56 protein-coding genes and 1 tRNA gene (2 of these 57 running past the window's edge) are annotated in these 56,865 nt (G+C 57.5%); 27 read left to right on the forward strand and 30 right to left on the reverse strand.

Features of this window, described 5'->3' with window-relative positions:
- From soxC to AC2FH0_RS10895, 8 genes are all read right to left on the reverse strand, one after another.
- A protein-coding gene (gene soxC, locus AC2FH0_RS10860) for a sulfite dehydrogenase (protein ID WP_271948170.1) crosses the window boundary here: on the reverse strand, positions 1-648 show its 5' portion. Its footprint begins 615 nt before the window's first position; 648 of the gene's 1,263 nt are visible here — the first part of the coding sequence; its start codon is at positions 646-648; its stop codon lies off the left edge, out of view.
- 24 nt (positions 649-672) lie between these two features.
- A complete protein-coding gene (soxB, locus tag AC2FH0_RS10865; protein ID WP_496789318.1) occupies positions 673-2,370 on the reverse strand; it encodes a thiosulfohydrolase SoxB in 1,698 nt (565 codons plus the stop codon).
- A gap of 87 nt (positions 2,371-2,457) precedes the next feature.
- A complete protein-coding gene (soxA, locus tag AC2FH0_RS10870; protein WP_496789319.1) occupies positions 2,458-3,303 on the reverse strand; it encodes a sulfur oxidation c-type cytochrome SoxA in 846 nt (281 codons plus the stop codon).
- Positions 3,304-3,373: 70 nt separating this feature from the next.
- Entirely contained in the window at positions 3,374-3,703 is a 330-nt protein-coding gene (gene soxZ, locus AC2FH0_RS10875; RefSeq protein ID WP_496789320.1) for a thiosulfate oxidation carrier complex protein SoxZ, read from the reverse strand.
- 34 nt (positions 3,704-3,737) lie between these two features.
- The gene (gene soxY, locus AC2FH0_RS10880; RefSeq protein ID WP_142635846.1) at positions 3,738-4,154 is read right to left on the reverse strand and encodes a thiosulfate oxidation carrier protein SoxY; all 417 of its coding nucleotides are present in this window, start codon (positions 4,152-4,154) and stop codon (positions 3,738-3,740) included.
- Between the two features lie 46 nt (positions 4,155-4,200).
- The gene (gene soxX, locus AC2FH0_RS10885; protein WP_142635844.1) at positions 4,201-4,677 is read right to left on the reverse strand and encodes a sulfur oxidation c-type cytochrome SoxX; all 477 of its coding nucleotides are present in this window, start codon (positions 4,675-4,677) and stop codon (positions 4,201-4,203) included.
- A gap of 131 nt (positions 4,678-4,808) precedes the next feature.
- Positions 4,809-5,387 (reverse strand): thioredoxin family protein, encoded by a 579-nt coding sequence (locus tag AC2FH0_RS10890; RefSeq protein WP_496691681.1) that lies wholly within the window; start codon positions 5,385-5,387, stop codon positions 4,809-4,811.
- A gap of 14 nt (positions 5,388-5,401) precedes the next feature.
- Complete coding sequence (locus AC2FH0_RS10895) at positions 5,402-6,142, reverse strand: cytochrome c biogenesis CcdA family protein (RefSeq protein WP_496789321.1); 741 nt, start codon at positions 6,140-6,142, stop codon at positions 5,402-5,404.
- A gap of 80 nt (positions 6,143-6,222) precedes the next feature.
- Here AC2FH0_RS10895 and AC2FH0_RS10900 point away from each other — a divergent pair, with 80 nt between their 5' ends.
- The 4 genes from AC2FH0_RS10900 to AC2FH0_RS10915 all read left to right on the forward strand — a co-directional run bounded on the left by AC2FH0_RS10900 (position 6,223) and on the right by AC2FH0_RS10915 (position 8,871).
- Positions 6,223-6,597 carry a hypothetical protein gene (locus tag AC2FH0_RS10900; RefSeq protein ID WP_496691683.1) on the forward strand — a complete coding sequence of 125 codons (375 nt, stop codon included), beginning with the start codon at positions 6,223-6,225 and terminating at the stop codon, positions 6,595-6,597.
- A gap of 100 nt (positions 6,598-6,697) precedes the next feature.
- Complete coding sequence (locus tag AC2FH0_RS10905; RefSeq protein ID WP_142635976.1) at positions 6,698-7,006, forward strand: ArsR/SmtB family transcription factor; 309 nt, start codon at positions 6,698-6,700, stop codon at positions 7,004-7,006.
- 41 nt (positions 7,007-7,047) lie between these two features.
- Entirely contained in the window at positions 7,048-8,109 is a 1,062-nt protein-coding gene (locus tag AC2FH0_RS10910; protein WP_496709886.1) for a YeeE/YedE family protein, read from the forward strand.
- Positions 8,110-8,334: 225 nt separating this feature from the next.
- Positions 8,335-8,871 (forward strand): bacteriocin fulvocin C-related protein, encoded by a 537-nt coding sequence (locus AC2FH0_RS10915; protein ID WP_496691685.1) that lies wholly within the window; start codon positions 8,335-8,337, stop codon positions 8,869-8,871.
- 57 nt (positions 8,872-8,928) lie between these two features.
- Here the strand turns inward: AC2FH0_RS10915 and AC2FH0_RS10920 are convergent, their stop codons facing one another.
- The gene (locus AC2FH0_RS10920; RefSeq protein ID WP_496691686.1) at positions 8,929-9,450 is read right to left on the reverse strand and encodes a ZrgA family zinc uptake protein; all 522 of its coding nucleotides are present in this window, start codon (positions 9,448-9,450) and stop codon (positions 8,929-8,931) included.
- Between the two features lie 249 nt (positions 9,451-9,699).
- Here AC2FH0_RS10920 and AC2FH0_RS10925 point away from each other — a divergent pair, with 249 nt between their 5' ends.
- The 10 genes from AC2FH0_RS10925 (at position 9,700) to speB (ending at position 20,752) form a co-directional block, all read left to right on the forward strand.
- Positions 9,700-10,971 carry an imelysin family protein gene (locus AC2FH0_RS10925; protein WP_496691687.1) on the forward strand — a complete coding sequence of 424 codons (1,272 nt, stop codon included), beginning with the start codon at positions 9,700-9,702 and terminating at the stop codon, positions 10,969-10,971.
- Positions 10,972-11,099: 128 nt separating this feature from the next.
- Positions 11,100-11,393 carry a (2Fe-2S)-binding protein gene (locus AC2FH0_RS10930; RefSeq protein WP_142635828.1) on the forward strand — a complete coding sequence of 98 codons (294 nt, stop codon included), beginning with the start codon at positions 11,100-11,102 and terminating at the stop codon, positions 11,391-11,393.
- Positions 11,341-11,826 (forward strand): bacterioferritin, encoded by a 486-nt coding sequence (bfr, locus tag AC2FH0_RS10935; RefSeq protein ID WP_142635826.1) that lies wholly within the window; start codon positions 11,341-11,343, stop codon positions 11,824-11,826. The genes AC2FH0_RS10930 and bfr overlap by 53 nt, the downstream gene beginning before the upstream one ends.
- On the forward strand, positions 11,786-13,327 hold the full coding sequence (locus AC2FH0_RS10940) for a di-heme oxidoreductase family protein (RefSeq protein ID WP_496789323.1): 1,542 nt from the start codon (positions 11,786-11,788) through the stop codon (positions 13,325-13,327). The genes bfr and AC2FH0_RS10940 overlap by 41 nt, the downstream gene beginning before the upstream one ends.
- Positions 13,327-14,337, forward strand: coding sequence for an imelysin family protein (locus tag AC2FH0_RS10945; protein ID WP_496691689.1), 1,011 nt, complete (start codon positions 13,327-13,329; stop codon positions 14,335-14,337). Before AC2FH0_RS10940 ends, AC2FH0_RS10945 begins: the two co-directional genes overlap by 1 nt.
- A 3-nt stretch (positions 14,338-14,340) precedes the next feature.
- The gene (locus AC2FH0_RS10950; protein WP_496789324.1) at positions 14,341-15,423 is read left to right on the forward strand and encodes a DUF1513 domain-containing protein; all 1,083 of its coding nucleotides are present in this window, start codon (positions 14,341-14,343) and stop codon (positions 15,421-15,423) included.
- Positions 15,424-15,522: 99 nt separating this feature from the next.
- Entirely contained in the window at positions 15,523-17,412 is a 1,890-nt protein-coding gene (gene speA, locus AC2FH0_RS10955) for a biosynthetic arginine decarboxylase (RefSeq protein ID WP_496789325.1), read from the forward strand.
- A gap of 21 nt (positions 17,413-17,433) precedes the next feature.
- Positions 17,434-18,657: a saccharopine dehydrogenase family protein gene (locus tag AC2FH0_RS10960; RefSeq protein ID WP_496709892.1), complete on the forward strand. Its 1,224-nt coding sequence runs from the start codon at positions 17,434-17,436 to the stop codon at positions 18,655-18,657.
- Between the two features lie 86 nt (positions 18,658-18,743).
- Entirely contained in the window at positions 18,744-19,913 is a 1,170-nt protein-coding gene (gene nspC / locus AC2FH0_RS10965) for a carboxynorspermidine decarboxylase (protein WP_496700729.1), read from the forward strand.
- Positions 19,910-20,752, forward strand: coding sequence for an agmatinase (speB, locus tag AC2FH0_RS10970; RefSeq protein ID WP_496701614.1), 843 nt, complete (start codon positions 19,910-19,912; stop codon positions 20,750-20,752). The genes nspC and speB overlap by 4 nt, the downstream gene beginning before the upstream one ends.
- Here the strand turns inward: speB and AC2FH0_RS10975 are convergent.
- The 3 genes from AC2FH0_RS10975 to AC2FH0_RS10985 form a co-directional block, all read right to left on the reverse strand.
- Positions 20,749-21,339, reverse strand: coding sequence for an HD domain-containing protein (locus AC2FH0_RS10975; protein ID WP_496789326.1), 591 nt, complete (start codon positions 21,337-21,339; stop codon positions 20,749-20,751). The two genes, speB and AC2FH0_RS10975, sit on opposite strands and share 4 nt — an antisense overlap.
- A 108-nt stretch (positions 21,340-21,447) precedes the next feature.
- Complete coding sequence (gene lptF / locus AC2FH0_RS10980) at positions 21,448-22,587, reverse strand: LPS export ABC transporter permease LptF (protein ID WP_496700732.1); 1,140 nt, start codon at positions 22,585-22,587, stop codon at positions 21,448-21,450.
- 162 nt (positions 22,588-22,749) lie between these two features.
- A complete protein-coding gene (locus tag AC2FH0_RS10985; RefSeq protein WP_496789327.1) occupies positions 22,750-23,232 on the reverse strand; it encodes a MarR family winged helix-turn-helix transcriptional regulator in 483 nt (160 codons plus the stop codon).
- 78 nt (positions 23,233-23,310) lie between these two features.
- On the opposite strand from AC2FH0_RS10985, the gene AC2FH0_RS10990 reads away from it, so the two are divergent.
- Positions 23,311-24,192, forward strand: a complete 882-nt coding sequence (locus tag AC2FH0_RS10990) for an EamA family transporter (RefSeq protein WP_496789329.1) — start codon at positions 23,311-23,313, stop codon at positions 24,190-24,192.
- Between the two features lie 73 nt (positions 24,193-24,265).
- Positions 24,266-25,285 carry a hypothetical protein gene (locus AC2FH0_RS10995; RefSeq protein ID WP_496691697.1) on the forward strand — a complete coding sequence of 340 codons (1,020 nt, stop codon included), beginning with the start codon at positions 24,266-24,268 and terminating at the stop codon, positions 25,283-25,285.
- Positions 25,286-25,430: 145 nt separating this feature from the next.
- Here AC2FH0_RS10995 and AC2FH0_RS11000 read toward each other — a convergent pair.
- A tRNA-Trp gene (locus AC2FH0_RS11000) sits at positions 25,431-25,506 on the reverse strand.
- Between the two features lie 143 nt (positions 25,507-25,649).
- Between AC2FH0_RS11000 and AC2FH0_RS11005 the strand changes: the two genes are divergently transcribed.
- Positions 25,650-26,357 (forward strand): lysophospholipid acyltransferase family protein, encoded by a 708-nt coding sequence (locus AC2FH0_RS11005; protein ID WP_496789330.1) that lies wholly within the window; start codon positions 25,650-25,652, stop codon positions 26,355-26,357.
- Here AC2FH0_RS11005 and AC2FH0_RS11010 read toward each other — a convergent pair.
- The 5 genes from AC2FH0_RS11010 to AC2FH0_RS11030 all read right to left on the reverse strand — a co-directional run bounded on the left by AC2FH0_RS11010 (position 26,354) and on the right by AC2FH0_RS11030 (position 33,530).
- Positions 26,354-26,599 carry a MoaD/ThiS family protein gene (locus AC2FH0_RS11010; RefSeq protein ID WP_142635798.1) on the reverse strand — a complete coding sequence of 82 codons (246 nt, stop codon included), beginning with the start codon at positions 26,597-26,599 and terminating at the stop codon, positions 26,354-26,356. The genes AC2FH0_RS11005 and AC2FH0_RS11010 overlap by 4 nt on opposite strands.
- Positions 26,592-28,847 (reverse strand): xanthine dehydrogenase family protein molybdopterin-binding subunit, encoded by a 2,256-nt coding sequence (locus AC2FH0_RS11015; protein WP_496696213.1) that lies wholly within the window; start codon positions 28,845-28,847, stop codon positions 26,592-26,594. The genes AC2FH0_RS11010 and AC2FH0_RS11015 overlap by 8 nt, the downstream gene beginning before the upstream one ends.
- A complete protein-coding gene (locus AC2FH0_RS11020) occupies positions 28,847-29,326 on the reverse strand; it encodes a (2Fe-2S)-binding protein (protein ID WP_142635794.1) in 480 nt (159 codons plus the stop codon). Before AC2FH0_RS11020 ends, AC2FH0_RS11015 begins: the two co-directional genes overlap by 1 nt.
- On the reverse strand, positions 29,323-30,189 hold the full coding sequence (locus AC2FH0_RS11025) for an FAD binding domain-containing protein (protein ID WP_496691700.1): 867 nt from the start codon (positions 30,187-30,189) through the stop codon (positions 29,323-29,325). Before AC2FH0_RS11025 ends, AC2FH0_RS11020 begins: the two co-directional genes overlap by 4 nt.
- Before the next feature lie 128 nt (positions 30,190-30,317).
- Positions 30,318-33,530 (reverse strand): reductive dehalogenase, encoded by a 3,213-nt coding sequence (locus AC2FH0_RS11030; RefSeq protein ID WP_496789331.1) that lies wholly within the window; start codon positions 33,528-33,530, stop codon positions 30,318-30,320.
- Positions 33,531-33,606: 76 nt separating this feature from the next.
- On the opposite strand from AC2FH0_RS11030, the gene AC2FH0_RS11035 reads away from it, so the two are divergent.
- Positions 33,607-34,512, forward strand: a complete 906-nt coding sequence (locus tag AC2FH0_RS11035) for a LysR family transcriptional regulator (RefSeq protein ID WP_496789332.1) — start codon at positions 33,607-33,609, stop codon at positions 34,510-34,512.
- Here AC2FH0_RS11035 and AC2FH0_RS11040 read toward each other — a convergent pair.
- From AC2FH0_RS11040 to AC2FH0_RS11055, 4 genes are read right to left on the reverse strand one after another with little or no spacing between them, the layout of a single operon-like run.
- Positions 34,499-35,767, reverse strand: a complete 1,269-nt coding sequence (locus AC2FH0_RS11040) for an NAD(P)/FAD-dependent oxidoreductase (RefSeq protein ID WP_496789334.1) — start codon at positions 35,765-35,767, stop codon at positions 34,499-34,501. The genes AC2FH0_RS11035 and AC2FH0_RS11040 overlap by 14 nt on opposite strands.
- A 41-nt stretch (positions 35,768-35,808) precedes the next feature.
- The gene (locus AC2FH0_RS11045) at positions 35,809-36,843 is read right to left on the reverse strand and encodes an ACP S-malonyltransferase (protein ID WP_496709899.1); all 1,035 of its coding nucleotides are present in this window, start codon (positions 36,841-36,843) and stop codon (positions 35,809-35,811) included.
- The gene (locus AC2FH0_RS11050) at positions 36,840-39,032 is read right to left on the reverse strand and encodes a dehydrogenase E1 component subunit alpha/beta (RefSeq protein WP_496789336.1); all 2,193 of its coding nucleotides are present in this window, start codon (positions 39,030-39,032) and stop codon (positions 36,840-36,842) included. The genes AC2FH0_RS11045 and AC2FH0_RS11050 overlap by 4 nt, the downstream gene beginning before the upstream one ends.
- Before the next feature lie 10 nt (positions 39,033-39,042).
- Entirely contained in the window at positions 39,043-40,212 is a 1,170-nt protein-coding gene (locus tag AC2FH0_RS11055) for a pyridoxal phosphate-dependent aminotransferase (RefSeq protein ID WP_496789465.1), read from the reverse strand.
- A 98-nt stretch (positions 40,213-40,310) separates the two neighbouring features.
- Here AC2FH0_RS11055 and AC2FH0_RS11060 point away from each other — a divergent pair, with 98 nt between their 5' ends.
- Positions 40,311-41,204 (forward strand): LysR substrate-binding domain-containing protein, encoded by an 894-nt coding sequence (locus AC2FH0_RS11060; RefSeq protein WP_142635780.1) that lies wholly within the window; start codon positions 40,311-40,313, stop codon positions 41,202-41,204.
- A 55-nt stretch (positions 41,205-41,259) separates the two neighbouring features.
- On the opposite strand, the gene AC2FH0_RS11065 is transcribed toward AC2FH0_RS11060, so the two are convergent.
- The gene (locus AC2FH0_RS11065) at positions 41,260-42,417 is read right to left on the reverse strand and encodes an acyl-CoA dehydrogenase family protein (protein WP_496691707.1); all 1,158 of its coding nucleotides are present in this window, start codon (positions 42,415-42,417) and stop codon (positions 41,260-41,262) included.
- Positions 42,418-42,523: 106 nt separating this feature from the next.
- On the reverse strand, positions 42,524-43,099 hold the full coding sequence (locus AC2FH0_RS11070; protein WP_496691708.1) for a TetR/AcrR family transcriptional regulator: 576 nt from the start codon (positions 43,097-43,099) through the stop codon (positions 42,524-42,526).
- A 296-nt stretch (positions 43,100-43,395) separates the two neighbouring features.
- On the opposite strand from AC2FH0_RS11070, the gene AC2FH0_RS11075 reads away from it, so the two are divergent.
- The 7 genes from AC2FH0_RS11075 to AC2FH0_RS11105 all read left to right on the forward strand — a co-directional run bounded on the left by AC2FH0_RS11075 (position 43,396) and on the right by AC2FH0_RS11105 (position 51,817).
- A complete protein-coding gene (locus tag AC2FH0_RS11075; protein ID WP_496691709.1) occupies positions 43,396-43,860 on the forward strand; it encodes a nuclear transport factor 2 family protein in 465 nt (154 codons plus the stop codon).
- Between the two features lie 12 nt (positions 43,861-43,872).
- Positions 43,873-44,493, forward strand: coding sequence for a pyridoxamine 5'-phosphate oxidase family protein (locus AC2FH0_RS11080; RefSeq protein ID WP_496691710.1), 621 nt, complete (start codon positions 43,873-43,875; stop codon positions 44,491-44,493).
- Between the two features lie 47 nt (positions 44,494-44,540).
- The gene (locus AC2FH0_RS11085; protein WP_185956647.1) at positions 44,541-44,702 is read left to right on the forward strand and encodes a hypothetical protein; all 162 of its coding nucleotides are present in this window, start codon (positions 44,541-44,543) and stop codon (positions 44,700-44,702) included.
- 103 nt (positions 44,703-44,805) lie between these two features.
- Positions 44,806-47,286, forward strand: a complete 2,481-nt coding sequence (locus AC2FH0_RS11090; protein WP_496691711.1) for a heavy metal translocating P-type ATPase — start codon at positions 44,806-44,808, stop codon at positions 47,284-47,286.
- Positions 47,283-47,672, forward strand: a complete 390-nt coding sequence (cueR, locus tag AC2FH0_RS11095) for a Cu(I)-responsive transcriptional regulator (RefSeq protein ID WP_142635768.1) — start codon at positions 47,283-47,285, stop codon at positions 47,670-47,672. Before AC2FH0_RS11090 ends, cueR begins: the two co-directional genes overlap by 4 nt.
- Positions 47,673-47,769: 97 nt before the next feature.
- A complete protein-coding gene (locus AC2FH0_RS11100) occupies positions 47,770-48,642 on the forward strand; it encodes an NAD(P)-dependent oxidoreductase (RefSeq protein WP_496700757.1) in 873 nt (290 codons plus the stop codon).
- 109 nt (positions 48,643-48,751) lie between these two features.
- Positions 48,752-51,817, forward strand: a complete 3,066-nt coding sequence (locus tag AC2FH0_RS11105) for an aminotransferase class III-fold pyridoxal phosphate-dependent enzyme (protein ID WP_496789338.1) — start codon at positions 48,752-48,754, stop codon at positions 51,815-51,817.
- A gap of 52 nt (positions 51,818-51,869) precedes the next feature.
- On the opposite strand, the gene AC2FH0_RS11110 is transcribed toward AC2FH0_RS11105, so the two are convergent.
- Together AC2FH0_RS11110 and hemP are read right to left on the reverse strand one after the other, a co-directional pair.
- On the reverse strand, positions 51,870-52,346 hold the full coding sequence (locus tag AC2FH0_RS11110) for a hypothetical protein (protein WP_496751697.1): 477 nt from the start codon (positions 52,344-52,346) through the stop codon (positions 51,870-51,872).
- Positions 52,343-52,510 (reverse strand): hemin uptake protein HemP, encoded by a 168-nt coding sequence (hemP, locus tag AC2FH0_RS11115; protein WP_142635762.1) that lies wholly within the window; start codon positions 52,508-52,510, stop codon positions 52,343-52,345. Before hemP ends, AC2FH0_RS11110 begins: the two co-directional genes overlap by 4 nt.
- 220 nt (positions 52,511-52,730) lie before the next feature.
- Here hemP and gph point away from each other — a divergent pair, with 220 nt between their 5' ends.
- Positions 52,731-53,396 carry a phosphoglycolate phosphatase gene (gene gph, locus AC2FH0_RS11120; RefSeq protein WP_496701641.1) on the forward strand — a complete coding sequence of 222 codons (666 nt, stop codon included), beginning with the start codon at positions 52,731-52,733 and terminating at the stop codon, positions 53,394-53,396.
- A 324-nt stretch (positions 53,397-53,720) separates the two neighbouring features.
- On the opposite strand, the gene AC2FH0_RS11125 is transcribed toward gph, so the two are convergent.
- The 4 genes in view from AC2FH0_RS11125 to AC2FH0_RS11140 are tightly spaced (at most 9 nt apart) and all read right to left on the reverse strand, a layout consistent with a single transcriptional unit that may run on beyond the window.
- Entirely contained in the window at positions 53,721-54,476 is a 756-nt protein-coding gene (locus tag AC2FH0_RS11125) for an ABC transporter ATP-binding protein (RefSeq protein ID WP_142635758.1), read from the reverse strand.
- Positions 54,477-54,485: 9 nt separating this feature from the next.
- Complete coding sequence (locus AC2FH0_RS11130) at positions 54,486-55,241, reverse strand: ABC transporter ATP-binding protein (protein WP_142635756.1); 756 nt, start codon at positions 55,239-55,241, stop codon at positions 54,486-54,488.
- 9 nt (positions 55,242-55,250) lie between these two features.
- Positions 55,251-56,456 (reverse strand): branched-chain amino acid ABC transporter permease, encoded by a 1,206-nt coding sequence (locus tag AC2FH0_RS11135; protein WP_496789339.1) that lies wholly within the window; start codon positions 56,454-56,456, stop codon positions 55,251-55,253.
- 3 nt (positions 56,457-56,459) lie between these two features.
- Positions 56,460-56,865 carry the 3' portion of a branched-chain amino acid ABC transporter permease gene (locus AC2FH0_RS11140; protein WP_142635752.1) on the reverse strand. 626 nt of this gene lie beyond the right edge of the window, so 406 of the gene's 1,032 nt are visible here — the last part of the coding sequence; its start codon lies off the right edge, out of view; it ends in the stop codon at positions 56,460-56,462.

Consider the following 56,865-nt stretch of genomic DNA (forward strand, 5'->3'; position numbering starts at 1 on the left):
TTCCATCGGGATAGAGCGGCCATTGGACGACGCATCTGCGCCCTCAACATAGACCCATTTGTCAGGTGAGATGTCGGCACCTGCTTCCTGCAACAGCGCGCGCAGCGGAACACCGGTGTATTCCATGTTGTGAATCATGCCATGAGTAAATTGGACGCCGTTGAGTTGCGCACCAGCCCACTCCATACCTGTGTTCGCCGCACATTCGCAGAAATACACGTGGTTTTCGCGCGGGAACCGCTCAATGTCTTCGTATGTAAAGACAAGCGGGCGATCAACCAGCCCGTTGATCATCAGGCGGTAGTCCTCCTTGCGCAGCTCGATCGCGCCTGAATGGTGACGCTCAAAGGCGCATCCCTGCGGAGTGATCGTGCCATCGAGCGCGTGGATCGGCGTGAAGTTGATCGACGAAATCGGAGAGGCGGTCAGCCATTCCACATTGCGGCGCACGACATGGGATTCAAAGCTGATCGGCATGCCATAAGGCGTCTCATCTACACCTGCCCCCGTATAAGATGCCCAATCCTGAAGCTCTGTTATCAGTGGGTCGGGTGTTTCTGCCGCTGCCGCACCTGCAACGGATCCTGCGGCGACCGCGGCACTGCCTTTCAGGAAGGCCCGGCGGGACGGTTTGAACGCGTCATCCATATCTCTTAGGTCTCCATCGGTTTCTTAAGCGCCGATTACTTCGACACTGGTGTTCTCTTGCACCGTTACGGTGCCAAGGTTGCGAACATGGTTTTCGACGACATCCCAAATCGGCGGGCCCTCGGTGCCTTCGTTGACGCTGGCCCAACCGGCCACGACATAGGACTTGGCCGGGTCGATCGCCTCACCGGTTTTCAACAGCGTCATGTCGCTGATCCTCTGCCCCTGCGGCTTGGTTACGTCGATCCGATAGCCCAGCCCGCCAACGCGGACCATGTCGCCACCCTGCTGGTAATAGGGGTCGGGATTGAACAGATTGTCGCCGACATCTTCCAGGATGACATGGATGAACTCCCCGGTCATTTCTGTGCGATAGGCGTTCGGATAGGACATCGAGGTGACGTTCCAAATATCCTCGCGCGTTATTTCCTGTCCCGGAAGGATTGACGGCCCCCAACGGACGCCGGGCGACATTGCGATATCTGCCTCACGCTCATTGATCAGAGCATCGCAGATCAGGTCATCCCAAGTGCCGTTGAAATTGCCGCGGCGGTACAGCAACGAGTCCGTTTTACCGATCACCTCACTCAGCGCCGCCTCATAAGGCGCGCGCTGATCATTTATCAGAGCAGTGATCGCAGGATCTGGTGCAATAACATCAGAGAAAATCGGGATAAGTTTGTGCTTTAGCCCCATCAACTGCCCATCGCGCACGTCGAGATCCACACGGCTGACGAATTTGCCGTTCGATCCAGAGGCGATGATATGCGTTTTACCCACCAGAACCGGCTCGGGCAGCGCGTCATGGGTGTGGCCACTGAGGATAACGTCTATCCCCTGAACACGACCCGCCATCTTCTTATCCACATCAAAGCCGTTATGGCTTAGGACAACAACGACATCGGCGCCGGCATCGCGAACTTCGTCCACCATTGCCTGCATGTTCTCATCCCGGATCCCAAACGAGTATTCGGGGAACATCCATCCCGGATTTGCAATCGGCATGTAAGGGAAGGCCTGTCCGATCACCGCAATCTTGGAACCGCCCCGATCAAAGAACTTGTAGGGTTTGAACATCTCTGCGGGTTCATCCCATTCCGCATCAAAAATGTTCTGCCCCAAGGCGGCAAAAGGCAAACCTTCGACAATCTCATTGACCCGGTCACTGCCCAACGTGAACTCCCAATGGAAAGTCATCGCATCGGGTTTCAACGCATTCATGACGTTAACCATGTCCTGACCGGCCGTCTGATAGCAGGTGTAAGAACCGTGCCAAGTATCACCCCCGTCAAGAAGCAACGCATCAGGACGGTCCGCTCGAATGGCGTTGATGACAGTTGAGACCCGATCCAAGCCACCCACCCGACCGTAGGTCTTGGCCAGTGACTCAAAATCAGTGTAGGTCAGCGCATAGGCCGACGGGCTTCCATCTTCTATCCCGTATGCCTTGCGGAACGCGGCGCCAGTAACATGCGGCATCTGTCCTCTTGCCTCGCCAATACCAAGATTGACTTCGGGTTCACGGAAATAAATTGGTTTGAGTTGCGCGTGAATGTCGGTGACATGAATCAGGCTGATATTGCCAAAGGTCTCGAACTCTAGCAGTTGATCCTGCGTTAGACTTTGCTGCGCAGCAAGCCTGGCCCAGTTGCCAAACCCGGACGCTCCGAACAGAGCCGAGGCCGCCATTGAGACCTGCAAGAAGTCACGTCGAGAAATCATCTATCAGCTTTCCTGTTACACATATATATGTGTGAATGTTATATAAGTGAAAAACCCGCTCCGGGCATTGCCCAGGCGGGTCATTCGTTATTGACGTACAGCTGGGGTTTCGACTGAAAGCCCGTTGCCACGCGAAGCGACATAGAGCTCCAGTGCCCGGAACTCGTCCGACCCTTCGGCAAAGGTTTCAGCACGTGTATCGCGAATACAACCGCGGAACCGATTGTGGCGCGAGATCAGTTTGGCCTGCTTCAAACGATAGGTAGGGAATCCATTTATCATACCCTGGCTCAAGTGATCCGCTCGGATCATATTGCCCCAGTTTTCTTCATGACAGTTGGCACAGCTCAGTTCCAACTGACCGTAGCGGGTATAATAGATTTCCTTGCCCTCTTCCCAGAATGGCGCGGCATCACCATCAATAGCAACGTTCATGGGCATCCCGCGTGACTGCAGACCGATCAATGCGACCATACCCTGCATGTCACCACCAGACCATTTCCAGGCATCGGCCTCCATGCGATCGGTACGGCACTTGTTGATCAGATCTTCCATAACCACCAGCTCGCCGCTTTCAGCATCGACCTTGGGCATGAACGCCTGCAATCCTTTGAAGCTTTCCACTCCATCATGGCACGAGGCACAACTTTCACCTGCAGCACCATCAACTGCCTCATAGAGGTCGGCTGCCTGATCGACGAAGATCATTGCCGGATTGTCAAAATCATCAATCTGCAGTGCCTGAGTTTCATCTGTGCGGAAATGCCAACCCGAATAGATCGTGTCCAAATTCTCCAGATGCGCCGAGGCCTCGGTGACCGAGGTCATATTCAGCTCGTCATTGATCACAAGATTATCTTCGTCCGGTCCAGCCATTGCTGCCATTGGGAAAGCCAGAACAGCCGCGATCGCCGTAAGTGCCTTGGTATTCATTACGTTCCTCCCTTGGTGGGCCAGCGCCAGAAATCACAACCAGCGCTAGCCTTCCTTAGTGGTCGAGCCGTCAGGCGATCTCGATCGTTTTCTTCTCGTCGTAAACTGAGCCATCATCATCGTACCAGGTGAAGACAAACTCACCGGCCTCGGGCACGGTTGCTTCGAACTGGAAGTACGGATTTGTCGAAATCGCTGGCTCCATAGTCACATCAATCACCATTTCTCCGTCAAACTCGCAGGTGAAACGGTTGATGATCGAACGCGGGATGACGTTGCCTTCTTTATCCTTGCGCTGGCCGCTTTCCATCTTGTGGCTGATCAGTGTCTTGATCGTAACAGCTTCGCCAGCAGCGGCTGTCTTTGGAACCTTGACGCGGGGCTTTACACCGGATGCCATTGGTTAATCTCCTGTTCTTCAGGGCGCGTGGCGATTAACCGCCGCAACCGCCGATTGTCACTTTTACGGTCGCGGACGCTTTGGCAAAACTGCCATCTGCCATCTTCGCCACGGCAATGACATCCTGCGTTCCGGCAAGACGGATGCGGGTTGAAGCGGCTTGTTCAGCAGCCAGCGGGCCGAAATTGAACGTTGCCACACCCGGTTCGGGGTTGCCTGCGGCCACGATCAGAATTGCAGCTGCGCCCGGAGCACTGACTTCGATTGGTACGGTGTTTCCGTTTTCCGCGATTTCCGGTGCCGTCAGTGTAACACCGCCATCAGCCACATCTGCCCCGCCTGAAAATGCGGAGATCGCATCTTCAGCAGCTGCATTCGCTCGTAGCGGCATAATTGTCAGGAACGCGGCGCCCAGCCCAAGGGCCAGAGTCTCGCGGCGAGAGAGTTCCATTTTCAATCTCCTTTGAATCTTCGAAAAGTCACGCCTGAAGGCGAGATTATTCCTCTTTAAGTGTCGCTAGAAACGCGACCACGTCCTCAATTTCCTGTGCAGTCAGGATCGTCGTTAAAGGCGCCGTTGGCGCTTTGCCGGTATAGGCATCGCCTGGACGGATATAACCGTCATCCTTGTAGAACGCCGGCATTACCGTGCCTTCGAACGTCATTTTTGCGTTTGCGACTAAACCGCGAAGCTCTGCTTCGGTCCAACGATCACCGGCGCCATCCAGCATCGGGCCAACCTCACCATGGAACGGAATATCCGCCAAAGCTGAGACCGCGTGGCATGCCACGCAATTGCCTTTGGACTTGTCGCCAACGATGAGTGCACCGTTTGCCGCGTCCCCATTAACATCGGTCAGAGAGACCTCGATTGCACCATAGTCGTCATAGGGTACGTCTTTCGGACTTGTCTCTTCGGCAAATGCGGCAACGCCCATCATAGCGGATGCCAGTGTTAAGAGTCTCAGCTTCATGATCCCTCCCATTTGCTACCGCGCCTGTGGCGCTTTGCGACCCAAAGACTTTGTGCACCGTAGTCGACGAACATGGTTCATCGCAACATCAAATTCATCATAATGAATTTTTTTATCTGTAACGTCCAATCTCACTCCTGCGAAATATTGTTTCGCTCCTGAATGCGCCGCGCGTGATACCTTTGGAAATCTTCGCCATTATCAAGTTCATATCGCTTCTGATCGACCCAGGTGAAAAGGTCTAAGGTTGTTCCCTTGGAGAATGCTCCCGGCATTACAGCAACGGCAGCATCGATGGCTGAGGCATCCTCGGGCACCTCTTCCGGCAGAAAAACAAGCGTTGGGGTAAACAGAATCCCCCATTTGCGCATCAGCGCTCTCTGCTCACTCTCTTCTCCGTCAAAATCTGTGGCCGTGGTGCTTCCATGCAAATCCAGCTGGACGACAAAAAAGTTCTCTTCGATAAACGCCGCCAGGTCGGGCTGCGGGAAAACCTCTTCGTGCATCTTTTTACAGTAGATGCAGCCCCGTTGTTCAATGAACAAAACCAACCGCTTACCTTCACCTGACGCCTCTTCAAGATCCTCGCGAAGATCTTTGAACGTATCACGCATCCACGGTGTTTTATGCAATCCATCGTCGCCCAGATCAGCAGCAGAGACTGCAGCCCCTATCATGCATGCGATCAAAACTGACAAAGTGCGTTTCATGTCTTCCTCCCGGATTAACCAATGGCCGCAAGCCAGGGCATATAGTCCAGCAACCATTGTGCGATGTGATTGATCGAGTTGGTTGCGATCAGGACCCCGAACAGGATCAACAGCCCCCCCATTGCCATTTCGATCTGCGGCAAGTGCTTCCTGAACCGCACCATCCATTGCATGAAGGGGCGAACCAAAAAGGCCGCCAGAACAAACGGTGCAGTCATTCCAACCCCGTAAACGAACAGAAGCCCCGCGCCCCGCCAAGCCGTTTCAGTTCCGGCCGCTGTAAACAGGATTGCAGCGAGCACCGGCCCAACACAGGGCGTCCAGCCAAAAGCAAATGCCAATCCAAGTACATATGCCCCAGTGAGGCTCACGTTTGATGTCTCGCCAATATCTGCACGTAACTGCCGATACAGGAACCCGATGCGAATTAACCCCAGGAAATGCAGGCCCATCGCTATGATGATGGCTGCAGCAATCCAACGCAGAATATCGAAGTATTCTCGTACCAGCTGACCAAATATCGAAGCCGTGGCCCCGAGAGCCATAAAGATGGTTATGATTCCAGCCGCAAATGCGATTGCAGCAAGCGTTGCCCGGCGGCGAACCTCGCCGGAAATGGCGGATGTCGCAGAAATCTGCTCGATCCCGACACCCGCCAGATAACTAAGGTAAAACGGCACAATTGGCAGGATGCAAGGCGACAGAAAGGACAAAAGTCCGGCGACCAAAGCTCCTGCAAAAGTAATGTCGAGCATGGTCAAACCTGTCCTGACGCGCTATTATTCACACATTCAAAATTATAAAGATATGTCACTGCGGTCAATCGGAGCTTTGGATGCGCCACCTAATCCTACGTTTGCTTGCGATCACGTTGCTTGTTTTTCCCGTGGCTTTACGGGCCGAAATGACACTTCTGATGGCAGAAGAAGATGGGTGCATGTGGTGCGCCCGCTGGGACTCCGAAATTTCAGAAATCTACCCTAAGACACCCGAAGGAAATGCAGCACCGCTTCGGCGTGTCGATATCCGCGCAGCCATGCCTGACGACATCACATTGGAACGGCCTCTCTACTACACACCAACCTTTGTTCTGTTGGACAATGGCCGAGAGGTCGGACGAATCGAAGGCTATCCCGGTGAAGATTTTTTCTGGGGTGTGTTGGGCGTTTTACTGCGTGACGCTGGGATACTAATTGAGACCTCTGGATAAACTGCAGTATATTACATAAACTGTTTTGAATGCGTGAAGCCATGAAAGCGAGGCGATCTTGTTGGACAAATCTTCGAACCTGCCTGTGTTCTCCAAGGACATGTGCGCCGAAGACATGGACAGAATGATGGAGAATGCTCAGACCGCGTCAAATTTCCTCAAGGCAATCAGCCATGAGGGGCGCCTGATGATTTTGTGTTATCTGTCGTCAGGGGAAAAATCGGTCACGCAGATGGAGGAAATGCTCTCAGCGCGTCAAGCCGCGGTATCTCAACAACTCTCCCGCTTACGCTTCGAGGGCTTGGTGAAGACACGACGCGAGGGGAAAACGATCTACTACAGATTGGCTGATGATCGTTCGACCCAAATCCTGGAAGTCGTTTACGACCTTTTCTGCAGGGAGAAGTAGAAGCCGGTCAGAAAGCCGCCAGCTTTGGGAGGAGACTGGCAATGCTCGAAGCATTGGGAGACACAAATACCGTTGCTCTGATCGGTTTGATTGGTGGCATCGTATTGGGATTGGCCGCACGCATCGGCCGTTTTTGCACGTTGGGTGCAATCGAAGACTACCTTTACGCAGATGATGACCGGCGGCTGCGCATGTGGGCAATGGCAATCGGTGTTGCGATTGTCGGCGGCCACACAGCTATGGCATTGGGGGGACTTGACCCTGTCGGAACAAGGTATCTTGCACAGACCTGGAACCCCCTCGGTTCGATCGTGGGGGGCCTCATGTTCGGGTACGGAATGGCCATCTGCGGTAACTGCGGCTATGGCGCGCTGGCAAGGCTGGGAGGTGGTGACCTTCGATCATTCGTAATTGTTTTGATCATGGGTCTTTCCGCTTACGTCGTAATGTCCGGACCCCTCGCCTATCTGCGGGTATGGATCTTTCCAGAGGAAATGGATCTCAATGGCCCCCAGAGCATTAGCTTTCTTGCCGAACGGTTGACCTCTATTCCAGCTTGGCTCATTGGCTCTGTTATCGGTGTGGCTTTGGTGTTTTTTGCTTTGGCAAGCCATCGCTTCCGCCGCACTCCGGCACAGGTGTTTTGGGGGTCTGTAGTTGGACTGGCAATCGTTTCGGGCTGGCTTGGCACGAATTGGGTTGCGACACATGGTTTCGATGGTGAGCCGGTGCAAACCCATACCTTCGCGGCACCCCTGGGTGACACTATTTTCTACCTTATGACTGCGTCCGGAAACACTTTGTCCTTTGCGGTCGGATCAGTCTCCGGCGTTCTCATTGGCGCGTTTCTGGGGTCGTGGTCTAAGGGCCATTTCCGATGGGAAGCATGCGAAGATCCACGTGAACTCAAGCGACAAATGCTGGGCGCTGCGATTATGGGTCCAGGTGCGATCATCGCGGTTGGTTGCAGCGTCGGGCAAGGTATATCTGCATTCTCACTTCTGGCCTACAGCGCGCCCGTCACATTCGTTGCAATCTTTGCAGGTGCCGCACTTGGATTGAGACAGCTTGTGTCTGGACTGTCCTTCATAACTGAGCGTTGAGTTCACAGTTCAAACCCGGTTAATTTGTGATGGTGCTGGCGACTCTGCCATCACAAAAGCAAGCCAAAACGTTCTCTTTCCGACTTCGTCCTCGATCTCGCTTCTAAGGACATACCAAGGCTTATCGAGCCCTTGCTTCAGCCTGTTCTCTGCGCCCTCAGAAGGTCGGGACAAACGCGCAAACGAAAAATGTGTTATGATGGCCCCTTAGAAAAGGGGGCTACTATGTACAATCCCGTATCATCTATCTCAAAATTTCGGATCGGCTTGTCGGCTTTGAACATCGCCGAACAGAAGTCAATTTTTGACTGCCTTCCCGCCGCTGTTCAGGCGGCAGTGTGGCAAGACCGGCTTAGTGAAGGCATTGCGGCACTGTCTGACAAGTCTCAGTGCCGATTACTTTCCGAGCTTCAGGAGTTACTCAATCCTGACTGCTACTCGGAAGACAAAGCGAACCATACGGCCACTTCTCGTCTTGATGAGTTGTCGCCTGTGATCGAGAAGGTTTTTCCAGATCACTCGGTGTTTCATAAATATACGCAGCAACTCGGCGACAATGCTTGCGATAGCCCGATTATCGAAATTGCTAAAGGCGCGCCGCCTACCTGCACTTGTTCGTCTTCGAGATCCTGTATGTGGTGGCACAATGATTGTGGGGCAATGCAGGAATGTCTTGCCGGTGGATGCAAGAAGACTAACGTTGGATGTGGGGTCCTCTGGCTTCAGACATGCGATGGCCTTTGCACTGGAAACTGGTGCTGAAGAACGCAGGAAAGCTCTACCTGTTCCGGCAGCAAAGCCTTTGCATTCTTTGCCGAATTACAGGCCTGTGTTGAGGTCTAAATCAGGCGCGTCGCGCGTCACGGTGTGACGATCAACCTTCCCGGATATGTCGATCTGAACAATCAGAGATTCAGCACGTTGAAAGCGGTCAAAATAAGGAAAGGTGACGTGGTCCAGATGCGTCATGTCCTGGCACTGCATCTGATAGTCTGCCCTGAATTCGGTATGCACATTTGATCCGTTGTCTACGACCGGTCCCAACCCTTCACCAGACAGGGTGACATTGGCCGAGACAGTGAAACACCCCGCCTCTTCAGGCAAACTGAACAGATCAAGCGGGTTAGACAATTCGGAAATGGCTCCGGCGACCGAGGCCTGATCGCCTTCGGTTTCCGCTGGGCCTTCGAACCCCAGGACGTCAAGACCGGGAACCACAAGGGAAATTGAAATCCCGGCTTCCGAAAAGGAAACCTCCAATCGACCCTGCCCATGCTCGTGCTGATTTGCAACCTGGGACTGAGGCAACGCGTTTACCGGGAAAAGCGTTAAAACAAACACTAAGAACTTCATGACCATGGAACCATCTGAAAAGAATCAACTAAGCGACTCTAAACTGAAAAAACATTCGCGCAATCGCGTCACAATACACCAAAGCCCACTAGATTTGGGTAGGAATGAGCTATTTTCACTCACAATTTACCTGACTATAAAACTCAGGTTGACTTAGTTGACTATTTCTATCAGTTAATTGGTCGAGCGTCGCATCGCGCGAACCCATTGTTATCTGACAAGAAAGACTACCCCCCAATGAATACCCCCCTGAACCTGACAAGCGCCGTGGCTCTGATGGCCGCCACCTCTGCTTTTGCAACCGAGACCCCCTCGAAAGCCGATGTTCTGAATACCTACGCCAATATCGCCGAGGCGAAGTACGATGACAGCCTGATTGCAGCCAAATCGCTGCAGCGCGCCGTGACCGCGCTGATTTCCGCGCCAAACGACGCAACACTGAATGCCGCCCGATCCGCTTGGATTGCGGCCCGCGTCCCTTATCAGCAGACCGAGGTTTATCGGTTCGGAAATGCGATCGTTGATGATTGGGAAGGTAAAGTGAACGCATGGCCCTTGGATGAGGGCTTGATCGACTATGTAGACACCACCTACGGCGGCCCGAGCGACGAAAATGAGTTCGCCGCATTGAACGTCATCGCCAACCCAAGCTTTGAACTTTCAGGCGAACCAATCGATGCCAACGAAATCACTCCGGAACTGCTGTCGGGCACCTTGCACGAAGCAGACGGGATCGAGGCCAACGTCGCCACTGGTTACCACGCGATTGAGTTCCTGTTGTGGGGCCAGGACCTGAACGGCCACGGTGAAGGCGCGGGTAGCCGTCCATGGACGGACTATGCCCAAGGTGATGCCTGCACCGGCGGCAACTGTGACCGCCGCGCCCAGTACCTTGAGGCCGTGACTGAACTGCTGGTCACCGATTTGGAATGGATGGCGACCCAATGGCAGGACGGAGGCGCGGCACGAACCGCCCTGACCGAAAATGAGAGCGCAGGAATAAGCGCGATCCTCACCGGAATGGGCTCGCTGTCCTATGGTGAGCAGGCCGGTGAGCGGATGCGTCTTGGCTTGATGTTGAACGATCCCGAGGAAGAGCATGACTGCTTCTCGGACAACACGCATAACAGCCACTACTATGATGGTCTTGGCATTCAGAACGTCTATCTGGGCAGCTACACCCGCATCGACGGAACTCCTGTCAGCGGCGCATCGCTGTCGGATCTGGTAATTGCCTCGGACCCCTCGCTGGACGCCGAGATGAAGCTGAAGCTGGCCAACACAATGCAGGCGCTGGGTCGGATCAAATCCACAGCCGAGGCCGGGTTCGCCTATGACCAGATGCTGGAACGCGGCAATGAAGGTGGCGAAGTTTTGATCATGGGCGGTGTGAACGGGCTGGTGGACCAGACCAAGACAATCGAGCGGATCGTCACCATTCTGGACGTCGATCAGATTGAGTTCGAAGGTTCTGAAAGCCTGGACAACCCGACGGCTGTTTTCCAGTAAACCTAGCGGTTCGGGGGCGGAGGACTATCCCGCCCCCAACTTATTTTCGGCTAATTGACAGTATGCCGCAGGACACGCACTTAATAACTGACTAATATAGTCAGAATACAAACCAGAGCGCCACCTCCATGATCGTCTGCCATTGCACCAAGATCACAGACACCGAGATTCATGCCGCCATCGACTGGATGCGCGTTTCCGACCCTAGGGCAGTCATAACCCCTGGCAAGATCTATCATGCCCTTGGAAAATCAGCGGATTGTGGCGGATGCATGCCGCTTTTCCTAGACACCATGCGCGCCAGCGATAATCTGGAAGTCCCCATGCAGCTTTGTGCATTACGCACCAAGGCATCACAGGAGAGTGTAGATGAAGGGCGATCCCAAAGTCATAGAATACCTCAACAAATCTCTGCGGCATGAATTGACGGCAGTCAGCCAGTATTGGCTGCATTACCGTCTGCAAGAGGATTGGGGCCTGACCCACATGGCAAAGAAAAGCCGTGAGGAAAGCATCGAAGAGATGGGTCATGCCGACAAGCTGATCGAGCGCATAATCTTTCTGGAAGGTCACCCCAACCTGCAGAAACTGGACCCGCTTCGGATTGGACAGACCCCGAAGGAAACTCTGGAATGTGATTTGGCTGCCGAGAATGATGCGCGTGCCCTGTACGTTGAGGCCCGTGAATATTGTCGAGAGGCGGGCGACTACGTCACTATGTCTCTGTTCGAGAACCTGATCAGTGACGAAGAAGGCCATATCGACTTCCTCGAAACACAGCTTGATTTGTACGAAAGGATTGGCGAAGCCAATTATGCGCAACTTAACGCATCGAAAATGGACGAAGGCGAGTAAGCTCTCGCTTGTGGCGGTGGCTGCGATTGCAGCCACCCCGATCCTGTCCGCTGAACTGCAGGATCTGCATCTCAACTTCCAACCCAGAACCGAAGATGAAAAGGCCCGGATCGCGGATGTGATCGCCGTGCCAACGGATTTCGACGCCGCGCAACGGTTCGAGGACCTGCCCGCCGGTGCCGCAACCGTAAGGGCACGTCAGGACGCAGATGCATTTTCGCAACCTTCGGGCAATCTGAAATTCGAACAGGAACTGGATTTCAAGGTCGGCAACGGGCTGTTCAAGAAAATCTGGGTGTCTTCGCCTTCCTCGACCCTGGCCTCGGACGGCTTGGGGCCATTGTACAACGCGCGCTCTTGCCAACGGTGTCACATCAAGGACGGGCGCGGCCACACACCAAATGGGCCCTATGACGGGGCTGTTTCGATGTTCCTTCGGGTCTCAATCCCCGGTGGCGGCACAATCGATGAAATCGCGGACTACATCGCCACTCAGCCCGAACCCAATTACGGCGGGCAGATGCAGGATCTGGCCCTCGCGGGCCACCCCGCCGAGTACCGGCTGGACATCACCTATGAAAACCTTCCTGTCGCGCTATCAGACGGCGAAACGGTCATTCTCCGCAGCCCGACCTATACCGCGGCGGATCTTGGATATGGCCCGCTGCACCCCGAGGCGATGCTGAGCCCGCGCGTGGCCCCACAGATGATCGGTCTGGGATTGCTTGAAGCGATTCCGGTCGCGGACCTGCTGGCAAAGGCCGACCCGGACGACGCGGATGGCGACGGCATCTCGGGCCGTCCCAACATCGTTTGGTCAGCCGAATACGACGCGCCGATGATGGGCCGGTTCGGATACAAGGCCGGGATGCCCACGATCATGGAGCAATCAGCGGCGGCTTTTGCCGGGGATATCGGGATTTCGAGCCCGCTTTTCCCTACAGCCCATGGCGATTGCACCGAATTGCAGGCGGATTGCGTCACCGCTCCCCATGGCGACAACGACGACCGCGTGTTCGAGATTGACCAGCAAGGCATGGACCTTGTGGCGTTTTACAGCCGCAATCTCGGCGTCCCAGGGCGGCGCGACATTGATGACCCGCAGGTCCTGCGCGGCAAGCAGGTGTTCTTTGATACCGGCTGTGCCTCGTGCCACACGCCGTCTTATGTCACCCACCGGATGGACGACCGGCCCGAACACAGTTTTCAGCTGATCTGGCCCTATACCGATCTGCTGTTGCACGACATGGGCGATGGTCTGGCCGACAACCGCCCCGAAGCGCGGGCGACAGGCCGGGAATGGCGCACGCCACCTCTTTGGGGTGTCGGCCTGACCGAGCAGGTCTCGGGTCATACCCAATTCCTGCATGACGGGCGGGCGCAATCGCTGCTGGAGGCCGTTCTGTGGCACGGCGGAGAGGCGCAGATGGCGCGCGACACCGTTGTCTCGATGCCCAAACCCGACCGCGACGCTTTGATCCGCTTTCTGGAGAGCCTCTGATGCGTGCCCTCGGCCTGGCCATTGCCCTTATTCTGCCCCTGTCAGCCTTGGCGCAAAATCCCAGCCAGATCCTGACAGAAGTTGTTGAAGGGCACATTCTTCCCGGATACGCACAGCTATCTGACGCAACAGCTGCGCTGGATGCGGCAGCGCAGGCGGATTGCACAGCCGCTTCACCGAACCTTCGTGCAGCCTATCACCTGGCATTCGACCGCTGGGTCACGGTAAGCCACTTGCGCTTTGGCCCCTCCGAGGTCGATGACCGCGCATTTGCGATGGCATTCTGGCCGGACACAAAAGGGTTTACACCCAAAACCCTATCCGGCCTGATTGCCACCCAAGACGCGGTGGTTGACACCCCCGAGGCTTATGCCGAGGCTTCGATCGCGGGACGCGGGTTTCTTGCACTTGAATTGATGCTATTCGACCCAGCCCTCGCGGATCAGGGCGACAGGGCCTATCGATGCGCTTTGATCCGGGCGATTGCTGCAGATATAAACCGCAATGCGAAGGCGATGGACCACGACTGGCAACCTTTCTCTGCCAACCTGACCATGCCCGGCGGAGACAGTCCTTACCGGTCTGCTGATGAGGCCATGCAGGAACTTTATAAAGCTCTGATCACCGGATTGGAATTCACTGCCGAAACACGCCTTGGGCGCCCCATGGGCACCCTAGAGCGCCCCCGCCCCAATCGGGCCGAAGCGCGCAGGTCTGAACGGTCACTACGCCAGGTCGAACTGTCATTGATCACGCTGCGCGATCTGGCCACCGGGCTGTCCGCAGATCATCCGCAGATTGCCGCTGATTTGGATAATGCGTTCGACAAGGCTATCATCCGCACGCGTGAGTTAGACGACCCTACACTGGCCGGTGTCTCGACACCTTCGGGTCGGATACGGGTCGAAGCCTTGCAGCAGATGATCAACGACATCCACACGATTGCAGCAACCGAGCTGGGCCCGACCTTGGGTATCAGTGCCGGATTCAATTCGCTGGACGGGGACTAAGCCATGACAAGCCGCCGTCAATTCCTTGCGGGCCTGGCTGCAGCTAGCCTTGCCCCAACACAAGGTTGGTCGACTGTCGGCGCGCCAGATTTCCTGGCGGCGGCGCTGTTTCCGGACGGCACCTATCGGCTGGCGGGCCTGAGTTCTGAAGGCGGTATCTTATTCTCTCTCCCCCTGCCGGCGCGCGGCCATGCCGCTGCGGCGCATCCGTCACGCGCGCAAGCCGTGGCTTTCGCTCGCCGCCCTGGCACCTTTGGCGTGGTGATCGATTGCAAGAGCGGAACCCAAACCGCACGGATGGATGCTCCCAAAGGCCGCCATTTCTATGGCCATGGCGTGTTTTCCCGGGATGGAACCCATCTGTTCACCACCGAAAACGACTATGAGGCCGGTGAGGGTGTGATTGGCGTTTGGGACTCGGAGGACTACACGCGGTTGGGCGAGTTTTCTTCGGGCGGGGTCGGGCCGCATGATATGCGGCTCATGCCGGATGGGGAAACTCTGATCATCGCAAATGGCGGCATTGAAACACATCCTGAAATGGGCCGAACCAAGCTGAATCTGCCCATCATGCAACCGCGCCTAAGTTATCTGAGTCTGTCAGGCTCGGTCCTGGAACAGATAGAGTTGCCCCGGACACTGCATAAAAATTCGATCCGACACCTTGCCGTTCGATCCGACGGTCTGGTCGGGTTTGCAATGCAATGGCAGGGCAACAAGTCAAACCACCCGCCTTTGCTGGGACTGCACAAAAGAGGCGAGGCTCCGCGCCTGCTTGCAGCCCCGGAATCGGTGCAAAGTGTCTTGCAGGGTTACGCTGGCAGCATTGCTTTTGCCGGGGACGGCAAAACCATCGCCATCACCTGCCCTCGCGGCAACAGTTTGCTCCGGTTCGACAGCTTGACCGGTCAACTTAACGACATGACCCCGCTTGAGGATGTCTGCGGCCTGGGTGCCGGGCCTTCCGGTTTTGTCTTCACCACAGGCACCGGACTGGTCGGAGCGCTTACTGCCAAGGCCCGCATTTCCGCCCGGCCGGATTGTCAGTGGGATAACCATCTGGTTCCCGTTGGTCTGCCTGTATAAATTCGGAAATACCCGTCACATAGATTACACTTGGACGAATCGAATTGCTGCCGTATTGGCGGGCGCGAAGCAGGCACCCTAGGTTAAGGACAGACTTGATTGAAACAGACGCCCGACGCACCGCATTCCATCTACGGGGTTGAGAAATGGGGCAAAGACCTCATCGAGGTGACGGAAGACGGCGAAATCGGTCTGCGCAATCCCCTTGCACCAGAGACTGCTGCAATCAGCCTGCCCGGTATTCTGCGTGATCTGGACGATCGCGGCATCAAAGCTCCGATGATCCTGCGCGTCAGCTCCTATCTGGAGCACGAGATTGTCCATATTAACGAAAGCTTTGCAGAGGCGATTGCCCGGGTTGGGTACAAAAGCAGCTATCGCGGTGTCTTTCCGATCAAGGTCAACCAACAGGCTCAGGTGGTCGACCGGATCGTCGAGTTTGGGAAGAAGTACAATTATGGCCTTGAGGCTGGCTCGAAACCGGAACTTGTGGTCGCGCTTGCCCATCGTCTGGCCAATGAGGCGCTGATCGTCTGCAACGGCGTCAAGGATGCCGAGTTTATCCAGCTGGCCATCCTCAGCCGTAAAATCGGGTTCAATACGGTGATCGTGCTGGAAAGCCCGAAAGAGGCCGACACGGTGATCGAAGTCTATAACCAACTCGGCATCGAACCGCTGATCGGCGTACGGGTTAAACTGACCAACCAGATCAGCGGAAAATGGGAAGAAAGCTCGGGCGACCGTTCCGCCTTTGGCATGAACACCGATCAACTGGTCGCCACGGTGGACAAGCTGAAGGCCGCCGGATTGCTGCACTGCCTGAAGCTGCAACACTCGCATCTTGGATCGCAGGTGCAGGACGTCAATGACGTGCGCCGCGCCGTGGGTGAGGCCTGCCGATACTATACCGAACTGACCCGCGAAGGCGTACCGCTGACCCATCTGGACTTGGGTGGCGGCATGGGCGTGGACTACACGGGCGAAAAGAAAGCCGCCGAAAACTCGATCAACTACACGGTCGAAGAATACTGCGCCAACGTGGTCGAAACCGTCGCCTATGCCATGGATGAAGCCGAGGTCGAGCACCCCACATTGGTCACCGAAAGCGGGCGCGCTATCGTTGCGACCTCATCCATGCTGGTGTTCAACGTGCTGGAAAGCACGCTTTATGACGCGCCGGATGGGCCGGAAGTCGAGGCGGATGACCATCATCTGGTGTCAGACCTTGCAGCTGTGCACGGATACCTCTCCAGCGACCGGTTGCAAGAGTGCTGGAACGATGCCACCTTCTATCGCAACGAGCTGCGCGCCCTGTTCCGCCGCGGATATATCGACCTGCGCCAGATGGCGCGCGCCGAACGCATTTATCTGTCATTGATGGCCCGCCTCAAGGCGTTGGCTGCCAGCGATGAGCTCGACACGGATGTCGACGAACAGTTGGAAAAAGTGGCTGATATCTATCACTGCAATTTCTCGCTGTTCCAATCGCTGCCCGACGTCTGGGCCATTGACCAGCTACACCCGATTGTGCCGCTGCAGGGTCTGAACGATACGCCCGACCGCCGCGCTGTGCTGTCCGATATCACTTGCGACAGCGACGGCAAGATCGACCGGTTTATTCTGGCCGAAGGTGTCTCGCCCAGCCTGCCGGTACATTCCCTGCCCGAGAATGACGAATACTTCATGGGCGTCTTCTTTGTTGGTGCTTATCAGGAAACGCTAGGCGATCTGCACAACCTGTTCGGCGACACCAACGTGGTTACCATCGACCTGCGCTCCGATGGCGGTTTCGATCTGCTGCACGAGCAAGAGGGCGACACCATTGGTCAGGTCCTGTCCTATGTCGAGTTTGATCCGGCCGACTGTGTCGCCGCCTTCCGCAAAATGGTGGACGAGGCGATCTCGACCGGTACTCTGCTGGCCAAAGACCGCAAAACCCTGATGAGCGCATATCGCGACTCGATCAATGGCTACACCTATTACGAATAACCCCCGAGAGGAGATGACCCCATGGGAACTTTGAGTGGCAAAACGCTGGTTGTCGGCGCGGGCGGCGTCTCTCACGCTGCGGTGCACAAGATGGCGATGAATTCGGACATCTTCACTGAAATCACGCTGGCCAGCCGCACCAAGTCGAAATGCGACGCCATTGCCAAGGCCGTGAAAGAGCGTGTGGGCGTTGATATCGCTACTGCGGAGCTGGACGCTTATAAGGTCGCGGACACGGTCAAACTGATCAAGGACACCGGTGCCGAGGTCCTCGTGAACCTGGCCCTGCCCTATCAGGACCTCGTGCTGATGGACGCGTGCCTTGAGGCGGGCATCCACTACATCGACACCGCGAATTACGAGCCCGAGGACGAAGCCAAGTTCGAGTATCACTGGCAATGGGCCTATCAGGATCGGTTCAAACAGGCGGGACTGACCGCCATCCTCGGTTCGGGCTTTGATCCGGGCGTAACGTCTGTCTTTGCGACGTGGTTGAGAAAACACAAGCTGGATACGATCCGCCAGATCGACGTGCTGGACGCCAATGGCGGCAGCAACGATCAGGAATTCGCCACCAACTTCAACCCCGAGATCAACCTGCGTGAGGTTCTCGCCGAGGTGCGCCACTGGGAAGGCGGCGAATGGAAACACTCCCCCGCCATGACCCATAAGGTCGAGTTTGACTTCCCCGCCATCGGCCCCAAAAACATGTACCTGATGTATCACGAGGAGCTGGAGAGCCTCTCCACCCACTTCCCCGAGATTGAGCGTGCCCGCTTCTGGATGACCTTCGGCGACGCCTACATCACCCACGCCAAGGTGTTGGAGAATGTCGGCATGACCCGCATCGACCCGGTGATGCACGACGGTAAAGAGATCATCCCGATCCAGTTCCTGAAAACCCTACTGCCCGATCCCGGCGATCTGGGTGCCGAAACCAAGGGCAAGGCCTGTATCGGCGATATCGCCACGGGTCAGGCCAAGGATGGCTCGGGCGAGAAAACCTATTACATCTATAACATCTGCGACCACGAGGAATGCTACGCCGAGGTCGGCAGCCAAGCGGTTAGCTATACTACTGGCGTTCCGGCTATGATCGGTGCCGCGCAGGTGCTCAAAGGCAACTGGACCGCGCCAGGAGTGTGGAACATGGAACAGCTCGACCCGGATGATTTCATGGACATGCTGAATGAACATGGTCTGCCATGGCAGGTCCACGAACTAGACGGCCCGGTCGAGTTCTGATCCGCAAAGCTTCATCTGGCCCTAAATACCTCGGGGGGTCCGGGGGGCAGCGCCCCCCGCCCTCTCCAAATTCGGAGACGCCTGATATGTCCGACATGATGACCACACAAGCAGGCGATGCCGGTGCTTTCCGCAATTTCGACCTCACCCGCGTGCCGACCCCGTGCTTTGTGGTCGACGAAAAAGCAATTGAGAAAAATCTGGCGATCCTGTCCGATGTCGGCAGCAGGTCCGGTGCACATGTCCTCAGCGCGCTCAAAGCGTTCTCGATGTTCTCGCTGGCCCCCTTGGTCCGCCAACACCTTGGCGGCACCTGCGCCAGCGGTATCTATGAAGCCCGTCTAGGCCGCGAAGAATATGGCGGTGAGGTCGCCACTTACTGCGCCGGGTACAAAGACGCTGACATCGATGAAATCCTGTCACTGTCCGACCACATCATCTTCAACTCACCCGCACAAAAGGACCGGTTCCTGACCAAAGCACAGGCCGCCAAAGTTCAGGTCGGCCTGCGCATCAATCCCGAACACTCCGAAGGTGAAATCCCTAAATACGATCCCTGCGCGCCGTGTTCGCGTCTGGGCACGCCAGTCAGCCATCTAAGCGCTGAAATCATGGCCGGGGTCGATGGCTTGCATATGCACACCCTCTGCGAACAAGGGTTCGAGCCCTTGCGACGCACCTGGGAAGCCGTTGCACCAAAACTCGCCCCGTTCCTGGGTCATCTCAAATGGCTGAACTTCGGCGGTGGCCACCATATCACCCGTGACGACTATGATCGTGATGGGTTGATCGCGTTCATCAAGGCGATCCGCGAAACCCATGACGTCGACGTCTATCTTGAACCCGGCGAGGCTGTGGCACTGGATGCGGGCATTCTGGTGGGCGAAATTCTCGACCTGCCGACCAATGGCATGACCCTTGCGATCACCGACATTTCGGCCACCTGCCACATGCCGGACGTGATCGAAGCCCCCTATCGCCCGGCCCTGATGGACGAGGCCGAGGCAGGCCATACCTACCGTCTGGGCGGCCCGTCCTGTCTGGCGGGGGATGTGATCGGCGACTATACGTGGGACAAACCGCTTGAGATCGGCCAACGCTTTGCCTTCCTAGATCAGGCGCATTATTCGATGGTCAAGACCAACACCTTCAACGGTGTCCCCCTGCCCACAATCGCCCTGTGGAACAGCGAAACCGACGCGTTGAAAATTATCAAACAGTTCGGCTATGACGACTTTAAAGAGAGGCTCTCATGAGCGTTTTCCTCGACAGTGAATTGACCACATCGGAACGGACCGAAAACGCCCGGTTTCGTGTAATCCCAGTACCGCTGGAGCGCACGGTATCCTACGGCTCGGGTACAGCCGGTGGCCCGGCGGCGATCATCGAGGCCAGCAACGAGCTGGAGCGCATCACTGGCCTTGCCGAGCCTTGCACAGCGGGTATTTTCACTGAGGAACCTTTGAACTGTGACGGCCCTATGCCTGCAGTGATGGAACGCCTTGCCCTGCGCACCGAAGCCGCCATTCGCGCTGGTAAAGTGCCGGTTACTCTGGGCGGTGAGCATTCTCTGAGCTACGGTGCGGTGATGGGTGTGGCCCGCGCGTTGAACCAACCGATCGGGATCGTCCAGATTGATGCGCATGCGGACCTGCGCAACACGTATCAGGGTGAAAAGCACAGCCATGCCTCGGTCATGCATCTACTGGCCGAAGAAGGCGTCCGACTGGCCCAATTCGGCGTCCGGGCCTTTTCGACCGAAGAGGCGCAGAGCCGGGTGAAGAACAGCGTGTTCCACATTGATGCCGAGGAGCTGGTCACCGGTAACATCAACGCGGTCGATCTGCCCAAGGATTTCCCCGAACTGGTCTATGTCAGCTTTGATGTCGACGGGCTGGACCCTTCGCAAATGCCGGCCACAGGAACACCCGTGCCCGGCGGCTTGGGCTATTATCAGGCGCTGCAACTGGTCGAGCATGCCCTTCGGGGGCGCAAATGCGTGGGGTTCGACGTGGTCGAGCTGGCCCCGGACGGCAATGCCGCCTGGGACTTTACCGCCGCACAGATCGTCTACCGTCTGATGGCCGCCTGCTAACCTTCGGCGGTTTCGTTCAACTCCATATGCCCCTCGCCGCGGCTTAGGACACGGCGCAGCATCGGCTCGAAGAACTCCAACGGTTTGGTCGGGTAATCCGGATCGAACGCCTTTTGGTCGTATTCATGGCAGAAATAGCGGCATTCCTCCCAATAAGGACTGTCGCGGTACTTGTCTCGGGCGTTGCGGTCTCCGCCCAGGTGGTGATTGTAGTAATAGCCCAGGAACACGCAGTGATGTTTGAGGATCCAATGGGTTTTCTGGCTGACATAGGGCTTCATCATCGCCGCTGACAGCTCTCCATGGTTATAGGGAGACAGGATATCGCCGGTGTCGTGGATCAGCGCTGCGACGACCAGCTCTTCTTCCGCCCCATCCTCATAGGCGCGCGTCGCGGCCTGCAGGCTGTGCTGATAGCGGTTCACGGGATAGGGCGTCCAATCCTCGTCCAGCGAACGGATCGCATCCAGTATCCTGTCCGGCAACGCGGCGTTATAGGCCTCTTCGTATTCCATGACGGCGTCCCAATCGGCCTTGGTCGCCTCTTCAAAGCTGGTCCAGGTGGGTTTGTGGGTTTTGTCCAGCATGGACCGGTCCTTTTGACTGATCATCCAACCGCAGCCTAACGCAGAAAACCTGAGCGAAAAAACGAATTAGCTTGGCCGAAGAACATTGCGCCGAAATGCGCCGTAACTTCAGGCTTGGGACAATGCCTGCGAGTGTTTTCTTGCGCGCACGCGCAGAAGCGGACGACCTGCAATCAAAAGAAACAGGCACGAGATCAATATGCCCATGACAGCAGGCAAATAGAGCAATAGCCACAATTTCGGGTCTTCGATCACCAACGGGGACACAAAGCCGCGCATACCTTCCAAAAGGACCAGAATTATGAATGCTCCAAAAATCTGTGGCCACAGGCCAAATCTGGAAAAGCTGCCCAACATAAGGGTTGCATAGCCCGCCATTGCGACCGCGATACAAATGGTGATCCATGAAAATCGCTGATGCAGCTCGTCGATCAACGCGCCCTCAGTGAACCCTTCTGCTGCCGCAATCGCAGCCCGGTCGCGCAACAGCTCTGCGGTGGGAATGGCCTCGAGGCTTCGCTCGGCCGTGTTGTCGGTACTCGTCAATTCTGAGATGTCATAGGACGCGTCCTGAAACAGTGTAGACGACAGGGTACGTCCCTGCCGGTCCTGACGCAGGGCAACCCCGTCAACCATCACCAGATGAATGCCCGAGCCGTTATTGACCAGATAAGCTGTTTGGCTGGAATAGCTGACCGGGCTGGTTTTATCCCGCCGGTCCGAAACAAAAACTTCGCGCAAAGTCCCGTCCTGATCAATCCCCCCAATATAGACGGTCACGTCACTTGCAGGATGCAGGAATTCGCCTTCATTCAATAACTGCGCTGTGACGTCACCCGCCACTTCGGCCTGCCGTTTTTCCAGTAGATCGACCGAGGCCGGGCGCAGGAAAACACTGATCGAGGCCATCATCAGACCAGCAACAAGACCGAACAGAACCACAGCGCGAGCCAGCCGCCACGGGCTGGAACCTGTGGCCAGCATCACCGTAAGCTCGCTTTCACGGCTCAGGCGGTTGGTGGCATAGACGGCCGCTGCGAACACGGCCATGGGCATCACCGTACGGATCAGCGTCGGCAAAGTAAGAGCGGTAAATTCAAGAAACACCATGGCCGATTGACCACCGCTGATGACACGGTCAAACAGGCTGACCGAGCGGGTGATCCAGAAAACCCCCACCAGAATCAGAGTGAAAAAGCCGAACAGAATCAGCAGTTGCCGCAGGAAATATCCATCGAAGCGCGACATGTATCCTCATCCGGCTACCTGAAATTCGTTTGAACAATATGCCAATCCCCTGACCGAGGAAACCGCATAGCCCAAGAATTATAGAATTTGAGCCGTGCGCACTAAAACGGCTTATGCCACATCGGAATTGGCACCCCGGTCCAGAATGCTTACCTGCCTGGATCAGTCCAGCGTTTCAGACAACGATCTGAGCAGGTGATTGAGCTGATCGCGCTGTTGCAGGGACAAACCCTGAACCAGGCGCTGCTGAGTCTCTACATGATCCGAAACGGCGGCCTCGATCGCTTTGAACCCATTTTGGGTAAGACGGATCAGGAAGCCCCGGCCATCCTCAGGGTTTTGCACTCTTTCGACCATCCCCACCTTAACCAGTTGATCGACGCGATTCGTCATTGTGCCGGACGTCACCATTGTAAGCTCCAAAAGCTCGCCAGGTGAAAGACCCTCTGGCTTGCCAGACCTTCGCAACGTGGCAAGGACATCAAAGCTGGCAGCGTTCATGCCATGAAGAGCCCAAGTATGCTCCATCGCCCTTCGCAACTGAACCGCCAACCGCGTCAGTCGACCAACGGTTTCCATCGGCCCCACATCCAGGTCGGGCCGGGCACTGTTCCACTGCGCGATAATTCGCTCCACATGATCCATGAGTTCTGGCTAGCCCAACTTTATCTTGACGTCAAGATTTTGCAATATATCTTGACGTCAAGATAAAGGGGAATCGCCATGAGACACCAAACCGACATCGCCCTAACTGCTGTTGCCCCTTTGATCTGGGGTAGCACCTATTATGTTACGACCGAATTTTTGCCCGTCGGATATCCGATCACGATGGCCGCGCTGCGTGCGCTGCCTGCCGGACTGCTGCTGCTAGTTTTGTCCCGTCAACTTCCAACAGGTCATTGGTGGGGCCGCATATTCATTCTGGGCGCGCTCAATTTCACCGTGTTCTGGACCCTGCTTTTCGTCGCGGCTTACAGGCTCCCCGGTGGGGTCGCAGCCACTGTCGGCGCGGTACAACCTCTTATTGTAGTCTTCCTGTCGGCATTTCTGCTGAACACCCCGGTTGGGCTGAGATCGGTCGGCGCAGCGCTGCTGGGGGTGATCGGCGTCGGGTGCCTTGTCCTCGGAACAGCTATCAATCTTGATACGGTTGGCCTGATCGCTGGACTGGGTGGCGCCCTTTCGATGGGGGCAGGAACTGTCCTGACGCGCAAATGGCAACCGCCAGTGCCGCTGCTGACATTTACCGCTTGGCAACTAACCGCCGGCGGGCTGTTGCTGGTGCCGCTTGCACTGATATTTGAGCCCGCCTTACCAGCGCTTGAAACAAACAGCCTTCTCGGAATTGGATATCTGAGCGTCATCGGGGCTGCCCTGACCTATATCCTGTGGTTCCGAGGCTTCGCCCGGATCGAACCCTCTGCGGTCTCGGCACTTGGCTTTCTCAGCCCGTTATCCGCCGTAATGATTGGTTGGGTCATGCTTGGGCAAAACTTGACCTTTGTGCAGATCGCCGGTGTCTGTATCGTACTTCTGGCGGTCTGGCTGGGGCAAATGGGCAAGCGTACCGGCCGTTCGATTGTCACCATCAGAAAGCCCGCCTGAAACTCCAGGCATCGATGTACGAGTTTTGTGCTAAACTGTGTGCTGTGCAACGCCCCGGCAAGAAAGGTATCACGTGTCAAAAAGCCGAGTAAAACCGCGCTATTTTGCCATCGCCCTGCTGCCGGTATGTGTTTTCGCAATCCATAAACTGATCCAGAACCAAATGATCGCCAATGAACTGGACGTTCCAGTGAACTTTGTGTTGAGCGGTAGCTCTTGGCAGGAAGCCGTTGGTCGGTTTCGGTTTCTTGCCGCGTCCTGGTTCTTTTTATCGCTGGCCTTGTTGCCCGTGGCAGTCTTGTTCCGGACCCTGTCACGCCCGATCGAAAAAAACACCCGGATCGCGGCAATCGCGATTGTAGTCGCCATCGTGTTTCTGGCTCTCGTGCCGACCATTCAAAAGCATATGACCGACCAAAGCCCGCAGATTTACCACCAGATCGGCAAAGCCGTTTTTGAAACAGCATTGTCGCAAGGCACCTTACCGGCATGTTCCGGTTCGGAAGATAGCTGGATGTTTGGGAAATGCGGGCAGGCCCCTGTTCTTTCGCTGTTCAACCGTATTCTGGACCTGGTGAATGCAATGGCCGGCCTTGCGATCGGGTCGCTGATTGTCGGAATGATATTGTGTCTTGGTCGGCATGAATCTCAGGACATCGAAGCAACCGCAGCTGAGCTGGCGCAAAACCTGCGGCAGATGCGGCAGCAGCTCTACCTGTCCAGTCTGGTGCTGACCTTCGGCATGTTCTTTGCCGCAAGCTGGATGTACTGGCCCTTGCCCATGATCGCTGAATCAGAAAGGGCCGCCTATAGCGCATTGCTCAACGCATCGGCCTTGTTCACCGGCACATATTTTTGCTTGCTAATGCTCAGCTACTTTCTTCCCGTGGCAGTCCTTCTGGACGGAAGAATTTCTAACCTCGCTTTGGCTGCCCGAAATCAGGGCGGCACAGACCAGGCATTCGACATTGATGACTGGAGATCGTCGCATAAGCTGACAGAAGGCACAGGTGACATCATCCGCGCCGGCTTCGCCCTGACGGCCCCAATCTTGGCCGCTTTTGCCGGTGGCATATCACCGATTTTGGGTTAGACCGTGATTTGTTGAGCAACCAGAACGCGGTTTATCGCATCGGTCGAATGCTCTGCTGGTCCAAGTTGTAACAGCTAGGCTGCGCAAAGGGTCACTCGTGTCCCATTCCGCCCAAGCTGGCACAAACTTCTGGCAATGGAGAGAATGGCAGGGGCAGCAGGGTTCGAACCCGCGACCTACGGTTTTGGAGACCGTCGCTCTACCAACTGAGCTATACCCCTAAGGTCCGCCTCAAATATGCCAGCCGCGCGGCGGACTCAAGAGGCTTTTTCAGATTCCTCCTCAGTTATGCGCACGACAAACAAGTTGCGTATGGCGTTGAGTTCTATAAGACACGGTTTGATCAATATGAGGGTCACCATTAGTGAGTATCCGCAAGAAAATCGCCGATAGCGAGGCCGTCCTGAATTGGACCGCCCGCCGCATCGCGAGCTATATTCGGATGGTCAACCGCAACACCCAATGGCAACGCATCGGCTATGAAGAGCTGGACCAACTGGCCGATCAGGGCGAGCCGGTCATCGTTGTCCTTTGGCATCAGCGACTGGCACAATCACCCTATTTCTTTCCGTTGGATAAGGGGCGTATCTGCTCGATCACATCTTCGGCACGCGCTGGCAGCATGGTTGGTCGGGTGCAGAAACTGTTCGGCATGGACACCATCGCCATGACCAGCAAAAACGCCAACAACATCGCGGTGTCACGCGAAGTGATCGGCAAGATCAAGCGGGGCATTTCCATCGGTATCGCCGCTGACGGCCCGCGCGGTCCGGAACGGGTGCTGTCGACAGTGCCTCTGGTTTGGGCACGCACCTCGGGCAAGCGGGTCTTCGGTATCACTTATTCCGCCCGCCACGGCAGCGAGGCCGGTACCTGGGATCGCCTGCTGATGCCGCGCCCCTGGCGCAACAAAGGCGTGTTTCTGTGCCGGGAATGGACCGAAAATGTTCCCCGCAAGGCCAGTGAAGAAGAACTCGAGGCCCTTCGCCTCAGCCTTGAGGCGCATATGAACGACGTCACCGCCGAAGCAGACAGGATGGTCGGGCGCGAACCCTGGTCTCCCCAAGGCTAACCGCCGCGCAGCCTTTGCATCAGATACACTTCGCTGCCCTCGGGGATCGGTTCGGTCAGCCCGCTGGCGATCACGCGCCCGTTGATTGAGATGGAAACCCCGGCATCAATCGGCGCCTGAAGCTGCGGATGAACCCGCGCAAGTTCCCGCAGCAGCTCGCCGGTGGTTTTGGCCTCGACCTCGACCACCTGTTGGCCCCCGGTCAAAGACCGAAGGCCGGACCACAGGTGGACCTCAACCATTGTCCTTGAGCGCCGCCAAAATGCGCGGCGGTGACATTGGCAGTTGTTTCATCCGCACACCCGCAGCGTTCGAAACCGCGTTGGCGATGGCTGCCAGCGGCGGCACGATGCCGGTCTCGCCCACGCCGCGCACCCCAAACGGGTGGCCGGGGTTGGGAACTTCGACGATCACCGTATCGATCATCGGCAAGTCGCTGGCGACCGGGATGCGATAATCGAGGAAGATCGAATTCTGCAGACGACCATCCTCGCCATAGACATATTCCTCGTTCAGCGCCCAACCGATGCCCTGCGCCGCGCCGCCCTGATACTGGCCTTCGACATAGGTCGGGTGGATCGCCTTTCCGGCGTCTTGAATGACCGTATAGCGGGTGATGCTGGTCTTGCCGGTCTCCGGGTCGACCTCGGCATCGACGATATGGGTGCCGAAGGACACGCCTGCGCCCTCGGGCGTCGCTTCGAAATGGCCCGAAATCGGACCACCGGTCGCGCCCATATCAGCGGTGATATCGGCCAACGGCATCGGATCGAAATCGCCCGCATTGGGGCCCGAGGGCACCGCGCAGCCGTTTTCCCATTTCACCGCATCCACCGGGATGCCCCACTTGGCCGCCGCCCGTTCGCTGAGCTTTTCGACCGCGTGCCGGGCCGCCTTGATCGTGGCCAGACCCGAGGCATAGGTCACGCGCGATCCGTGGCTAACGTCATTGTATCCCAGCGTCGCCGTGTCCGCGATGGTGACGCGGATATTCTCGTAGGGAATGCCCAACACCTCGGCTGCCATCAGCGCCATCGACGCGCGCGAACCGCCGATATCGGGCGTGCCGACCATCAGCTGGGCCGAACCATCCTCGGACAGGGCCAGCGACACGGATGTCTCGCCCCCGTGATTAAACCAGAATCCACAGGATATCCCACGCCCCTGCCCTGGTTTCAGTGGCGCAGAATAGTGCGGATGCGCCTTGGCGGCCTCAAGCGTTTCGACCAGACCGATGCGTTCGTAGCGCGGGCCATAGCTGGCCTTCGTACCTTCGTAGGCGGCGTTTTTCAGACGCACATCCACGGGGTCCAGACCCAGTTTCTTGCACAGCTCGTCAATCACCGACTCAACAGCAAAGGCTCCCATCGGTGCACCGGGCGCCCGGTAGGCCGCCTGTTTCGGGCGGTTGGCCATGACATCATAGCCCACCTGCTTGACGTTAGTCAGGTTATAAGGAGCAAAGGCACACATGGCCGTCATATCACCCGGCGCGCCGGGGAAGGCCCCACCCTGCAGGCGGAACACGCCTTGCGCTGCGGTGATCGTGCCGTCTTTCTTCATCCCGATCTTGATATCCATCGACGCGGAGGCCGTCGGACCGGTGGCCCGGAATACCTCGGATCGGGTCATCACCAGCTTGACCGGCCGGTTGGCCTTGCGGCTCAGCGCCAGCGCGACCGGCTCGATGAATACGGTTGTCTTGCCACCAAAGCCGCCGCCAATCTCGGACGCCGTCACCCGCAGTTGCGATGTTTCGATCCCCAGCAAAGCCGCACAGGTTTTCTGCGCGATCCAGTGACCTTGGGTGGTGCACCACAGCTCACCCTTGCCGTCATTTCCCAGCGTCGCCAAACAGGCATGAGGTTCGATATAGCCCTGATGGGTTGCCTCGGTGACAAAGCTGTCTTCAACGACCAGATCCGCCTCGGCAAAACCGGCTTCGACATTGCCATGCCCGCTTTCGTGATAGCGCACGACGTTCGGGTGCATCCCTTCGGGCACGGAATAATCCGCCGCCCCTTCGCGTATAACCGGAGCGTCCGGGGCCATCGCTTTGTCGACATCGGTCACATGGGGCAGCACCTCATATTCGACCTCAATCAGCTTGAGTGCATCACGCGCCGACAGCGCCGAAGTTGCCGCAATAGCGGCCACCGCGTGGCCGTCATACAGGGCCTTCTCGCCTGCCATAACGTTTTCCAGCACGTTCCAGAACTCACCTTCAAGACCGGGCTTAAACGGCACCTCAGCGAAATCGTCACGGGTCACAACGGCTTTGACGTCTTTATGCGCTTGGGCCTTGGAGGTATCGATCTTTACGATCCGCGCATGGGCATGGGGTGAGCGCAGAATAGCCCCGTGCAACATGCCCGGCGCGGTGGCGTCAGCGCCAAATTTCGCGCGCCCCGTGACCTTGTCCAGCCCGTCAGGGCGGTTCGGTCGGGTGCCAACGAAAGTGAATTCAGATTTGCGATCGTCGAGTGCCATTACGAAGCCTCCCGCAGTTCAGCCGCTGTATCCATCACGGCGCGAATGATCTTGTCATACCCAGTGCAGCGGCAGAGATTACCAGCCAACCAATACCGTGTCTCTTCCTCGGTCGGGTTCGGGTTCTTTTCCAGCAACGATTTGGCCGCGACCAGAATACCGGGGGTGCAGATACCGCATTGAAGAGCAGCATATTCAATCATCTTCTTCTGCAGCGGATGCAGAACGTCCCCGTCTGCAATACCTTCGACCGTCTCGATCTGTTTACCCTCTGCTTCGATCCCAAGCATCAGGCAGGAACAAACCAAACGGCCATCGACAGTTACCGAGCAGGCACCGCAATCGCCGGTGCCGCAGCCTTCTTTCGCACCGGTCAGGTTCAGCTTGTCGCGCAGACAGTCCAGCAGGGTCTCGCGTGGGTCACACAGGTATTCGACCGTGTCACCATTGACGGTGGTGGATACGTGGAACTTGCTCATGCTTGCTCTCCCTTGGCGCGGGCATAGGCGATTTTCGCGGCGCGTTTGGCCAGAACCCCGGCCACTTCGGTACGGAATGCGATCGTGCCGCGCTTGTCGTCGATCGGGTTACAGGCAGTAGATGCGGCAGCGGCAAGCGCGTCCAATGCAGCATCGTCAAGGGTGCTGCCCATGATCGCCTTGGCGCAGTCTTCGACAAGTAGAACAGTCGGAGCCACGGCACCCAGAGACACGCGGGCCTCGGTGATGGTATCCCCGTCCAGACGGAGATTCACACCTACGCCAACCACCGCAATATCCATCTCGGTCCTTGGGATGAACCGCAGATAGGCATCACCTCCGTTTTCGCCGCGTGCAGGAATATTGACCGCCGAGATCAGTTCACCCTTGGCCAAGGACGTTCTGCCGGGGCCGGTCGGAATATCTTCGACGGCAACCTCACGGATGCCACCTGGTCCGGTTACTGTCACGGTCACGCCCGCTGCCACCATGGCTGGCACCGAATCCGCCGCAGGCGAGCCATTGCACAGGTTGCCAGTCAGCGTCGCCCGCCCCTGCACCTGAGTCGATCCGATCAAATCCATCGCTTCGACCACGCCGGGCCAGTCGCGGCCCAACCCGGGATGTTCGCTCATTTCCGCACCCGTCGCCGCCACGCCCAGCGTCCAGCTGCCGTCAGCATTGCAGGTGATATCGCTTACGCCATTGATTTTCTTGATGTCTATCAATGTATCAGGCGTCACCAATTCCGAGCGCAACTGCACCAGAACATCGGTGCCACCGGCAAGAAACCGTGTAACGCCTTTTGCATTTTCTGCCAGAGCCGACGCCTCGGCAAAGCTGGCAGGGCTGTGATAATCCATGATTTTACCTCGCGCCTGTTGGTCAGGATCCACTGGGGTTCGCAGGGACGTTAGTGCAGCAACACACTGGCGTCCATGGCAAGAACGACCTATTTTTCGATCCCGAAATGTCGTTTCCAGACCTCGGATCAGAGGTCGATCTCGACCACCCCGTCCGGGTCCGCAGCACGGCTTTGGCACAGGATGATTGCGCCTTCGCGCTGCTTGTTCGACAGCACGAAATCCCTATGCTCGATTTCACCTGAAATCACACCGCATTTACAGACGCCGCAAATTCCGTCCGAACATTTCACATCGACCTGAATTCCGGCTTCGTTCAGCACCTGCGCCGCGTGTTTGTCGGCGGGAACCTGCAGCTCTCGCCCCGATTTGGCCAGTTTCAGCGTGAAAGAATGGTTCTCATATTCGGGCTGCTCGGGAACGGAGAAATACTCCAGATGCCGCGCCTCGTCTGGGAACCCCTGACGTTCCGCTGCCTGCATCACGCCTTCCATGTACCGATCCGGGCCGCAGGTATAGACGTGCCAACCTGCCTGATATCCCGACAGGATTGACTGTAAATCAGCGCGCGTGCCTTCGTCCGAGAAATGATAGTGCACGTGATCGGCCCAGGGCATTGCAGCCAGATCGTCCAGATACCCCGCTCCGGCGCGGGTACTGGCCGAGTAATGCAGCGCAAAGGGTTTGCCCAGACTGTGCAGGCGGTGGGCAAAAGCGATCATCGGCGTGATACCGATTCCGCCGCCCATCAGGAATGTCCTGGTGGCGGTCTCATCCAGTTCGAAATGGTTGATCGGCTTCGAGATGAAAACCTTGCGCCCTTCGGTAAAAATCCGATGCAACAGCGCCGAGCCGCCCCGCCCCTCATCCTCGCGCAAGACACCGATCTGATAGGTCGCTGCGTTCGCCGGATTGCCGGACATTGAATATTGCCGCAGGAACTCTGGCGCGACCAGCACGTCCAGATGGGCGCCTGCGGTCCACTGAGGCAGCGGCGCGCCATCCAGCGTCGCGAACTCATATTTGGTCACATCATCTGTCATCCGGTCGACCATGCTCAGCTCGACCCGCATGACAGGGGCATCACCTGCGATCGAATAGTTGTGAACAACAGACATGTCCCCGGCGGCCTTGCGTGCCTTGTACTCCTCTGCCGTGACCATCGCTTCATAAGCTGCAATCCCGGCTTCGCGGTCCATGGCAAAAGGATAGGGCCAGGGATGCGGGGCCAGATAGGCGGGATAGACCGCCAGCGTCTGATCCTCATATTTCAGGGCAAGGTCCGTCTGCAGGTTGCGCCGGTTCAGCGGATGCTGGGTCGGGCGATACGCGCCGTCGGGCTGCAATTCGATATCCCACCACCATTTCTTGGTGTCGTTCAAGCCGCCATTGCCCACCGCATCGTCCAGTTTCGCCAGCGCTGGCGCGGCTTGGGGGAAGTTCATCGCGGCCCAGCGGAAGGGACGTTCCTTGAAGATGCCTTCCAGATTCCATGGGCAGGTCTTCATGCACCGCCCGCACATCGCACCACCCGATGTTGTCACCCGGTAAGTGGCGCATTTCTGGCTGTCGGATTTCCAGATTTCATAGCCGTTGAACATCAGTTTTGGCCCGGCGGTGATCGCCCCCGAGGGGCATTCTCGCGCGCATTTGTTGCAGCTTTCACAAAAACTCTGCAGTCCGAAATCTATCGGCTTGTCATGAGCCAGAGGCATATCTGTTGTGACCGCACCGGATTTCAGACGCGGGCCCAAATAGGGGTTCAGGATGACCTCGCCAATCCGGCTGACCTCTCCCAGTCCCGACAACAGCAAAAGCGGAGGCTGCAGCACTTCGCCATCCATCACCGTATGGGCCTTTGCCTTGTACCCAAGGTTGCGGATCTGCTGTGCAACGACCCCACCCAAAAGCGAGAACCGCAGATAGGCGCGCATGGATTGGGCCACTGCAATCCAGTCGTCACCACTGGACCCTTCCATGGTCTCGTAACCCTGATCAATGATCATGCTGATGGCTTGATCATGCGGCGGCGTGATCTCTTCTCCGGCAGCATCATGTGAATACCACGCCCAATCGGGGCACCGGCTGAGACCGACGGCATCCGCACCCAGAAAATAGGTCGCGGCCTTGATATTGGCGGCGTTCCGGGCGGCATCTGTCGGTGGCGTGGTCTGGGCACTGTCGCCATCCTGCAGTAGAACAAACGCGCCCAGCGCGCGCCGTTGCGCGAAACTGGGGGCCGCCTTGCGCACATAATGCCCACCCTTGGCGGCGTCCTGCATGGACTTTCCCATGTCGCCGAATTGCGCCCGGGCAAACATGTCAGCCCGTTTGGGGACGCGTGCAACGTTTTCCTCGTCAATATAAGTTGTCGGCGTTTCGACACGCTTAAGCTTTTCGAAGGGATGCGCGCCGTCGACATAGCGCCGTTTGGCATAGGAGTCTCGGTTCAACGCATTCTTGGCAAAACCCGCCCCCAACCACCATGCCGGTCCTTGTGTGCGAAACCACGGTTGCTGAGCCATCGGGCACAGCGGGCGGTCATGAGCGATCTCCAACTCGGTCGTCACCACGGCCAGCCCGAACCGGGTCCCAAGCCAGGGGGCGACAAGCTGCCCACCTTCGACCGAGGCCAATCCTGCGGCGACCGCCAATTTGCCCAGATCAACATCCGACGACATCGCCGAATGCGCCCGCGCATCAAAGCCAAGCAGGCGGATGTAGTTGGCAATAACCACCGCATTTTCGGTCGCCAACAAACAGGCGCGGTGGTCCTGCGCATCCGTGATCCAATCGGCGCCCGGTTCAGAAGGGTCCGGGTCGCGGTTGTGCTCGTAGAGAAACACGATTGCATGGCGGTGAGTGTCGATTGGCTTGGGCGCAGCCTCGATACTGTCCTTCAAATCCGCCATGATGACATCAATGCCCGAGGCCAACGTCTTGGTTTGCCGTGTCCTCAGGGCATCAGCCAGCCGGTCGATATCGGGGTTGCGGCGCGGCTCGGGCAACAGCGCGTCGGACGGCAGCGGACCGCATCCGATCATCGACGCATCGTTGAAATAACCAAAGGCCTTCAAATGGTTGGCACGTTCGCGCGGCTCTGACGGGATATCGGCCATTGCCGTGTTCACCAGCCCGTTGCGGATCGCATCCATCATAGCCTGAAATTCACCCATCGCATTAACGATGCTTTGGGGTTTGTCGGGTCGGCGAAAGCTAAGATCGCCCATAGGCGTCACCTGAGACAGGTCCGGCATTGTGTCCTGCCGCGCCAACCGCTCTAGCGGGTAGCCGCCCATATGAACTGGCCTGTTCCGGTCTGAAAAGAAACGGATTCCCATAGCGTGCCTCCCCTTGCCCGTCTGACCCTTAATGCCCGGTAGACAGCAATACCATTCATACCTAATCATAAATAATATGAATAAAAATGATTTCACTGATTTGGACGGCAAAGTCCTGCGGGTCTTTCTGACAATACTCGAGGAAAGCTCGGTCTCGAAAGCAGCCGATCGGCTGGGGGTCACGCAATCGGCAATCAGCCACACGCTGTCCAAACTGCGGCAGGTGCTGGGCGATCCGTTGTTTGTACGTTCAGGTCAGGGCCTGACCCCGACCGAACGGGCCTTGTCCCTGAAGGACCCTATTCAAACGGTGCTGGACGGGATGCGTGCCTTGACCGACGGTCGCCCCTTTGACCCGTTATCCGAACAGATCGACATTCGCATCGCCACAAATGACATGCCTCGCGAAGTGATATTCCCAAGGCTGTTGCGCGACACACGCGCCGAGGGTGCACGGCTACGGTTAGAGTTCATCCCATCGGGCGTTCCCGATCCGGACCTGTTGCGCAGCGACCGGTGTCAGTTGATGGTCACCCCTCTGCCGCCGGATGGGCCGGACATTTACCAGAAACGGCTGCTCGAAAGCCCGCTGATGATGTTTTATGATGCCAGCCATTGCACCCCGCCAAACAGTTGGCAGACCTACTGCGAGAGCGACCATATCGAGGTGCGCTTTGCCGATGGCCGCAACGCCCGTGTCGTCATGCGGGGTGTTGATCAAAGCCAGATCAGAGCGCCGATTGTTACCCTGCCCCATTTCAACGCGATACCAGCCTTTGTGCGGGGCAGCTCGTTGATCTCGACCGATACCGCCTTGATGAGACAAGGTCCTCTGGCCGGGTTGGACTGTGCGCATTTGCCCTTCGAATGCACCCCGGTTCCGCTTTACATGGTCTGGCACCAAAGGTCGGCCAATGATCCAGCGCATCGTTGGCTGCGCAGAAGGATCGAAGCCATAGCAGCTGACATCAGCGCGCCTTGATCAAATGGGTCAGTGCAGCACCGGTTTCAAAGTAGGCGTGACGCAGGCGGGTCCAGCGTTCAGTATGTTCCGCCACAGCGGGAACTGGCAGCAACGCCGGATCCCCTGCCAAAAGGCTCTCAGCCGCCATACGGCCAAACACCGTGCCCGGCCCGATACCTCGGCCTGAATAGCCATGGATCGAAACCGCATCCGGTCCGATCCGAGTGATCTTGGGAATGTGATCCGAGGTCATCGCAATGCGGCCATGCCATCCCTGCTGCAAGGGTTGATCCGCAAGCTGAGGATAAAGCTCTGACAGTTTGCGCTTGATCCATCCGGTATGCGCGGCGCTGCCCGCATGTTCTAGATTGCCCATTGCGCCGAGGATAAAGCGCCCGTCGTGATCCATTCGGAAAGAGGTCATGATCAGGCCGGTATCCCAACATCCTTCGGCTCCGGGCAAAATACTGGCGCGCAGATTGTCGGACAAAGGCGCGGTGGCGAATTGAAAATACGAGACAGGAACATAGGCCGGCGACGTGTCGGGCAGGTTTTTATGATACGCGTTGGTGGCCTGGATCACTGATTTGGCGCGCACCGTGGCCTGCGGGGTTTCCAACAGCCACTGGCCATCGACATGGCGCATCGTCATCACTGGGCTGTGCGTGTGAACGCGTGCCCCGATTGCGGCAGCCGCGCGGGCCAGACCACGCACATATGCCATCGGCTGGATCGTTCCGGCGCGCGGGTCGAACAGAGCTCCACGAAAGGTGGCGCTGCCCGTGCGCTGGTACGTCTTGTCCGACGACAGCAACTCGACCGGAGCGCCTGCCTGACGCAACTGTGCATGGCGTATTTTCAAATCAGCAAGACCAGAGCCAGAATGCGCACAATGCAACGTGCCCGCGCGCATCGGCTCGCACTCGATCCCATGTGTCTGGATCACGCTGAATACTTCACTTGGGGCCGCCGCAAGGATTTCGATCAGACGTGTTCCGGCCGCATCCCCCAGATGAGCGCAGATTTCCGCAGGGCGTACCCAGAGCCCAGCATTAACCAGCCCCACATTGCGCCCAGACCCCCCATGCCCGATCTCTTGCGCTTCAAGCACACAGACCGAGGCACCGGCCCGTGCGGCCGTCAAAGCCGCGGAACAGCCAGTATAACCGCCGCCGATCACCGCAAGGTCCACAGACAAATCGCTGGTCAGCGGGGCGCTCTCCACATGCTCGCGGCAGGTGTGTAGCCAAAGGGATTGATCGTAGTCGCTCAATGCGGACTCCTTGCGGTGTCAAAAACCATTAGGACGCGGGATCAGGTCGTCGCAAGAGCCCTTTGATCCTCACGCCCCATCGCGATCAGGAAAGGCCGCGCCTCTTGCTGCGACTGAAACGCTGCCCGATCGCACATCCCCTGCCACCCGGCCAGAACCAGCGATTGCGCAACGGCACCGCCCAAAGTCGCTCCGGGGCCTGTCACGATGAACAGGTCAGGCGCGAATTCGCGCGCGGCGGTCTGGATTGCGTGGGTGAAGTCATAGGCCGCGGTCACCTGATGCCCCAGGGTGTAATCCCACAGTGCCTGCGTGTCCGTCGCACCCGGCCACCAGATTTTGCCACGCCCGTCGATCAGAGGCCGGTCAGGCTGTTTGAACAGCTCCGCACCAAGTTGCGTGCGCCCTTCCGCAGCCACCGGAGCTTGAAGGTGGGTGTGAAATGCGGCGTGATTTGCCAACCTCATGGGGAACCTGTCTTGCACACTCGGCCACGATGCCTCGAACGCGCGCAAGCCCTCTTCGTTACCCGCTAGAACCAGCATTCCGCCCAAATCAATCGACAATGCCAGCACCTGACCGTCCTGCGCGTTGATCTGCGCCACATCCGCCAGCAATTCAGCCTTACGCTGAGGATCAGCCACCCAGCTATCGTCTGAAAACGGGTATACGAGCTGCCCACCAATTAGGTGGTCTTGCATCAGCGTCCCCATTGTGTTCACCACACGAAAGCCATTCTCGGGCGACACCGCGCCTCCGACGGCGAGGGCGATGTACCAGCCCATCGAGTTGCCGGTGACAGCCACCACTTCAATGTCATCGGCCAGCACCTGAGCATCAGCCAGAGATGCCGCGTAGATCAGAGGTGAGGCCACATCTCCACGCGAATACTTGCTGACCGTGAACCGATCGGCACCGTCCAGCGCCGTGACTGCCGCTTGCCCCGCATTGGCGCGGATGGCGTCAAACCCGCCAATCATCTGCATCCGGTTTGCGTGATGACGGTGCAAATACCCCAGCTCGGCCTTGTTATAGGTGCCCCGACCCGGGCAGATCACGACGGCAGTGCGGGTCATGAGCGGTTTCCAGTCAGATTGAGCGCAGCGGCGACAATATTATCCTTTGACGGCAATGGCGCAGCATATGCAGGCCCGGTCGCGATAAAGCTGTCTTCTGCCACTACCCGGGCGATTGGGGTGCCGGGGCTTTCTTCGACGAAGAAAGTTGTCAGCGCCTCTGACTGGCTTCCAGTCCGGCGGCATTCGTCAACGACCAGAATATGCGCACAGGTTTTGGTGGCCTCGCGCAACGCTTCTGCAGGTAATGGAGCCAACCATCGCATGTCGATAATCCGGGTTCGGATTCCTGCGGCCTCAAGTTCGGGCAAGGCTTGCTGCGACAGGTAGTGGCCGTTGCCATAGGTCACAATCGCCAGATCGGTGCCGTCCCCCTGTACCCCGACCTCGCCCAGGCGGATGCTGCGATCCGGTGAAGGATAGGTCGTCATCCATCCGGCATCTTGTGCCTGATGGAGGTCGCGCATCGGATAAAGCGCAATGGGTTCCAGGAATACCACGACGCGCTGCTCTTCGCGGGCCAGCCTTAAGCCTTCTCGAAGCATCTGCACCGCGTCCGAACCGGTCGAGGGGCAGGCAATGATCACACCCGGAATATCGCGCAGAACGGCCAGAGAGTTGTCGTTGTGGAAATGCCCCCCGAAACCCTTCTGATATCCCAGCCCGGCGATCCGCAGGACCATCGGATTGGTAAATTGCCCGTTCGAGAAAAAGGGCAAGGTCGCGGCCTCGCCCCTGATCTGGTCCTCGGCATTGTGGAGATAGGCCAGAAACTGAATTTCAGGGATCGGGACAAAGCCGTTATGCCCCATACCGATGGCCAGCCCCAGGATGGACTGTTCGTCCAACAGCGTGTCGATCACCCGATCCGGGCCGAACCGCTGTTGCAGCTTTTGGGTCACGCCATAGACGCCACCCTTGCGTCCCACATCTTCGCCCATGCACACGATCTCGGCGTGTTCCAGCATCAGATCGGTCAGCGCCCAGTTGATCAGACGACTCATCGGCTGGGGATCGTCCATCGCGCGCATGTCGCCGCCAAAAGCGGCTGCACGGGCCTCGGCCCCCGGACCATTGGTGGGTTTGCAGGTGCGTTCCGGCGGGATCAGGCTGGCCATGACCTCGGACGCAGTGGTCAGATGTGGGCGGGTCACGGCCTCGGCCGCGATCCTGTCGGTGCGGGCGCAGGTATCCTGATATATCTTCAGCGCCTGATCCGACGATAACGCCCCGGCCTGATCCAACAGCCGCACCGAATGCAGAAGCGGATCATTAGCCTCATCAGCTTCGACCTCGGATTTCGCCATATAGGTCGTCGGGACGTCCGCCCCCGCATGGCCATAAAGCCGAACGGTTCTTAGATGCAGAAAAGCCGGTTTGCGCCGAGTGCGCACGTATTCCGCCGCCTCTTTCGCAACCGCATAGGTTTCGAAAATATCCAAACCATTGGCCTGGAAATATTTGATCCCCGGCCGGTGCTGCATCGACGCTTGAACCCATCCCTTTGGCGTTCTGACCGAGATACCGATCCCATTATCCTCACAGACGAACAACAGGGGCAAAGGGGTCGACTGTACGCTGGTCCACCCCGCCGTATTGATCGCCCCCTGCGCAGTGGAATGATTGGCCGACGCATCCCCGAACGAACACATCGCGATCCCGTCCTGTGGCAGCTCGCGATGTTCGGGCGGGTGCCGCCGCGCTGCACCCAGGGAATAGGCCGCACCCACAGCTTTGGGCAGATGACTGGCAATTGTCGAGGTCTGCGGCGGGATCATCAGTGCCTTCGAGCCCAGTACCTTGTGCCGACCACCCGAGATCGGGTCCTCTTTCGAGCAGGCAAAACTCAGTAACATATCCCAGGCGATCTGCTGACCCGGCACCTGCTCGGAACGCGCGATCTGAAACGCGGCATCCCGGTAGTGCAGAAACGCGATGTCTGTGGGCCGCAGAGCATGGGCGACAGCAGCCATGCCCTCATGCCCGGACGAGCCGATAGTATAGAACCCCTGCCCCGCCTTCTGCATCGCGCGGCTGGTACGGTCCAACGCCCGGCTGAGAACCTGCGACCGGTACAGCGACACCGCCTCGGTATTGCTAAGTCCGGGGCGCGGGGCTGCGCCGTCAGGCAGGTGGCCTTGCGCCACACGTGTCAGGAAATTCTCATGAACGATCTGAGCGCGATCCATGGCGGCCCCTCTACTTCAATCTGGCGGTCGCAACAGAAATGCGCCGCAACCCTTCTTGCAGGCTTTCGGTGCCATAGGCAAAAGAAAGCCGCAGATGGCCCGGCATCCCAAAGGCGCGCCCCGGCACCAGGGCCACCCCGACTTCGTCCAGCAGATACCGGCAGAATTCATGATCGACCGGCATTTCAGCCGGTGTTTTGGGAAAGACATAGAACGCGCCATCCGGAACGGCACACTCCAGACCCGCGGCATTCAACCTAGCAACCACAAGATCACGGCGTGCTCGCATCGCCTGCAGGCGTTCGCCCAAAAGCGTTTGCGGCCCGGTAATCGCAGCCAATGCTGCCGCCTGCGCGATGGAACATGCGCCTGATGTAATCTGCCCCTGAACAGCGGTCATCGCCTTGATCAAGGGTGATGGCCCGATTCCCCAACCGATCCGCCACCCGGTCATCGAATAGGCCTTGGAAACTCCATTTACGGTCAGCACTCTATCCGCCAGATGCGGCACGGCCTGAACAAATGGCGTGAAGGGAACATAGGTCAGGTGTTGGTAAATCTCATCCGAGATCACCCAAACATTGGGATGCCTGTCCAAAACACGACCCAGGGCCTGCATTTCCGATTCAGTATAGACCGCGCCGGTCGGGTTTGAGGGCGTGTTCAGCAAAAGCCAGCGAGTGCGCGGCGTAATTGCGGCCTCAAGCTGTGCTGGGGTCAGTTTGAACCCCTGAGACACAGGACAGTCCAGAACGACCGGAACTCCGCCGGACAGTCTGACCATATCCGCATAGCTGGTCCAGAACGGCGCGGCGGTGATCACCTCATCCCTGGGGTCCAGCGTTGCCATCAGCGCGCCCGACAAAACCTGTTTGGCCCCGGTTGAGACGATCACGTTTTGCGACTGCACACCGGCGTCCTCGGCTATGGCCGCCCGGAGGTCCGGCGCCCCTGCCGTCGCCGGGTACCGTGTTTGCCCGGCCAGCGCCGCTTGATGAGCCGCTTCGACCACATGTTCAGGGGTCGGAAAATCAGGCTCGCCGGTACTGAGCGCGACCACATCGACACCCTGCGCCTTAAGGCGCGCAGCCTGCTCAGAGATCTGAACAATCTCTGACAACTCAATCCCGCGCAGCCTGTCTGCACGCCTAAAACTATCTGCACCGATTTCCCTGGACACTGCCAACGTCTCTCTTGACCAAAATATTCATTTGGTATCGGGCTGGCGGGCCCTAAAAGCCAGTGATATTCCATCCGAAAGGTATGAGGAATTATCATATGATCGCCCCCCGTCGTTTTCTGCCGTCTATCCCCTCTCTGCTGGCACTCGAGGCCGTTGACCGCCTTGGCAGTGCTTCAGCGGCAGCGGAAGAGCTTTCGCTGACCCAAAGCGCCATCAGCCGACAGCTCAAGTCGATGGAGGAACAGCTGGGCATCGAACTGATCCAGCGAACCCAGATGCGGCTGCAGCTTACCCCGGCGGCAAAAGAATACGTTCAGGTCGCGCGCAAAAGCTTGCACCAACTGGCGCAGGCCTCCCTAAAACTCAGAGCCAATCCGACCGGAGGATCGCTGAACCTGTCGATCCTGCCGGCGTTTGGGATGCATTGGCTGGCGCCGCGTCTTCAGGACTTTGCTCGCCGACATCCCGAGGTGACCGTCAATCTGAACACCCGGCTTCGCCCCTTCGATTTCGAAACGGAACATTTCGACGCCGCGATTCATTTCGGGCGTCGAGATTGGCACGGCGTCAACTACCTGCCGATCATGCGTGAAAATGTTGTACCGGTTTGCGCTCCGGAAATTCTGCCCAAAAACCCGGAACAGATTGACTGGCTAATGAATGCCCCGCTGCTGCACCTGGAAACGCGCCCTGATGCCTGGGAGCAATGGTTTGCCGCACAAGGGCTTGTGGCATCAGGGCTTGGCGGCATGTTGTTCGACCAATTCTCGACCATGGGACAAGCCACAATTCATGGGCTTGGGGTGGCGCTGCTGCCCAGCTATCTGGTCGAAGACGACCTGAAAACCGGGCGACTCGTTCCCGCCTGGAAAGGCCCGGGCGTCAGTCTGGGCGATTTCTTTCTGGTCTGGCCGCAATCCCGGGTGGCATCCGAGCCGCTGAAGTCGTTCTGTTCTTGGCTGCAAGGCCAAGTCGACCAAATCTCGTGACCGGGCCATTCCGACCACCCTAGAAAACTGCGGGGCGGGAGCGTTCCGAACAGGATTATGTGTCCAACGACCGAGCAATGAGTTCCTTCATGATCTCATTTGTCCCGCCATAGATCATCTGAACCCGCGCATCCGCGTAAAGCCGAGCAATCGGATATTCCATCATGAACCCATAGCCACCAAACAGCTGCAGACATTCGTGCATGATCTCATTCTGCACCTCAGACCCCCAGTATTTGGCCATCGACGCGGTCGATGCATCCAAAGTTCCAGCCTCAAGTCGGGCAATACAGTCGTTGACAAAACTGCGCAGCACTTCGGCCTTGGTTTTACACTCGGCAAGCTTGAAGCGGGTATTCTGGAAATCCATCACGCGCTGACCGAAGGCTTTGCGCTCCTGCGTGTATTTCACTGTTTCGGCAATCGCGAAATCAATCGCACCCAGGGCACCGATTGCAATCGTCAGGCGTTCCCAGGGAAGTTGCCGCATCATCTGGTAAAAACCCTGCCCCTCTTCCGCACCAATCAGGTTTGTCATCGGGACCTTGACGTCCTCAAAGAACAGCTCGGCCGTGTCATTGGACTTCATGCCCAGTTTCTTGAGGTTCCGCCCCTTGCGGAACCCATCTGCGCCCTGCGTTTCGACCGCGACCAACGATACCCCTTTCGACCCTTGGGTCTTGTCGGTCTTTGCGGCCACAAGGATCAAGTCCGCAGATTGCCCATTGGTGATAAAGATCTTGGACCCGTTCAGACAGTAGGAGTTACCGTTCTTTTCCGCAGTTGTGCGGATCGACTGCACATCCGAACCGGTTCCGGGCTCTGTCATGGCCAGCGCGCCGACCATCTCGCCCGAGGCGAGTTTCGGCAGCCATTTCAACTTTTGATCTTCGCTGCCATAAGCGGTGATATAGTGGATGACAATCGACTGGATCGCATAGCCCCAACCGGAATCTCCGTGCGAGGTCTGGGCGTACATGGTCAGCGCATCAAATCCCATGCCACCACCGACACCACCGTGATCTTCGGTGATCGCGCCAGCCATCAGTCCCATGTCACCGGCCTTGCGCCAGAACGCACGATCAACAACCCCGTTTTCGGTCCAGCGCTCGATATTGGGCACCAGTTCGTCCTGCATGAAACGGTCCGCCATTTCGGCAAACATCTGGTGCTCTTCGGACACCCAGCTGGATGTAGGGGTAATAAGAGACATTGCGCATCCTCCAAGATCAACTTGCTGCCAGCGTAATTTGGACCGGCAATTAATCCAATGCGTTGGATGAAACGCTACGCAACGTCTTTTGGAAGATTTCGCCGGGTCACGGGATCGGTGCGGCCAACGCGTTTTCCAGCAAGACCCGCGCTGCAGCTTTGGCATCTTGCGCGGGATCACAGCTTTTCAACAGAACCGCCGTCACGATTGCCCCTTCTTTCAGCAGAAGAATCTGACATCCCAGGCTTTCAGGGTCGAAGGCACCGGCTTTGCGGGCCAGATCCGTGAAATATTCCAACAACAACCGCTTGTGTTCCGCCGCCTGCACGTGGATCGGGTGCTCCTTCTCCTGGAACTCGGCGCCAGCCTTGATGAACATGCAGCCGCGAAACCCGTCTTCGGCGAACCACTCGCCCAGTGCATCAAAGCTTGAAATCAACTGGTCCGCAGGGGTGTCGGCCAATTCCTCGACACGACGCATGAACCAGTTGCGGAAATTCTCGTCCCGCAGACGCAAAGCCGCCAGAATCAGATCTTCCTTGGTGCGGAAATGTTTGTACATCGAAGTCTTCGACACACGCGTCTCAGCCACCAGCTTGTCCATGCCGGTCGCATGAAAACCGTCACGATAAAAGACCTTCAGGGCCTTGCGGACCAGCTCATCCCTTTTGTTTGGGCGCATGATTCGCCTCCTATACGTACCGATCTGTACATAATTGTACCCTCCATAATCCGCAAGGGCCACCAATGTTCAGGAAATTCTCTTTATTTTCCACCTGGATAGAGAAAAATTTTAGATATTTTACAGGCGCCCCTTGCAAAGAGGTACCGATCAGTACACCTTAACGACACGATGTACCGATCAGTTAACTATGGAGCCGTCATGAAACGCCGTACCAGCCCCTTCAACCGCCAGTACATCCCATTTCTGTTGACCCTCGCGCTGCTCGCTGCATCGCTGACCTGAAGGACCATGACATGAGCCGCCCCCCTCTGCCGCCATTCACTGCTGAGACCGCTACACAAAAGGTCCGCATGGCTGAAAATGCTTGGAACAGCCGCGATCCGGATATCGTGACGCCCGCCTATACCGAGGACAGCCAATGGCGGAATCGGGCGGAGTTTGTCGCGGGCCATGCTGAAATTCACGCGCTTTTGACCCGCAAGTGGAGAAATGAGCAGGAGTACCGGCTGATCAAAGAACTCTGGGCCTATTCGGAAAACCGTATTGCCGTGCGCTATGCCTATGAATGGCGGAACGACAGCGGCCAGTGGTTCCGCTCATATGGTAACGAGAACTGGGAATTCGATAGGGATGGTCGGATGGCCAAACGTCATGCCTCGCTGAACGACCTTCCGATCAGGCAACAGGATCGGGTTTTCCTTTGGCCTCTTGGTCCGCGCCCTGACGACCATCCCGACCTGTCTGATCTGGGCCTGTAGAAAGGACCTATTATGCCACGTGCTTTTTCCAAACTAACCTTCACGCCTGCCGTTCTCATCCATCAAGAAAGGATGGGATCGGCAAAAACCTATGCGAAATTCCTGGAAAGCGGCCCTGTGCAGGGTCACGAAATTAGAGCCGCCGAAAAAGAGTTCATCGAGGCCCGCGACGGGTTCTACCAATCAACCGTGTCCGAGACCGGCTGGCCATATGTGCAGTATCGTGGCGGACCCGCGGGGTTTTTACGAGTACTTGATGCGCAGACCATCGGGTATGCTGATCTTTCGGGCAACAAACAGTATATCTCGCGCGGGAATTTGGATGGCAATGACCGGGTTGCGCTGATCCTGATGGATTATGCCAACCAGCGACGCCTGAAAATACTTGGGCGTGTCGAAATTGCCGAAGGCGCTGCGGCGGCTGCCAGCCTCTCCCCCGAAGGCACCCAGACCCCGGCCGAGCGCGCCGTCATTATCAAGGTCGAAGGTCTGGACTGGAATTGCCCAAGTCACATTACCCCACGATTCACCGAGGCCGAGCTGCGCCCCCACCTGAACGAATTGGGCCAGCAGCTGGCCCAACTTCAGGCGGAAAATGACCGGCTGAAACGGGAACTGGAAAATAAGAAATAAGCCCCAGTGCCAGGCATTCCCCAACTTGTGATTTAAGGACTGACACCATGATAACGTTAACGCTGCACCGAGCCTTCATAGTCCTGTTTGGTTTCGCTCTGTCGATTGCCTTTCTTATGCTGGGATTTTTCGCATCCCCCGAAGCTGTTCGGACATCCCCGCCCGCGCTTTATAATTCGCTGCTGCTGGAAAAACTGGCCCAAGACTAAGAACCGTACGGCCCTCGAAACAATAGATTGTGCCTAAATCATGATCTCTGCCCTTGACCTTCCTGTGACTGGAACCCCCATCTAGGGTTGGAAACAGGACAGGATGAGTCGATTGGCCACTCCACATACTATCAGACTGAAGGTCACCGGAATGAACTGCGCATCCTGCGTAGGCCGCGTGGAATCTGCGTTGCGCAATGTTCCCGGGGTTACCGAGGCTTCGGTCAACTTCCCAACCGAGACCGCACAGGTCACTTATGACGGGCCGATCAGCGACCTGACCGGCGCGCTGGACAAAGCTGGTTATCCGGTGTCAGTGGCAGAAGCCGTTCTGCAAATTGACGGTATGAATTGTGCTTCTTGCGTCGCAAGGATTGAACGAGCACTCTGCGCAGATCCGGCCGTCATAAGTGCTCGGGTCAACCTGGCCACTGAAACCGCGACCATTCGTTTTGCCGACGGGGCAACTGATCCTGTGAAGCTGGCGCAGCTAAGCACCAAAGCGGGCTATCCGGCGCACCCTTCCAGGATGGCCGAAAGCAACGATGAGAAACCGGGCGAAGCCTCTGCGCTGATCCGCACCACCCTGATCGCTGCAACGCTGGCTTTGCCTGTGTTTATACTCGAGATGGGCGGGCACATGATCCCAGCCTTTCATCACTGGGTTCAGGCGACAATCGGGCTTCAGACCAGCCATCTCATCCAGTTTGTGCTGACATCGGTTCTGCTGATCGGCCCCGGAAGGGTGTTCTATGCCAAGGGTATCCCAGCCCTGCTGCGCGGGACACCTGATATGAATGCGCTGGTCGCGATGGGAACCGGTGCCGCCTATCTGTATTCCGTCCTGGCCACCTTTGCGCCTCAGGTTCTGCCGCAAGGCAGTGCAAATGTGTATTACGAGGCCGCCTCGGTCATCGTGGTCCTTATCCTGCTGGGTCGCGCGATGGAGGCGCGGGCAAAAGGCCGGACCGGGGCCGCTATTCGCAAACTGGTCGGGCTTCAACCGAAAACAGCCCGGCTAGAACAGGACGGGGGCACGGTCGATCGGCCCATATCCGAAATCCTGGTTGGCGATGTGCTGCAGATCCGACCCGGAGAGCGCGTCCCAGTGGATGCTCAAGTGTTGGACGGCACCTCATACGTGGATGAAAGCATGATTACCGGCGAACCCGTTCCTATAGGGAAATCGGCCGAAGATCAGGTGATAGGGGGCACGGTCAACGGCACGGGCGCGCTGCGCGTGCGCGCCACGCGGGTTGGGTCCGAAACGGTGCTGGCGCAGGTGATCCAGATGGTTCAGCAAGCTCAGGGTGCCAAGTTGCCGATACAGGGGCTAGTCGACCGGATCACGGCGTGGTTTGTTCCCGTTGTGATTGGCGTTGCCCTACTGACCATTGCGGTCTGGCTGGTCTTTGGCCCCGCTCCTGCCTTGCCGATGGCATTGGTCGCAGGTGTTTCGGTTTTGATCATTGCCTGTCCTTGCGCCATGGGGTTGGCGACTCCGACTTCGATCATGGTGGGGACTGGGCGAGCCGCCGAACTGGGCGTCCTGTTTCGCAAAGGCGATGCGTTACAGCAACTGCAACAGGTCAAAATCATCGCGCTGGACAAGACCGGGACGCTGACAATGGGGCGCCCCGAACTGGCGAATGTCACGACCACGAACGGGTTTGACAGCGACACCGTTTTACGGCTGGCTGCTGCGGTCGAGTCGCGATCTGAACACCCGATTGCCTCGGCAATCACGCGGGCCGGACCGGCGAACCTTCCCCCCATTTCCAGTTTTGAATCGCTGACCGGGCTGGGTGCGCGCGCGTCCGTTGATGGGCACGATCTGTTGATCGGTTCACCCAGATTAATGGCGCAGAACGGCATTGATCTATCCGCGTTGAGCCAACAGGCCGACCAGCATGCCGCCGAAGGGGCGACACCTGTGTTCGTCGCGATCAACGGTCAGGCTGCGGCACTTCTTACGGTCTCGGATCCGGTCAAACCGGGCACGATCGAAGCTTTGCACAGGCTGCACACGATGGGCCTGACATTGGCGATGGTCACCGGGGACAACGCCCTGACTGCGCAGGCCTTGGCAAACAAGCTGGGCATCGATCATGTCACAGCCGAGGTCCTGCCGGACGGAAAGCTCGCCACAATCAACGCCCTGCGCGACCAGTTCGGAGAGCTGGCCTTTGTCGGAGACGGGATCAACGACGCCCCGGCATTGGCTGCGGCGGATGTCGGCATTGCAATCGGAACTGGCACGGATGTGGCGATTGAAACGGCGGATGTGGTGCTGATGTCGGGCGATCTGCGCGGGGTCGCCAATGCGGTTGAAATCAGCCGCCGTACTATGGGCAATATCCGTCAGAATCTGGGCTGGGCGTTTGGATATAACGTTTTGCTGATCCCCGTCGCCGCCGGGCTGCTGTATCCTTTTGGCGGCCCGCTTCTTTCCCCGGTTCTGGCGGCTGGAGCCATGGCTTTGTCCAGCGTCTTTGTCGTCACCAACGCGTTGCGACTTCGCAGGGTTCGCGCCAGCCTGCCCGAGGAATCACAAACGGCGGCTCCACAAATGGTGACGTCATGAATATCGGCGACGTTTCCAACCAAACCGGTCTCCCGGCCAAGACCATCCGCTATTACGAAGATATCGGACTGATCAAACCGCTGCGCGATGATAATGGCTATCGCCGGTTCCGCAGTCAGGATGTGCACAAACTGAACTTTTTGGGCCGGGCCCGCGCATTGGGATTTACGATCGAAGATTGCCGGACCCTGATGGCCTTGTATGAGGATGAAACCCGCGCAAGTGCAGATGTGAAGAAGGTTGCCCGCGCGCATATGGTCCAGATCGAAGCGAAGATCGCCGACCTTAATGCGATGCGCGATACGTTGGGTCATTTAATTGACGCCTGCGCAGGCGACGACAGGCCTGATTGTCCGATCCTGAAGGATTTGGGCGGACAACCCTGACGCGGGGTTGCCCTTTGTCTTCAGCTTTGCTTTGTCTCTGCCAAACAATCCGGCTTGCGGCATCTGACCGGGCCTGGACAGCAGAGAGGTTCACCAAATGGCAAAAGTTGCGTTCCTTGGTTTGGGTGTCATGGGATATCCAATGGCCGGCCACCTGCAGGCTGCAGGTCATGAGGTCACGGTTTTCAACCGAACCACCGCTAAGGCCGAGGCTTGGGTCGCCCAATATGGCGGCTCAATGGCCGCTACCCCGCGCGAGGCGGCTGAGCGAGCCGAGTTTGTCATGGCTTGTGTGGGCAATGATGATGACCTTCGCATGGTCTGCACCGGCGACGATGGCGCCTTCGGCGCAATGTCCAGCGGCGCGGTTTTCGTCGACCATACGACCGTCTCGGCAAAGGTAACCCGAGAGCTTTATGGTGCCGGGAAAACTGCAGGAATCGCTTTTGTAGATGCGCCGATCTCGGGCGGACAGGCCGGTGCCGAAAACGGCGTTCTGTCGATCATGTGCGGGGGGGATCAGGCTGCCTATGACGCGGCCGAGCCCATTATGCAGGTCTATTCCAAAATCTGCCGCCGCATTGGGGACAGTGGCGCCGGTCAGATGACCAAGATGTGCAACCAGATCGCCATTGCCGGACTGGTTCAGGGCCTCAGCGAGGCGCTGCATTTTGCCGAAAAAGCCGGGCTGGATGGCCGGGCGGTTGTGGAAGTGATCAGTCAGGGGGCCGCAGGCAGTTGGCAGATGGCGAACCGCTATGAAACCATGTTGGACGATCATTTCGAGCACGGTTTCGCGGTGGACTGGATGCGCAAGGATCTGGGAATTTGCTTGGATACCGCAGATGAAACAGGGGCATCCCTGCCGGTGACGGCTTTGGTTGATCAGTTCTATAAGGATGTGCAGAAAATGGGCGGGAATCGGTGGGATACGTCCTCGCTTATTAAACGGTTGCGCGCATTGGGGTAACGGGAAAAGGGGGCTGTCTGCCCCCCTCTTGGCCCGCAGGGCCAATTCACTCCCGAAGATATTTTTAGCCAGATGAAAAGGACCCCGGTTTACTGGGACAGGGTTTCAAATGAACGACATCATCGCATTTTGGGCTGATGCTTTGCAGCAAAATTGGGGGCTGGACGCACGGCTGACCCGATTGGACGGCGAATACGATCTTAATTTTCTGGTCCGGGCAACCAACGGACAGGATTATGTTCTGAAAGTCATGCGCCCCGGATGCGAAGCAGAGCTTGTGGACCTCCAGGTCAAAGCCTTGGAACATATCGCCTCAGAAGCACCGGGGCTGCCATTTCCTACAGTGTTTCCCGATTTGCAGGGGGGTTATCTGCCCAGGATCGAAGATCACGAGGGGGTACCGCGCCTTGTTTGGTTGCTGGAATGCCTGCCTGGGCAATGCTATGCGAAATCGGCACCCAAACCCGAAGAGTTGATCCTAAAGCTGGGTCGCGTTCTGGGTGCTACAGACCGCGCATTAGAGCGGTTCACGCATGAGGGTTTGGCCCGGGGCGATTTCAAATGGAATCTGACGCAGGCAGGGTGGATCGAACAGCATCTGGACACCGTTAGTAGCCCCGCGCGACAGGCAGTGCTGGCCGAGATATGTTCCGAATTCAATGCGATATCAGACAAGTTGGCAGGCTTGCCCAGTCAGGCGATTCATAATGACGCCAATGACTATAACGTTCTGGTCGAAGCAGAGCCTGGCCAGCGCCCGGGGGTGTCGGGCTTGATTGACCTTGGCGATATGTGTGCCGCGCCACGCGTTTGCGATCTGGCGATTGCCGGGGCCTATATCGTATTGGATCATCCGCAACCCGAACGCGCATTGGCGGCACTGGTGCGCGGCTATCAGGCGGCAAACCCCCTGCGCGCGGACGAAGTCGAACTGATCTGGCCTCTCTTGCGGATGCGACTGGCTGTGTCGGTTGTGAACTCGACCCTGATGGCCCTTGAAAACCCGGATGATCCTTATGTCACTATCAGTCAGGCGCCGGCTTGGCGGTTTCTTGAGGACCACAGCGTCAATGGCGGATTGATGCCAGCGCGCCTGCGCGTCGCCTGTAGTCTGCCGGTCACCGATGGGGCCGAACGCATCCATGCCTATCTGTCCGCGCATCGCGGTCAATTCGCCGAGATGTTTGGACAGGGTCTAATAGATGTGCCCATGGGCTCGCTATCGGTCGAAAACTCGGTGTGGCCGCAAAACCCTTTCCACATGCCCCTGGCCGAGGCGGCACGTGTTGGCGAGGAATATGGCACAGACTTCTGGTTGGGATATTACAATGAACCCCGCCTGATTTACGCAGAGCCGGGGTTCCGCAAAGGGCCATGGAAAGCTTCGGACCGACGCACCGTGCATCTGGCGGTGGATGTGTTCGCGCCTGCCGGCACTGTCCTGAATGCCCCGATCAGTGGCCGGGTCGAGGCGGTCGAGAACCGCGACAGTCACCTTGACTATGGCGGGGTGGTGATCCTGCATCACGAAACACCCCAAGGCGATCCGTTCTATACACTCTACGGACATTTGGACCCCGAGGTCTGCGACAGGCTGAATCCGGGCGATCCAGTCGCACAGGGAGCGGCGTTTGCACGGCTTGGGGATGTCACACAGAACGGGGGCTGGGCCCCACATGTACATTTCCAGCTGGCCCTGACTACGAACGGGATGCAGGCCAACTGGCCGGGTGTTGGCGACCCTGACGAGCTTGAACTGTGGCACGCCGTCTGCCCGAATCCGGCGGCTCTGCTGAACCTTCCCGATGACAAGGTGTTCTATCGGCCGACCGATAAACAGGCGATCCGGCAGGGACGGCAGGACCACTTCGGAGGCAACCTGTCCCTGACCTATGACGATCCAGTCATGCTGGTACGCGGTTGGAAGCATCACCTGTTTGACGAATGGGGTCGCCCTTATCTGGATGCTTACAACAATGTACCCCATGTGGGCCACGCCCACCCGCGCATTCAGGCTGTCGCAGCAGATCAGCTCAAGCGGATGAATTCCAACACTCGGTATCTGCATCCGGCCCAGACGGCTTTTGCCGATAAGGTTCTGTCCAAGCTGCCCGATCACCTCGAGGTCTGCTTCTTTGTGAATTCCGGCACCGAAGCCAATGAGCTCGCCCTGCGGCTGGCCCGCGCCCATACCGGCGCCAAAGGGATCGTGACGCCCGATCATGGGTATCACGGCAATACCAACGCCGCGGTGGCAATTTCGGCCTATAAGTTCAACAAACCGGGCGGAGTTGGTCAGGCGGATTGGGTGGAACTGGTTGAGGTCGCGGATGACTACCGAGGGTCTTTCCGGCGCGACGACCCCGATCGCGCCCAGAAGTTTGCAGATCTAGTGGACCCAGCGATTGCAGCCCTACAGGACAAAGGTCAGGGCGTTGCCGGTTTCATTGCCGAGACCTTCCCTTCAGTTGGCGGGCAGATCATACCACCCAAAGGCTATCTGCCCGCGGTTTATGATAAAATCCGCGCCGCTGGTGGTGTCTGCATCGCCGACGAGGTGCAGACAGGTTTGGGGCGTCTGGGCAAATATTATTTCGGCTTTGAGCATCAAGGCGCGCTGCCGGATATCGTGGCGATGGGCAAACCCATTGGCAACGGTCATCCATTAGGCGTTCTGGTTACTACCAAAGAGATCGCCCGCAGCTTTGACAACGGGATCGAGTTCTTTTCGACCTTTGGCGGATCGACCCTGTCCTGCCGCATCGGCAAAGAAGTTCTGGATATCGTCGATGATGAAGGCTTGCAGGACAATGCCCGCCTGATGGGCGACAGGTTGATGACAGGCCTGCGTCAGATCGAGACCGATTTCGGATCTGTCGGTGATGTGCGCGGCATGGGCCTGTTCGTTGGAGTCGAACTGATCAACCCCGATGGCTCTGAGGGCCGTGAGATCTGCAAATATGTCAAGAACCGGATGCGCGACCACCGGATTCTTATTGGCAGCGAAGGCCCAAAGGACAGCATCCTGAAAATTCGCCCGCCGCTGACGATCGAAGCGGAAGATGTGGACATGATCCTGTGGGCATTACGGGATGTGCTGGCAGAAGTTGGTGATTACAGCCCGCCACCCTCATGCGATCATGACCATCACCACGCAGGGTGCGGCTGCTGCTGAGGGCACGGAACCCCGGCGCGCATTCGCCGGGGTTCTGCACCTGCCCTGCTGCTTAGTGCAGCGTGGCAGTGGGGTTCTGATGTCTTGAGGTTGGCATCGGGATCGAGACCGTCATGCGTCGCAAAGCCAGCCCTAATTCCTCAGACAAAGCGGCCAATGCGGGGGCAAAATCGGGACGGACGATCAGGGACGCCATCATCATAGCGTCTTCGCGCGCGCCTTCTGATGCCGCCGCAATCATCTGGGCGAAACAGTTTTCATCCGCGCCAAGGCAGGCACAGCCCAACCCATGCCGGATCAGCGGGCGCCGCCCGTGATGGGCACAAAGCGAGCACAGCCGGTCCAGCGTCAACATCGCTGCCCGGCCCTGATCCGTACCCAGGGCGATCTGAAAGTCCTGCGCCGCATCCATACGCGTTTGCATTCCGTCCCCCCAGAGGCGCAGATACATGACCGCACCGGCCTCGACAGGGCTTAGGTCGGACAGACGACCAACGGTCGCGCCACCCCGGGCTACAGGCGCGCTCATTTCGTCAAGATCAGTTTGCCCGCGCGCGTGATGCGCAGGGTGTACAGCTGATCGCCCAACTCGATATGGGCCAGATTGCCCCCTTTGGTCAGATCTTCAGCCTTATGTGCAGGCAGCATTGATACGGCAAAAGACTGGCTGGGATTCGGGTTCTGAACATTCATCAGGATCACTCCGGAGGGTTTCAGGCAATGCGCCTAATCGGTTTACTTTTCGGGTATCTGGCTGGCCCGATTCCGGGGTTGCTGACGGCTCGAAATATAATCTGATTATTTTAGTCAGGTATGTCAAGCCTCAATATCCCACTCTCGCAACCGGGTTGAATTGCACTGCCTGAACACACCAGTTAGGACTTGCGGTGCAGCTTCAGAGGCAAGGATTTCAATGAGCGCTACAATTATGTTCGATTTGGACGGAACACTGGTCGACAGCCTTCCGGACATCACCGCCGCTGCGAATGCAATGCTGCGGGACACTGGTGTCCCGCCCCTGCCCCAGGACACGATCAAACAATTCGTCGGCAATGGCCTCCCGAAATTGGTAGAACGTATGATGTTTCATTGCGACCTGCCTATGGATCGCCATGCCGAGCTATCGGAACTGACGCTGACCCACTACAACGCAGCCTCCAGCGACAAAACCGTCGTTTACCCTGGCGTGGCCGAAGCGCTTGAACAGCTGCGCCAGATGGGTTGTGTTCTGGGTGTTTGTACAAACAAACCCAAAGCACCGGCTGACCATGTTCTGAAGTCGATGGGCCTGACCCATCATTTCGATGCCACCCTGGGTGGTGACAGCCTGGCCACGCGCAAACCAGACCCAGCCCATCTTGAGGCAAGTTTTAGCGCAGTGGCCGCTATAGGTCCGCGCCTGTTCGTGGGTGACAGTGAGGTCGATGCAGAAACCGCTGAACGGGCCCAGGTGCCCTTTTTGCTATTCACGGAAGGCTATCGGAAAAGCCCGGTTTCTGAACTGTATCATACCTGTAACTTCGCCGACTGGCACGAAGTGCCTGCGCTCGTAAGTGAGCTTTTGGGGGAATTGGGTTGATGTCCCCCAACTAGTGAGGGGCCGGCCGAGGGGGTAAGTAGCCAGCCCCTCAAGGGGGAAAAGTGGTAGGTCCTTGGAAACTCCTTGGATGATTTGAAGTTAACGAATCGCTCCAATCAAAGATATAGGGGGTTTCCCGTAGCCCTAGATAGAGTGTTGAAATTAAATAATAAATTATCCGTAAATTCTAGAAATTCGTTGAATATTGTCATTTTCCGTTGGTGACCCGGACCCAGGACACCGCCAATCGAAAGCTGAACAACGAAAACGGGCGGGGATGAACACCCCGCCCGACGGTTCAGAACAATTTCTGAATCCGCATGTTCAGATTGCCAGATATTCCTCGCGCAGCTGTGGATTCTCTAACACCTCGCTGGCGGCTCCATCAAACACGATGCTGCCCGTATCCAGAATGATCGCACGGTCCGCCAATTCCAGGGCGCGCACCGCGTTCTGCTCGACAATGATCGTGGTCATACCCTGCTGTTTGACGTGAAGCAGAGTCTTTTCGATCTCATCCACGATCACCGGGGCAAGCCCTTCATAGGGTTCATCCAGAAGCAACACCTTGATGTCCCGTGCCAAAGCCCGCGCAATCGACAGCATCTGCTGCTCTCCGCCAGACAGGGTAATGCCTTCTTGCTTGCGGCGCTCACCCAGCCTTGGGAACAGCTCATAAAGCCGTTCCAGCGACCAGCCGACAGGTGGAGCGATCTGGGCGAGTTGCAGGTTCTCTTCGACCGTCAGACCGGGGATGATACGGCGATCCTCGGGCACAAGGCCAAGGCCTGCGGCGGCAGCCTCATAGCTGGTCATTTTGTGCAGCGGCTTGTGATCCAGCCAGATCTCACCATGACGCACCTCGGGGTCACTGACCCGCGCGATGGATCTGAGCGTCGAGGTCTTGCCAGCACCATTCCGGCCCAGCAGGGCCAGAATTTCACCTTCGTGCACGTTAAAGCTGACGCCCTGCACGATATAGCTTTCGCCATAGTATGAATGCATGTCCCATACGGACAAAAACGCAGGGGCGGTGCTGGCCATATTGGCGTTTTTCGAAAAGTCAGGTTTCTCGTTCATTGCTTTTCCTTACGCGGCCTCACCCAGATAAGCTTCGCGAACCTTGGGATGCCCGCGGATGTTTTCTGGCGTATCTTCGACCAGAGGTGTTCCCTGCGCCAGAACGGTGATGCGCTCGGCCAGGCTGAACACCACATGCATGTCATGTTCAATGATGGCGATGGTAATGTCACGCTCGTCCTTGATCTGTTTGAGCAGGTCGATCGTGTTGTTGGTATCTGCCCGGGCCATCCCGGCGGTGGGTTCGTCCAGCAAAAGCAGGCGCGGGTTCTGGCTGAGGCACATGCCGATCTCAAGTCGTCGCTTGTCCCCGCGCGACAGCGATGCCGCGTGCATCTCGCGTTTGTCAGCCATGTTCATCTCTAACAGCATCGCCTCGGCCTGCTCGACAATCGCCTTTTCACTGGAGATGGTTTCATAGGCGTGCATCCGAAACGCGCCGTCCCGCATCGCAAAGATCGGGATCAACATGTTCTCCATCACAGTCAAATCGCCGAAAATCTCGGGCGTCTGGAACACACGGCTGATACCCATCTGGTTGATCTGATAGGGTTCCAACCCCAGAACAGAATTGTTGTCGAACAAAACAGAACCGGTATCCGGCATCAGCTTTCCCACCAAACAGTTCAGCAAGGTTGACTTGCCCGCACCGTTCGGGCCGATGATCGCGTGGACCGAGTTTTCTTCGACGTTGAGGTTCACATCCGACAGCGCCTTGAGGCCACCGAAGCGTTTGCTGACGTCTTTGACTCGTAGAATTGCCATGGTGCCCCCTTATTCCGCTGGCTCGGTTTTGCCCTTCGGGGCATCATCGGCGCCCGGTTTCTTACGCTTGAACCAACCCAGCAGCCGCTGACCACCTTCAACCAGCCCACCCGGCAGATAGATCACCACCAGCATGAACAGGATACCCAGCGTCAAATGCCAACCCTTGCCGATGAACGGATGGATCAGGAACACAACCGCGTCCTCAAGCCCATCGGGCAGGAAAGCGAACCAGCTGTGCAGAACATTGTCGTTGATCTTCGAGAAGATGTTTTCGAAATACTTGATAAAGCCTGCTCCCAGTACCGGCCCGATCAGAGTCCCTGTACCGCCCAGAATTGTCATCAGTACCACCTCGCCCGAGGCAGTCCACTGCATCCGTTCGGCCCCGGCCAGCGGGTCCATTGCGGCCATCAGCCCCCCCGCCAGACCGGCATACATGCCTGAAATCACAAAGGCTGCCAGCGTGTAGGGTTTCGAATTTAGACCGGTATAATTCATCCGCTGCTGGTTGGATTTCACCGCCCGCAGCATCATGCCAAAGGGCGAGCGGAAGATGCGGATAGAGAGATAGAACACCGCCATCATGATCACCGCACACAGGTAATAGCCCGCGTTAAAGTCAAAGCTCCAGGCACCTACATCCAACGTATAGGTCGCGCGCATGGGAATGCCGAACAGATGCGGTAGGTTCGGCGCGCTGGCCGATTGCAGGATCTGCGGATCGTCCGCATAGACCTGCAAGCCGGTCTCACCATTTGTCAGGTTGAATTTTGGGTTCGAAAGCACCGAATAGGCCAGCGCAAAGCTCATCTGTGCAAAAGCCAGCGTCAGGATCGAGAAATAGATGCCCGACCGACGCAGGCTGACAAACCCGATCAGCAGCGAAAACACCCCGGCGACAAGAACGCTGAGCGCGATGGCCGGAACGACGTTATAGCTGAGCAGTTTGAACATCCACACTGCGGAATACGACCCCACCCCAAGAAAGGCCGCATGGCCAAAGGACAGGTATCCGGTCAATCCAAACAGAATGTTGAAGCCGATCGCAAAGATCCCAAAGATCACGAACCGCTGCATCAAATCGGGATAGCCCGCGTTGAACTGCGCCATGGCGCTGCCTTCAGGGAACGGGTTCAGGATAAAGGGCGCCAACAGGGTCAGTATGGCGACGATGATCAGCAGGCTGGTATCTCTCTTGTTCAGTCCCAACATGGCTTATTCCTCCATCACGCCTTTGCGCCCCATCAACCCGCGTGGACGGGTCAAAAGCACGATGATGGCGACAAGGTAGATGATGATCTGGTTGATGCCGGGGATCGTGGTCGTGGCCCAGGTGGTCGACGCAAAGCTTTCGAGCACGCCCAGCAGGAACCCGGCCAGAACCGCGCCCGGCAATGAGCCCATCCCCCCCACAACCACAACCACAAAGCTGAGAACCAGAAAGTCCATGCCCATGTGATAATTCGGGGGGTTGAGCGGCCCGTACATCACCCCGGCAAGACCCGCGACCGCGGCCGCAATCCCGAACATGATGGTAAACCGCCTGTCGATATTTATCCCCAGCAGGCCCACCGTTTCACGATCTGCCATGCCAGCCCGCACGACCATGCCAAAGGTTGTG

Source organism: Ruegeria sp. CDSC051, assembly GCF_059610665.1.

Bases quoted from the DNA above. Each gene is read 5' to 3' on its own strand.
- AC2FH0_RS11045 (WP_496709899.1), bottom strand. From the start codon at position 36,843: ATGACCCGCACTGCCGTCGTGATCTGCCCGGGTCGGGGCACCTATAAC.
- AC2FH0_RS11130 (WP_142635756.1), bottom strand. From the start codon at position 55,241: ATGGCAATTCTACGAGTCAAAGACGTCAGCAAACGCTTCGGTGGCCTC.
- AC2FH0_RS11125 (WP_142635758.1), bottom strand. From the start codon at position 54,476: ATGAACGAGAAACCTGACTTTTCGAAAAACGCCAATATGGCCAGCACC.
- AC2FH0_RS10915 (WP_496691685.1), top strand. From the start codon at position 8,335: ATGTACAATCCCGTATCATCTATCTCAAAATTTCGGATCGGCTTGTCG.
- AC2FH0_RS11050 (WP_496789336.1), bottom strand. From the start codon at position 39,032: ATGGATCGCGCTCAGATCGTTCATGAGAATTTCCTGACACGTGTGGCG.
- speB (WP_496701614.1), top strand. From the start codon at position 19,910: ATGAGCGTTTTCCTCGACAGTGAATTGACCACATCGGAACGGACCGAA.
- hemP (WP_142635762.1), bottom strand. From the start codon at position 52,510: ATGAATGTTCAGAACCCGAATCCCAGCCAGTCTTTTGCCGTATCAATG.
- nspC (WP_496700729.1), top strand. From the start codon at position 18,744: ATGTCCGACATGATGACCACACAAGCAGGCGATGCCGGTGCTTTCCGC.
- AC2FH0_RS11065 (WP_496691707.1), bottom strand. From the start codon at position 42,417: ATGTCTCTTATTACCCCTACATCCAGCTGGGTGTCCGAAGAGCACCAG.
- AC2FH0_RS10905 (WP_142635976.1), top strand. From the start codon at position 6,698: ATGTGCGCCGAAGACATGGACAGAATGATGGAGAATGCTCAGACCGCG.
- cueR (WP_142635768.1), top strand. From the start codon at position 47,283: ATGAATATCGGCGACGTTTCCAACCAAACCGGTCTCCCGGCCAAGACC.
- AC2FH0_RS11010 (WP_142635798.1), bottom strand. From the start codon at position 26,599: ATGGTTGAGGTCCACCTGTGGTCCGGCCTTCGGTCTTTGACCGGGGGC.
- AC2FH0_RS10910 (WP_496709886.1), top strand. From the start codon at position 7,048: ATGCTCGAAGCATTGGGAGACACAAATACCGTTGCTCTGATCGGTTTG.
- AC2FH0_RS10895 (WP_496789321.1), bottom strand. From the start codon at position 6,142: ATGCTCGACATTACTTTTGCAGGAGCTTTGGTCGCCGGACTTTTGTCC.
- bfr (WP_142635826.1), top strand. From the start codon at position 11,341: ATGAAGGGCGATCCCAAAGTCATAGAATACCTCAACAAATCTCTGCGG.
- AC2FH0_RS11075 (WP_496691709.1), top strand. From the start codon at position 43,396: ATGAGCCGCCCCCCTCTGCCGCCATTCACTGCTGAGACCGCTACACAA.
- soxX (WP_142635844.1), bottom strand. From the start codon at position 4,677: ATGAAGCTGAGACTCTTAACACTGGCATCCGCTATGATGGGCGTTGCC.
- AC2FH0_RS10890 (WP_496691681.1), bottom strand. From the start codon at position 5,387: ATGAAACGCACTTTGTCAGTTTTGATCGCATGCATGATAGGGGCTGCA.
- AC2FH0_RS11080 (WP_496691710.1), top strand. From the start codon at position 43,873: ATGCCACGTGCTTTTTCCAAACTAACCTTCACGCCTGCCGTTCTCATC.
- AC2FH0_RS10950 (WP_496789324.1), top strand. From the start codon at position 14,341: ATGACAAGCCGCCGTCAATTCCTTGCGGGCCTGGCTGCAGCTAGCCTT.
- AC2FH0_RS11135 (WP_496789339.1), bottom strand. From the start codon at position 56,456: ATGTTGGGACTGAACAAGAGAGATACCAGCCTGCTGATCATCGTCGCC.
- AC2FH0_RS11085 (WP_185956647.1), top strand. From the start codon at position 44,541: ATGATAACGTTAACGCTGCACCGAGCCTTCATAGTCCTGTTTGGTTTC.
- AC2FH0_RS11090 (WP_496691711.1), top strand. From the start codon at position 44,806: ATGAGTCGATTGGCCACTCCACATACTATCAGACTGAAGGTCACCGGA.
- soxB (WP_496789318.1), bottom strand. From the start codon at position 2,370: ATGATTTCTCGACGTGACTTCTTGCAGGTCTCAATGGCGGCCTCGGCT.
- lptF (WP_496700732.1), bottom strand. From the start codon at position 22,587: ATGTCGCGCTTCGATGGATATTTCCTGCGGCAACTGCTGATTCTGTTC.
- AC2FH0_RS10930 (WP_142635828.1), top strand. From the start codon at position 11,100: ATGATCGTCTGCCATTGCACCAAGATCACAGACACCGAGATTCATGCC.
- AC2FH0_RS10975 (WP_496789326.1), bottom strand. From the start codon at position 21,339: ATGCTGGACAAAACCCACAAACCCACCTGGACCAGCTTTGAAGAGGCG.
- AC2FH0_RS10990 (WP_496789329.1), top strand. From the start codon at position 23,311: ATGAGACACCAAACCGACATCGCCCTAACTGCTGTTGCCCCTTTGATC.
- gph (WP_496701641.1), top strand. From the start codon at position 52,731: ATGAGCGCTACAATTATGTTCGATTTGGACGGAACACTGGTCGACAGC.
- AC2FH0_RS11060 (WP_142635780.1), top strand. From the start codon at position 40,311: ATGATCGCCCCCCGTCGTTTTCTGCCGTCTATCCCCTCTCTGCTGGCA.
- soxA (WP_496789319.1), bottom strand. From the start codon at position 3,303: ATGAATACCAAGGCACTTACGGCGATCGCGGCTGTTCTGGCTTTCCCA.
- AC2FH0_RS11070 (WP_496691708.1), bottom strand. From the start codon at position 43,099: ATGCGCCCAAACAAAAGGGATGAGCTGGTCCGCAAGGCCCTGAAGGTC.
- AC2FH0_RS11030 (WP_496789331.1), bottom strand. From the start codon at position 33,530: ATGGGAATCCGTTTCTTTTCAGACCGGAACAGGCCAGTTCATATGGGC.
- AC2FH0_RS10985 (WP_496789327.1), bottom strand. From the start codon at position 23,232: ATGGATCATGTGGAGCGAATTATCGCGCAGTGGAACAGTGCCCGGCCC.
- AC2FH0_RS11105 (WP_496789338.1), top strand. From the start codon at position 48,752: ATGAACGACATCATCGCATTTTGGGCTGATGCTTTGCAGCAAAATTGG.
- AC2FH0_RS11035 (WP_496789332.1), top strand. From the start codon at position 33,607: ATGAATAAAAATGATTTCACTGATTTGGACGGCAAAGTCCTGCGGGTC.
- AC2FH0_RS10960 (WP_496709892.1), top strand. From the start codon at position 17,434: ATGGGAACTTTGAGTGGCAAAACGCTGGTTGTCGGCGCGGGCGGCGTC.
- AC2FH0_RS11015 (WP_496696213.1), bottom strand. From the start codon at position 28,847: ATGGCACTCGACGATCGCAAATCTGAATTCACTTTCGTTGGCACCCGA.
- AC2FH0_RS10945 (WP_496691689.1), top strand. From the start codon at position 13,327: ATGCGTGCCCTCGGCCTGGCCATTGCCCTTATTCTGCCCCTGTCAGCC.
- soxZ (WP_496789320.1), bottom strand. From the start codon at position 3,703: ATGGCATCCGGTGTAAAGCCCCGCGTCAAGGTTCCAAAGACAGCCGCT.
- AC2FH0_RS11100 (WP_496700757.1), top strand. From the start codon at position 47,770: ATGGCAAAAGTTGCGTTCCTTGGTTTGGGTGTCATGGGATATCCAATG.
- soxY (WP_142635846.1), bottom strand. From the start codon at position 4,154: ATGGAACTCTCTCGCCGCGAGACTCTGGCCCTTGGGCTGGGCGCCGCG.
- AC2FH0_RS11025 (WP_496691700.1), bottom strand. From the start codon at position 30,189: ATGGATTATCACAGCCCTGCCAGCTTTGCCGAGGCGTCGGCTCTGGCA.
- AC2FH0_RS11110 (WP_496751697.1), bottom strand. From the start codon at position 52,346: ATGAGCGCGCCTGTAGCCCGGGGTGGCGCGACCGTTGGTCGTCTGTCC.
- AC2FH0_RS10925 (WP_496691687.1), top strand. From the start codon at position 9,700: ATGAATACCCCCCTGAACCTGACAAGCGCCGTGGCTCTGATGGCCGCC.
- AC2FH0_RS11020 (WP_142635794.1), bottom strand. From the start codon at position 29,326: ATGAGCAAGTTCCACGTATCCACCACCGTCAATGGTGACACGGTCGAA.
- AC2FH0_RS10940 (WP_496789323.1), top strand. From the start codon at position 11,786: ATGCGCAACTTAACGCATCGAAAATGGACGAAGGCGAGTAAGCTCTCG.
- AC2FH0_RS10900 (WP_496691683.1), top strand. From the start codon at position 6,223: ATGCGCCACCTAATCCTACGTTTGCTTGCGATCACGTTGCTTGTTTTT.